Origin of the sequence: Flavobacterium sp. (genome assembly GCF_031411595.1) — a bacterium.
Classification (GTDB): Bacteria; Bacteroidota; Bacteroidia; order Flavobacteriales; family Flavobacteriaceae; genus Flavobacterium.
Genome location: NZ_JANOBI010000030.1, coordinates 57,672 through 115,342 on the forward strand (window position 1 = coordinate 57,672; position 57,671 = coordinate 115,342).

Annotated in this window: 44 protein-coding genes and 1 tRNA gene (2 of these 45 cut by a window edge); 19 read left to right on the forward strand and 26 right to left on the reverse strand. The window is 37.6% G+C overall.

Annotated features, from left to right (window positions below; genetic code table 11):
- On the forward strand, positions 1-51 hold the final stretch of the coding sequence (locus tag RMO03_RS06895) for a YihY/virulence factor BrkB family protein (RefSeq protein WP_309641361.1). Its footprint begins 867 nt before the window's first position; 51 of the gene's 918 nt are visible here — the last part of the coding sequence; its start codon lies beyond the left edge, outside the window; it ends in the stop codon at positions 49-51.
- A gap of 225 nt (positions 52-276) precedes the next feature.
- On the opposite strand, the gene RMO03_RS06900 is transcribed toward RMO03_RS06895, so the two are convergent.
- The 7 genes from RMO03_RS06900 to RMO03_RS06930 all read right to left on the reverse strand — a co-directional run bounded on the left by RMO03_RS06900 (position 277) and on the right by RMO03_RS06930 (position 9,205).
- A complete protein-coding gene (locus tag RMO03_RS06900; RefSeq protein ID WP_309641362.1) occupies positions 277-801 on the reverse strand; it encodes a hypothetical protein in 525 nt (174 codons plus the stop codon).
- A 113-nt stretch (positions 802-914) separates the two neighbouring features.
- A complete protein-coding gene (locus RMO03_RS06905; RefSeq protein ID WP_309641363.1) occupies positions 915-2,702 on the reverse strand; it encodes an acyl-CoA dehydrogenase family protein in 1,788 nt (595 codons plus the stop codon).
- 20 nt (positions 2,703-2,722) lie between these two features.
- Positions 2,723-3,904, reverse strand: coding sequence for an acetyl-CoA C-acyltransferase (locus RMO03_RS06910; protein ID WP_309641364.1), 1,182 nt, complete (start codon positions 3,902-3,904; stop codon positions 2,723-2,725).
- 37 nt (positions 3,905-3,941) lie between these two features.
- Positions 3,942-6,332 (reverse strand): 3-hydroxyacyl-CoA dehydrogenase/enoyl-CoA hydratase family protein, encoded by a 2,391-nt coding sequence (locus tag RMO03_RS06915; protein WP_309641365.1) that lies wholly within the window; start codon positions 6,330-6,332, stop codon positions 3,942-3,944.
- Position 6,333: 1 nt separating this feature from the next.
- Complete coding sequence (locus tag RMO03_RS06920) at positions 6,334-6,777, reverse strand: MarR family transcriptional regulator (RefSeq protein ID WP_309641366.1); 444 nt, start codon at positions 6,775-6,777, stop codon at positions 6,334-6,336.
- Between the two features lie 140 nt (positions 6,778-6,917).
- Entirely contained in the window at positions 6,918-7,313 is a 396-nt protein-coding gene (locus tag RMO03_RS06925) for a hypothetical protein (RefSeq protein WP_309641367.1), read from the reverse strand.
- 110 nt (positions 7,314-7,423) lie between these two features.
- Complete coding sequence (locus tag RMO03_RS06930) at positions 7,424-9,205, reverse strand: long-chain fatty acid--CoA ligase (protein WP_309641368.1); 1,782 nt, start codon at positions 9,203-9,205, stop codon at positions 7,424-7,426.
- Positions 9,206-9,313: 108 nt separating this feature from the next.
- Here RMO03_RS06930 and RMO03_RS06935 point away from each other — a divergent pair, with 108 nt between their 5' ends.
- Positions 9,314-11,245 carry a sulfatase-like hydrolase/transferase gene (locus tag RMO03_RS06935; protein WP_309641369.1) on the forward strand — a complete coding sequence of 644 codons (1,932 nt, stop codon included), beginning with the start codon at positions 9,314-9,316 and terminating at the stop codon, positions 11,243-11,245.
- Positions 11,246-11,256: 11 nt separating this feature from the next.
- On the forward strand, positions 11,257-11,841 hold the full coding sequence (locus RMO03_RS06940) for a dual specificity protein phosphatase family protein (protein WP_309641370.1): 585 nt from the start codon (positions 11,257-11,259) through the stop codon (positions 11,839-11,841).
- Positions 11,842-11,876: 35 nt separating this feature from the next.
- Here the strand turns inward: RMO03_RS06940 and RMO03_RS06945 are convergent, their stop codons facing one another.
- The 5 genes from RMO03_RS06945 to RMO03_RS06965 all read right to left on the reverse strand — a co-directional run bounded on the left by RMO03_RS06945 (position 11,877) and on the right by RMO03_RS06965 (position 23,357).
- Entirely contained in the window at positions 11,877-12,653 is a 777-nt protein-coding gene (locus RMO03_RS06945; RefSeq protein WP_309641371.1) for a DUF3667 domain-containing protein, read from the reverse strand.
- A 3-nt stretch (positions 12,654-12,656) separates the two neighbouring features.
- Entirely contained in the window at positions 12,657-15,038 is a 2,382-nt protein-coding gene (locus RMO03_RS06950; protein ID WP_309641372.1) for a M14 family zinc carboxypeptidase, read from the reverse strand.
- A 74-nt stretch (positions 15,039-15,112) separates the two neighbouring features.
- Positions 15,113-18,778: a phosphoribosylformylglycinamidine synthase gene (purL, locus tag RMO03_RS06955; RefSeq protein WP_309641373.1), complete on the reverse strand. Its 3,666-nt coding sequence runs from the start codon at positions 18,776-18,778 to the stop codon at positions 15,113-15,115.
- A gap of 118 nt (positions 18,779-18,896) precedes the next feature.
- Positions 18,897-21,533, reverse strand: coding sequence for a hypothetical protein (locus RMO03_RS06960; protein ID WP_309641374.1), 2,637 nt, complete (start codon positions 21,531-21,533; stop codon positions 18,897-18,899).
- A 219-nt stretch (positions 21,534-21,752) separates the two neighbouring features.
- Entirely contained in the window at positions 21,753-23,357 is a 1,605-nt protein-coding gene (locus tag RMO03_RS06965) for a hypothetical protein (RefSeq protein ID WP_309641375.1), read from the reverse strand.
- Between the two features lie 141 nt (positions 23,358-23,498).
- Between RMO03_RS06965 and RMO03_RS06970 the strand changes: the two genes are divergently transcribed.
- The 4 genes from RMO03_RS06970 to RMO03_RS06985 all read left to right on the forward strand — a co-directional run bounded on the left by RMO03_RS06970 (position 23,499) and on the right by RMO03_RS06985 (position 25,929).
- The gene (locus RMO03_RS06970) at positions 23,499-23,927 is read left to right on the forward strand and encodes a PaaI family thioesterase (protein ID WP_309641376.1); all 429 of its coding nucleotides are present in this window, start codon (positions 23,499-23,501) and stop codon (positions 23,925-23,927) included.
- On the forward strand, positions 23,927-25,006 hold the full coding sequence (locus tag RMO03_RS06975; protein ID WP_309641377.1) for an isochorismate synthase: 1,080 nt from the start codon (positions 23,927-23,929) through the stop codon (positions 25,004-25,006). The genes RMO03_RS06970 and RMO03_RS06975 overlap by 1 nt, the downstream gene beginning before the upstream one ends.
- A gap of 70 nt (positions 25,007-25,076) precedes the next feature.
- Positions 25,077-25,793 carry a bacillithiol biosynthesis deacetylase BshB1 gene (gene bshB1 / locus RMO03_RS06980; RefSeq protein WP_309641378.1) on the forward strand — a complete coding sequence of 239 codons (717 nt, stop codon included), beginning with the start codon at positions 25,077-25,079 and terminating at the stop codon, positions 25,791-25,793.
- A gap of 62 nt (positions 25,794-25,855) precedes the next feature.
- Positions 25,856-25,929 (forward strand) — tRNA-His (locus RMO03_RS06985).
- A gap of 75 nt (positions 25,930-26,004) precedes the next feature.
- Here RMO03_RS06985 and RMO03_RS06990 read toward each other — a convergent pair.
- The 4 genes from RMO03_RS06990 to RMO03_RS07005 form a co-directional block, all read right to left on the reverse strand.
- Positions 26,005-27,021 carry a M28 family metallopeptidase gene (locus tag RMO03_RS06990; RefSeq protein ID WP_309641379.1) on the reverse strand — a complete coding sequence of 339 codons (1,017 nt, stop codon included), beginning with the start codon at positions 27,019-27,021 and terminating at the stop codon, positions 26,005-26,007.
- Between the two features lie 8 nt (positions 27,022-27,029).
- The gene (locus tag RMO03_RS06995; RefSeq protein ID WP_309641380.1) at positions 27,030-28,103 is read right to left on the reverse strand and encodes a DUF3667 domain-containing protein; all 1,074 of its coding nucleotides are present in this window, start codon (positions 28,101-28,103) and stop codon (positions 27,030-27,032) included.
- Positions 28,104-28,139: 36 nt separating this feature from the next.
- Positions 28,140-28,904 (reverse strand): dienelactone hydrolase family protein, encoded by a 765-nt coding sequence (locus RMO03_RS07000; RefSeq protein WP_309641381.1) that lies wholly within the window; start codon positions 28,902-28,904, stop codon positions 28,140-28,142.
- Between the two features lie 124 nt (positions 28,905-29,028).
- Positions 29,029-29,400: a hypothetical protein gene (locus RMO03_RS07005; protein WP_309641382.1), complete on the reverse strand. Its 372-nt coding sequence runs from the start codon at positions 29,398-29,400 to the stop codon at positions 29,029-29,031.
- Between the two features lie 44 nt (positions 29,401-29,444).
- Here RMO03_RS07005 and RMO03_RS07010 point away from each other — a divergent pair, with 44 nt between their 5' ends.
- Complete coding sequence (locus RMO03_RS07010) at positions 29,445-29,900, forward strand: DUF1801 domain-containing protein (protein WP_309641383.1); 456 nt, start codon at positions 29,445-29,447, stop codon at positions 29,898-29,900.
- 1 nt (position 29,901) lies between these two features.
- On the opposite strand, the gene RMO03_RS07015 is transcribed toward RMO03_RS07010, so the two are convergent.
- Positions 29,902-30,477 carry a DUF892 family protein gene (locus RMO03_RS07015; protein WP_309641384.1) on the reverse strand — a complete coding sequence of 192 codons (576 nt, stop codon included), beginning with the start codon at positions 30,475-30,477 and terminating at the stop codon, positions 29,902-29,904.
- Positions 30,478-30,701: 224 nt separating this feature from the next.
- Positions 30,702-31,835: a glycosyltransferase gene (locus tag RMO03_RS07020; protein ID WP_309641385.1), complete on the reverse strand. Its 1,134-nt coding sequence runs from the start codon at positions 31,833-31,835 to the stop codon at positions 30,702-30,704.
- A gap of 42 nt (positions 31,836-31,877) precedes the next feature.
- On the opposite strand from RMO03_RS07020, the gene RMO03_RS07025 reads away from it, so the two are divergent.
- Complete coding sequence (locus tag RMO03_RS07025; protein ID WP_309641386.1) at positions 31,878-32,969, forward strand: glycosyltransferase; 1,092 nt, start codon at positions 31,878-31,880, stop codon at positions 32,967-32,969.
- Positions 32,970-32,979: 10 nt separating this feature from the next.
- Positions 32,980-33,975 carry a class I SAM-dependent methyltransferase gene (locus RMO03_RS07030; RefSeq protein ID WP_309641387.1) on the forward strand — a complete coding sequence of 332 codons (996 nt, stop codon included), beginning with the start codon at positions 32,980-32,982 and terminating at the stop codon, positions 33,973-33,975.
- Here RMO03_RS07030 and RMO03_RS07035 read toward each other — a convergent pair whose 3' ends face one another.
- Genes RMO03_RS07035 through RMO03_RS07045 form a run of 3 tightly spaced genes read right to left on the reverse strand, consistent with a single transcriptional unit; the run spans position 33,976 to position 36,539 of the window.
- Positions 33,976-34,902 (reverse strand): glycosyltransferase family A protein, encoded by a 927-nt coding sequence (locus tag RMO03_RS07035; protein WP_309641388.1) that lies wholly within the window; start codon positions 34,900-34,902, stop codon positions 33,976-33,978.
- Positions 34,903-35,799: a glycosyltransferase gene (locus RMO03_RS07040; RefSeq protein WP_309641389.1), complete on the reverse strand. Its 897-nt coding sequence runs from the start codon at positions 35,797-35,799 to the stop codon at positions 34,903-34,905.
- A gap of 26 nt (positions 35,800-35,825) precedes the next feature.
- Positions 35,826-36,539 carry a glycosyltransferase family 2 protein gene (locus RMO03_RS07045; protein WP_309641390.1) on the reverse strand — a complete coding sequence of 238 codons (714 nt, stop codon included), beginning with the start codon at positions 36,537-36,539 and terminating at the stop codon, positions 35,826-35,828.
- A gap of 459 nt (positions 36,540-36,998) precedes the next feature.
- Here RMO03_RS07045 and RMO03_RS07050 point away from each other — a divergent pair, with 459 nt between their 5' ends.
- On the forward strand, positions 36,999-37,883 hold the full coding sequence (locus tag RMO03_RS07050) for a hypothetical protein (RefSeq protein ID WP_309641391.1): 885 nt from the start codon (positions 36,999-37,001) through the stop codon (positions 37,881-37,883).
- Here RMO03_RS07050 and RMO03_RS07055 read toward each other — a convergent pair.
- The 4 genes from RMO03_RS07055 to RMO03_RS07070 all read right to left on the reverse strand — a co-directional run bounded on the left by RMO03_RS07055 (position 37,868) and on the right by RMO03_RS07070 (position 41,632).
- Positions 37,868-38,551: an ATP-binding cassette domain-containing protein gene (locus RMO03_RS07055; protein ID WP_309641392.1), complete on the reverse strand. Its 684-nt coding sequence runs from the start codon at positions 38,549-38,551 to the stop codon at positions 37,868-37,870. The genes RMO03_RS07050 and RMO03_RS07055 overlap by 16 nt on opposite strands.
- A 118-nt stretch (positions 38,552-38,669) precedes the next feature.
- The gene (locus tag RMO03_RS07060; protein WP_309641393.1) at positions 38,670-39,218 is read right to left on the reverse strand and encodes a methyltransferase domain-containing protein; all 549 of its coding nucleotides are present in this window, start codon (positions 39,216-39,218) and stop codon (positions 38,670-38,672) included.
- Positions 39,205-40,359 (reverse strand): glycosyltransferase family 2 protein, encoded by a 1,155-nt coding sequence (locus RMO03_RS07065; protein ID WP_309641394.1) that lies wholly within the window; start codon positions 40,357-40,359, stop codon positions 39,205-39,207. Before RMO03_RS07065 ends, RMO03_RS07060 begins: the two co-directional genes overlap by 14 nt.
- Positions 40,352-41,632 (reverse strand): hypothetical protein, encoded by a 1,281-nt coding sequence (locus RMO03_RS07070; protein WP_309641395.1) that lies wholly within the window; start codon positions 41,630-41,632, stop codon positions 40,352-40,354. The genes RMO03_RS07065 and RMO03_RS07070 overlap by 8 nt, the downstream gene beginning before the upstream one ends.
- Positions 41,633-41,860: 228 nt before the next feature.
- Here RMO03_RS07070 and RMO03_RS07075 point away from each other — a divergent pair, with 228 nt between their 5' ends.
- From RMO03_RS07075 to secDF, 8 genes are all read left to right on the forward strand, one after another.
- Positions 41,861-44,875 carry a tetratricopeptide repeat protein gene (locus tag RMO03_RS07075; protein ID WP_309641396.1) on the forward strand — a complete coding sequence of 1,005 codons (3,015 nt, stop codon included), beginning with the start codon at positions 41,861-41,863 and terminating at the stop codon, positions 44,873-44,875.
- 94 nt (positions 44,876-44,969) lie between these two features.
- The gene (locus tag RMO03_RS07080) at positions 44,970-46,721 is read left to right on the forward strand and encodes a TonB-dependent receptor (protein ID WP_309641397.1); all 1,752 of its coding nucleotides are present in this window, start codon (positions 44,970-44,972) and stop codon (positions 46,719-46,721) included.
- 130 nt (positions 46,722-46,851) lie between these two features.
- A complete protein-coding gene (locus tag RMO03_RS07085; protein WP_309641398.1) occupies positions 46,852-47,301 on the forward strand; it encodes a hypothetical protein in 450 nt (149 codons plus the stop codon).
- A 374-nt stretch (positions 47,302-47,675) separates the two neighbouring features.
- Positions 47,676-49,349: an asparagine synthase B gene (asnB, locus tag RMO03_RS07090; protein ID WP_309641399.1), complete on the forward strand. Its 1,674-nt coding sequence runs from the start codon at positions 47,676-47,678 to the stop codon at positions 49,347-49,349.
- 134 nt (positions 49,350-49,483) lie between these two features.
- Complete coding sequence (locus RMO03_RS07095) at positions 49,484-50,500, forward strand: dipeptide epimerase (RefSeq protein ID WP_309641400.1); 1,017 nt, start codon at positions 49,484-49,486, stop codon at positions 50,498-50,500.
- Between the two features lie 115 nt (positions 50,501-50,615).
- Positions 50,616-52,556, forward strand: a complete 1,941-nt coding sequence (gene gyrB, locus RMO03_RS07100; RefSeq protein ID WP_309641401.1) for a DNA topoisomerase (ATP-hydrolyzing) subunit B — start codon at positions 50,616-50,618, stop codon at positions 52,554-52,556.
- A gap of 202 nt (positions 52,557-52,758) precedes the next feature.
- A complete protein-coding gene (mdh, locus tag RMO03_RS07105) occupies positions 52,759-53,694 on the forward strand; it encodes a malate dehydrogenase (protein WP_309641402.1) in 936 nt (311 codons plus the stop codon).
- A 223-nt stretch (positions 53,695-53,917) separates the two neighbouring features.
- The gene (secDF, locus tag RMO03_RS07110) at positions 53,918-56,902 is read left to right on the forward strand and encodes a protein translocase subunit SecDF (protein WP_309641403.1); all 2,985 of its coding nucleotides are present in this window, start codon (positions 53,918-53,920) and stop codon (positions 56,900-56,902) included.
- Between the two features lie 191 nt (positions 56,903-57,093).
- Here secDF and RMO03_RS07115 read toward each other — a convergent pair whose 3' ends face one another.
- A protein-coding gene (locus tag RMO03_RS07115; RefSeq protein ID WP_309641404.1) for a class I SAM-dependent methyltransferase crosses the window boundary here: on the reverse strand, positions 57,094-57,671 show its 3' portion. Its footprint extends 163 nt past the window's final position; only the last 578 of its 741 coding nucleotides appear in the window; its start codon lies beyond the right edge, outside the window; its stop codon occupies positions 57,094-57,096.

Sequence of the window (57,671 nt, forward strand, 5' to 3'; positions counted from 1 at the left end):
GATTATGCAGTCGAAATCAGAAAGGAAATCTTTGAGACTAAAAAAAGCTGACTATTCTTTAATTATATAACATTGGAAGATAATTCTGTAACACAAAGTGTCTTTAAAACATCAACTTTGTTTAAGACAATCTCTTTAAAATATATTAATAATACTATACCGATTTTCATTGGGGGGCAAGCGATTTATTCGATTTGCAATGTCAATCGGTAACCCTAAGTCATAGTATTATTAATATACCAAAAACGACCGCTCCTTTACTGGATTCGGTCGTTTTTATTTTGTTTTCTCGCCTACGAAATAATCATTCTGTGATTTGAATAAGACATTGAATGTTGTCAAACTTCCGTAAATTCTGGTAATATATTGTTGCAATTCGACCTTTTCGATTTCTTCTAAATTGCTCGCATTGATTTTTTGTTCCATCACGCGAAGACGATCGCGTAACATGACGATTTTATGGAAGAATGCATCTACGGGAACTTCTTTCGAAGCCAATCCTGCTTTTCCGGGCTCGAGAATCATTTTACCGCCTTTCCATTTATCATCGATGGCAACAGGTTCGCCGAGCCCGTTCCATTTTTTTAGGATGGATAATAGACTTTGTTCGACGTCGTAAAAACTGACGGTATCGACTTCGTTTTCGGCAGCATCGATGACTTCAAATTCACTATCAATGTCGATGGTTTCCAATCCGTTTTCGATGAATGTCACCCAATATTCTTTGGAAGAAACATTGGTAACGACACCTTTTCCGTATTCTTTGTGTTGTATTCTTGATCCGATTCCGAGTAGTTTCATAGTTCAAATTTTTTACTAAAATATAATTTTTAATCAAATAAAAAAACCGTTCTGCAGCAAAACAGTAACGGTTTTTTCAACATAAAAACTTAACCAAAATAACTATCTTTTGATTAGAAGCAGTAAGCGTTTTCGGCTACTAATTTGGTAGTGATTGTTTCTCTCAGGCCAACAATATTGGGCATGTTGGTGTATTTTGTAAAACGACGCAACCCCATCAGCATCATGCGTTGTTCATCGCCTTCAGCAAACGATATGATGCTTTCCTTTCCTTTTTGAGTTACGATATCGACGGCTTTGTATAAGTATAATTTCGCCATTGCAATTTGTTCTTGCACTTTGGATTCGCCTTCTTTTTTAGCGAGTTTTTCGGTTCTAAGAATAGTCGACTCAGCCATATAAATTTCAATTAAAATATCAGCCGCAGCCATCAATAATTGTTGATGACCGTCGAGTTCAGGGCCATACTTTTGAACCGCGCCACCGGCAACCATCAAAAACGCTTTCTTCAATTTGCCAATCATTTCTTTCTCTTCGGAAAATAATTCGGAATAATCCGGCGTATCAAACGATGGAATTCCCATTAATTCTTCTTGTACTTTTGTTGCTGGTCCAAGCAAATCGACATGCCCTTTGAATGCTTTTTTGATTAACATTCCCACGGATAACATGCGGTTGATTTCATTGGTTCCTTCATAAATCCTTGAAATACGGGCATCGCGCCACGCACTTTCCATCGGTGTATCTTCTGAAAACCCCATGCCACCAAGGATTTGAATGCCTTCGTCAGCACAATTTTGCACATCTTCAGAAACGGCAACTTTTAATATTGAACATTCAATAGCAAATTCTTCAACACCTTTAAGTTCTGCTTCTTGATGGGTTGCGCCTTCTTCTTCCCGAAGTTTGATTCTAGTTTCAATGTCTTTGGCAGCGCGATAAGTGGCGCTTTCGCCGGCATAAGCAGAAGTGGCCATTTCGGCAAGTTTATATCTAATTGCACCAAATTGTGAAATCTGAGTATTGAATTGAATTCTTTCATTTGCATAATGAATCGCATTGGTAGTTACGCGACGTTGCGCATCAAGGCAAGCTGCAGCCAATTTAATTCGACCTACATTCAAAGCATTCATTGCTATTTTAAAACCATTGCCTCTTTCCGATAACATGTTTTCAACCGGAACTTTCGTTTCATTAAAGAAAACCTGACGCGTTGAAGAAGCGCGAATTCCGAGTTTGTGTTCTTCTTCGTTCATCGAAATGCCATTGTCTTTGACATTTTCGACGATAAAACCGGTAATGTTTTTATCATCGCCAATGCGCGCAAAAACTATGAATACACTACAAAAACCGGCATTCGAAATCCACATTTTTTGTCCTGTGATGCTGTAATATTTTCCGTCTTCTGAAAGTACCGCTTTGGTTTTTCCTGAATTGGCGTCAGATCCGGCACCGGGTTCAGTCAAACAATACGCTCCGAACCATTCACCAGTAGCAAGTTTTGGAACATATTTTTGTTTTTGTGCTTCAGTTCCATACAAAGTAATTGGCATGGTTCCGATTCCGGTGTGGGCACCAAACGCTGTAGAAAACGATCCTGTTGCTCCGGAAATATAATCGCAAACGAGACAGGTGTCTACGAATCCCATACCCATGCCGCCGTATGCTTCAGGAACGGCAACACTTAGGAATCCCATTTCACCGGCTTTCTTCATACATTCTTCTGTGAATGCATAATCTTTGCTTTCGAAACGGTTTTTGTTGGGCCAGATTTCTTTGTCGACAAATTCCTTAACGGAGTCGCGCATCATTTTTTGTTCCTCGGAAAAATCTTCCGGAGTGAAGATGTCTTCGCATTGGGTTTCTTTAACTAGGAATTGACCTCCTCTTGTAATTTCCATGGTCTTATTTTTTTAGTAGATTATAGTAATTCATAAATTCCTGCAGAGCCTTGTCCGGTTCCGACACACATGCTCACAATGCCGTATTTGTTACCGCGTCTTTTCATTTCATCAAACAATTGCACAGACAATTTTGCGCCTGTGCAACCCAACGGATGGCCTAATGCAATCGCACCTCCATTGACATTGACGATTTCCGGATTCAAATTTAATTCACGGATAACAGCTAAAGATTGTGAGGCAAATGCTTCGTTGAGTTCGATTAAGTCGATGTCTTTTAATTGTAATCCTGCTTGTTTTAATGCTTTTGGAATCGCCTTCACCGGACCGATTCCCATAATTCTTGGTTCCACTCCCGCTGATGCAAAATTGACGAGTCGGGCAATAGGCGTGAGGTTGAGTTCTTTGACTAAGGCCTCGCTCATGATTAAAACAAAAGCAGCGCCGTCGCTCATTTGCGATGAATTTCCTGCAGTAACACTTCCATCAGCTGCAAAAACCGGCTTTAGATTTCCTAAAGCGGCTAGATTGGTATCAGCTCTTGGGCCTTCATCTTTAGCGACGGTGTATGATTTGGTTTCTTTTTTTCCATTTTCGTTGATGAAAGTTTGCTCGATGGTAATTGGAACAATCTGTTTGTCGAATTTTCCTTCAGCCTGTGCTTTCAATGCTTTTTGATGCGAGTTGAAGGCAAACTCATCTTGATCGGCGCGTGACACATTAAATTGTTTGGCAACGGCTTCTGCTGTGAGTCCCATGCCCCAATAATAATCCTCATGTCCGTCTTTAGCAATCGCATAATCCGGTGTTGGTTTGTAGCCTCCCATCGGAATGAAGCTCATGCTTTCAGCACCACCGGCGATGATACAATCAGCCATTCCGGATTGAATTTTAGCTGTTGCCATACCAATGGTTTCAAGCCCTGAAGCGCAATATCTATTAACAGTTACTCCGGGAACATCAACGATATTCAATCCCATTAACGAAATCAATCGGCCGACATTTAAACCTTGTTCGGCTTCTGGCATCGCGTTTCCGACCATGACATCATCGATACGTTTTTTGTCGAAATCGGGCAATTCATTCATCATATATTGAATGGTTTCCGCAGCGAGTTCATCGGGTCTTTTGAAACGAAAAACTCCCTTAGGCGCTTTACCGACTGCGGTTCTGTATGCTTTAACTATATAGGCTGTTTTCATAAAAATATTTTAAATTTTTTGCAAAAATTTATAATTCTTAATTTCTTAAGGGTTTTCCTTTGGTTAACATGAATTGGATTCTTTCGAGCGTTTTTCTTTCGGTGCATAAACTCAAAAATGCTTCGCGTTCGATGTCTAATAAATATTGTTCAGACACTAATGTAGGTTCGGATAAATCGCCTCCTGCCATGACATAAGCGAGTTTGTTGGCAATTTTTTTATCATGGTCTGAAATAAAATTCCCAGCGGTCATCTGATCAGTTCCTACTAAGAACATTCCCAAAGCGGATTTCCCCAAAACTTTGATGTCTTTTCGCTTGATTGGCTGTGTATATCCGGCTTCTGCCATCAATAGTGCGTGTTTTTTGGCTTCCGCGATTTGTCGGTCTTTGTTCACTACGATGATATCTTTTCCGTGTTGTAGCACACCGGTATCAAAGGCTTCGTATGCTGAAGTGGAAACTTTTGCCATGGCAATACTGAGGAAATATTCCTGCAATACATTCAATTCAACATCATTTTTGTGGAATAGATCTGAAGCCCGCAACGCCATTTCTTTTGAACCACCACCGCCAGGAATAACACCAACACCAAACTCCACCAAACCTATATAAGTCTCTGCAGCAGCAACGACTTTATCAGCATGCATGCTCATTTCGCAACCACCACCTAAAGTCATTCCGTGTGGTGCAACAATTACTGGAATTGAAGAATAGCGCACACGCATCATCGTGTCTTGGAACATTTTGATGGCCATGTTGAGTTCATCATATTCTTGCTCCACCGCCATCATGAAAATCATTCCGATGTTCGCACCAACAGAGAAATTAGCGCCTTGATTTCCAATCACCAAACCTTGATATTCTTTTTCAGCAAGGTCGATTGCTTTGTTGATTCCTTGTAAAACATCGCCGCCAATCGTATTCATTTTCGATTGAAATTCGAGGTTCAGAATACCATCGCCTAAATCTTCGATGACTGCACCTGAATTGCTCCAGATTTTTTTGCTTTCACGGATATTGTTCAAAATGATGAAAGCATCTTGTCCGGGCACTTTAGCTTGTGACTTTGTTGGAATATTGTAGTAATATGTCGCGCCTTCTTTGATTGTATAAAAGCTCGAAATTCCAGAAGCTTGCATTTCGTTAACCCAAGCAGCAGGCTCGAGGTTTTGGTCTTTCATGATTTCGATTCCTTTAGCGATACCAATCGCATCCCAGATTTCGAATGGTCCGTTTTCCCAACCGAAACCGGCTTTCATGGCATCATCAATTTTATATAGGTCATCGGTTATTTCAGGAATTCTGTTGGATACATACGCGAACATTCCTGCGAAACTTTTACGATAAAACTCGCCGGCTTTGTCCTTTCCTTTAACCAATACTTTGAAACGATCGATAGGTTTATCAATAGTTTTTGTTAATTCTAAAGTGGCGAATGAAGCTTTTTTTGCTGGACGATATTCTAAAGTGTCTAAATCTAAAGACAGAATATCACGATCTACTTTTTTATAAAATCCTTGCCCGGTTTTGCTTCCGAGCCAATTGTTTTCTAGCATTTTGGTAATGAAATCCGGCAATTTAAATAAATCGCGCGCTTCGTCATTCGGAACGCCTTCATACAAACCATTAGCAACATGCACTAAAGTATCGAGGCCAACAACATCTACGGTTCTGAACGTAGCTGATTTAGGGCGACCGATAACCGGTCCTGTGAGTTTATCGACTTCTTCAATCGTCAATCCCATTTCTTTGACCAAATGAAAAAGGCTTTGAATGCCGTAAATTCCGATTCTGTTGCCAATAAATGCAGGTGTATCTTTAGCAACGACGGAAGTTTTTCCTAAATATTGTGAACCATAATTGTTCAGGAAGTCCAGAACTTCAGTGGATGTTTGAGGTCCGGGAATGATTTCAAATAATTTTAAGTAACGCGCGGGATTGAAGAAATGCGTGCCACAGAAATGTTTTTGAAAATCCTCGCTTCTGCCTTCACTCATAAAATGAATTGGGATTCCGGAGGTATTCGATGTGATTAATGTTCCGGGTTTTCTATATTTTTCAATTTCTTCAAATACTGATTTTTTAATGTCGAGTCTTTCAACAACTACTTCAATAATCCAATCGGCATTCGCAATCTGCGCTAAATCATCGGTTGTATTTCCGGTGGTAATGCGACTCGCAAATTTTTGATGATAAATTGGAGATGGTTTCGACCTTAAGGCATTAGCCAAATGCTCGTTGACGATTCGGTTTCGAACTATTTTTGTGTCTAAAGTCAAGCCTTTTTTAGTTTCTAGTTCTGAGAGTTCCCGTGGCAAAATGTCCAACAAAAGTACTTCAACACCAATATTGGCGAAATGACAAGCAATGCCCGAACCCATGATTCCGGAACCGATGACTGCTACTTTTTTGATGGTTCTTTTCATTTTATTTTTCTTGATTAAATATGTTTTTTTCTTGAATCAGTTCGTTGATGATTTCCGAAACTTCCATAAAATGTTGTAGTTTTTCTTCGGATATATTTTGGCGGATGGTTTCGTTGAATTTTAAAACCGTAGTTCTTGATAATTCTCTTTTTTCTTTTCCGAATTCAGTGAGGTAAATTAAAACACCACGACCGTCATTGGGGTTTTTTTTTCTAATAATTAAACCCTTATCTTCCATCGATTTTAGTGTTCGCGTGAGACTGGTAGCTTCCATGCCCATTTTTGGACCTAAAGTCGTTGATGGTGTGCCGTCTTCTTTGTCTAAACTTAATAAGGCAAAGCCGGTCGCCATTGTGCCGTCGAATTTTGCAGCTTCTTCGTTATACATTCTTGCCACCGCTTGCCAAGTAGCGCGAAGAACATAATCTATGGTTTTATCTTTCATGTGGATGCGATATGAAGTTCAAAGATAAATAAAAATACTATGCACGCATAATAAATTTAAATTATTTTTACGTTAATTTTTTGGAATAAAAAAACTCCCCGAAATTCGAGGAGCTTTCCAAAAAAAATATTGCGTTTTGTTTATGTTGCGCTTTTTGAAAGTCCACCATTGACAGCAGCAACTACAGCTCCGACACCGGCACCTATAACAAGGCAGATGACAACATCCACTCCGAATTGTTGGTCAAGGGCTCCGTTGTCCATAGCCACTCTAAAGAAATTTTCCATCAATCCCATAATGGCACCGATTCCGGCACCTGCTCGAGCGCCCGCCATTAAAGTTGTAATGTTTGCCCATCTTACATAGACATAAGACAGCAGAAAACCAAAACTCATGCATCCGGCAAAGATGTAGGTGAGGTTCGGTTCAGAGCCTCCAAAATAATCATGGAATAGTATTCCATAAAATAACCATCCTAATAAGAAATCTGTAATTCCACCGGCAAGACCGGCAAGTAAAAAGTTTTTTACATTCATAATGATTTGATTTTTATTGGTTTAAGTAAATTTATTTATTTAAACCAAAAAAAATTAACAACTGTTGAATCAGTTATAAACATTAATGAATGGTTAAGAAAGCCTTATTTTTATGCAGTTTCGCCGTAAATGTGTTTATAAAGCGATAGGTATTTTTCCATCACTATTTTTCTTTTTAGTTTGAGTGTTGGTGTAAGGTGCCCGCTTTCTATTGACCAAACATCAGGCGTGAGTTCGAAGCGTTTGATTTTTTCCCAATTGCCAAATTTCTCATTCAATGTTTCAACTTCTTCTCCGATACGTTCGATTACTTTTGGATTGGTAATGATTTCTTGGTTGGTTGTTCCGATTTCGATGTTGTGAATTTTGGCCCATTCCTTCACAAAATCAAAACTGGGTTGAATGAAAGCGGCCGGCATTTTCTGACCATCGCCAATGACCATAATCTGTTCTATAAATCGAGATTGCTTCATGGTGTTCTCAATCAATTGAGGTGCGATGTATTTTCCACCCGATGTTTTAAACATTTCCTTTTTGCGATCGGTGATTTTGAGGAATCCATCAGCATCAATTTCACCAATATCACCCGTGTGAAAATAGCCGTTCTGCAAGGCTTCAGCCGTTTTTTCATCATCTTTAAAATAACCCATCATCACATTCGGACCTTTGCATAAAATTTCACCATCGGAAGCAATTTTAACTTCCACATTATTGATCACTTTTCCAACAGTTCCAATGCTAAAGCCATGGTCTTTATAACAGTTTACAGATATTACAGGAGAAGTTTCGGTCAATCCGTAACCTTCCATCACAGGCATTTCTGCTGCTGCAAAAATTCGAATTAGTCTTGGTTGCAATGCTGCGCTTCCTGAAACCATGACATTGAGGTTGCCGCCCAAACCTTCTTTCCATTTGCTGAAAATGAGTTTTCTGGCGATGCTCAATTGAAATTCATACCAAAATCCATTCGCTCCATAAGGTTCATATTTCAAACCCAAATCAATCGCCCAAAAGAAAAGCTTCTTTTTAATACCGGTGAGTTCTGTTCCTTTAGCGTAAATTTTATCGTATACTTTTTCCAAAAGCCTTGGAACTACTGAAAATACGGTGGGTTTTACTTCTTTAATATTATCTGAAAGTTTATCAATCGATTCCGCGAAATAAATCGACACTGAATAATATTGATAGATATACAAAATAACCCGTTCGAAAATATGGCAAATCGGAAGGAAACTCAAGGCTACGCTTGTACTTTCTTCAAACGGAATTCGCGGTGAACTATCAATCACATTCGAAACGATATTGCGGTGTGAAAGCATCACGCCTTTTGGCCTTCCGGTCGTTCCTGATGTATAAATAATCGTAGCCAGATCATCTGTTTTGACATTGTTTTTTCGCTGTTCAACATCGGGCTGATTCGATGGGTCTTTTCCCAAAACGAGCAATTCTTTCCAGTTTTTGCAACCATCAATTTCATTAAATGAATAGACTTCTTTCAAATGCGTCAACTTGCTTCGAATCAAATTCACTTTACGCAACACTTCTGCATCGGAAACAAAACAATATTGTGCTTCACAATGGTTTAGAATGTATTCATAATCATCTTCAGAAATGGTTGGATAAATCGGGACATTTTGCGCGCCTACTTGCAGTACACCAATATCCATGATATTCCATTCGGTGCGATTGCTCGAGGAAATGATAGCAATTTTATCATCTTTCTCGACATTCATCCGCAACAAAGCCCGAGAAATAGCATTCGATTGATCGATATATTCTTGCGTAGAAGTTTTTACCCAAACTCCATTTTGCTTGGTAACCAATGCAGCTGGAATATTGTTTTTTTGAAGCTGATAGTAGGGAAAATCAAATAAGCGTGTGATGGTGTTCATTTTGGGCGTCATTAGTACACGCAAATTAAACAAATTTTATTTAATTTAACTTCAACTTCCCACTGACGTGTTAATTTATTTGATAATTTTGGCTCATAAATTTTACTTATGCTCAAACATTTGCGTTTAAACGAATATAAAGTACTGCTTTACAGAATTTTGTTGGCGTATGTTTTTTACTTCTTTGCCCGAATTTTGTTTTACCTTTTCAATGCCGGTTTACTAAAAGTCGATTCGTTCTCTGACTTTGTGCTTTTGTGTTATTATGGTTTGCCATTCGATACGACGGCGATTCTGTATGTCAATGTGTTATTCATTGTGTTGTCGATTTTACCGTTTAAGAAAAACACATCGACTGGTTATCAGAAGTTCTTGTTTTACCTGTATTTCGGAATGAACTTGTTGGCGTATGCGACGAATTTTGTCGACTTCATCTATTACCGGTTTACTTATGCCAGAACCACAACAGCTGTGATGAATGTCATCGAGCATGAAGTCAACTTAAGCAAATTATTCCTGAGTTTTCTCGTTGATTTCTGGTATATCTTCTTGCTATTTATCGTATTGTCAGCTGTATGGATTTGGGCCTATAAAAAAGTAGAAGTCAAAGTTGAAAAACCGACAAAAAATCTTCCTTATTTTGGATTTTCTATCGTTGGATTTCTATTCATTGCGTTGATGATTATCGGCGGAATTAGAGGTGGCGATTTCAAAAAATCAACACGCCCAATCAATTTGCTAGATGCGAGCCGTCATGTAAAGAATATTGTGCATTCGGATATTGTGCTAAATACACCTTTCGCCATTATACGAACGTTATTCAGCAACAGTTTCATCAAGACAGATTATGCAGGTGTTAATGAACAAGTGATTCTCGAAAAAGTAATGCCAATTAAGCAATACCATAACAATCCACCGACAAAACCTAATGTTGTAGTGATGATTCTGGAAAGCAATGGGCGTGAATATTACGGCGCATTCAACAAGAAATCGAACATTAAAGATTTCAAATCGTATACGCCGTTTTTGGATTCACTAGCGCAACACAGTATGATTTTTACGAATGCTTACACCAACGGACGCCAATCGATTCACGGGATGTCATCGATTTTGGCTGGAATTCCATCGTTTAAAGATGCGTTCACTTCATCGCCTTATCCAAAGCAAAAAATCGAATCGATAATCTCTACCTTAGAAGGCGAAGGTTACAAAACTTCTTTCTTTCACGGCGCAGCGAATGGCTCGATGGGTTTTTTAGGATTTGCCAATATTTTAGGTATCGATAATTATTACGGAAGAACCGAGTTTAACGATGATTCACAATTTGATGGTTTTTGGGGCATTTGGGATGAACCGTTTTTGCAATTTATGAAACATACCTTAGACAAAGAAAAGCAACCGTTTTTCTCGTCGGTGTTTACCGTTTCTTCGCACGAACCTTACAATATTCCTCAAAAATATAAGAAAAAATTTCCCGAAGGAGACGTTCCGATTCACAAATGCATTGCCTACACAGATTATTCTTTGAAGCGATTTTTTACTGAAGCTAAGAAGTCGACTTGGTTCAATAACACTATTTTCGTTTTGGTCGCCGATCACGGAAATACGACTTTTTATAAAGAATACAGCAGACCAATAGAACGTTTTGCGATTCCGATTATCATCTACAAACCCAACAGTCAATATGTTGGTGTGGATGAAGATTTGGCGCAACAGATTGATATTTATCCAACGATTCTCGACATGATTGGTTATCAAAAACCTTTTAGAAGTTGGGGTAGAAGCTTGCTCGATAAGAAAACTCAGGAACCATTCATCATCAATTCGACAGGAAGTTTGTATCAGTTTTCGAAGGGAAATTACATCTGTATTTTCGATGGAAAGAAATCGCTTGGGTTTTACGATAAGAATGATAAAGCATTGTCGAATAACCTAATCGCGCACAGAAACGCTGATATGGATGATTTAGAATTGCGCTGTAAAGCCTTCATCCAAGATTATATGGAACGTGTGGTCGATCAAAAATTAGCGACACATTAATAACTTCAATTATGAAAAAGAATAAAAAAATTATCGGTTTTTCATTGCTCGCTATCGTTTTGATTTTCGTTGGAAAATATGTGTATGATATGAATATCAACCACAATTTTGAAACGATTACGCAAGGGAAAGTATATAAATCAGGTGTAATTCCACCCGATCAAATTCAAGATTACGTCAACAAATACCACATCAAATCGATTGTAGATTTGCGTTTTCCGGGTACAAGCGATTTGGTTAATAATCCTGAAATCCCATCAGAATTGACTGCTGAAAAAGAAGCTGTTGAAAAAATCAAAGGTGTCAATTATTTCAACAACGGTTCGGATCAAGTTCCAAAACAGGAAAACCTAGATCGTTTTTTTAAGATTATGGATAATCCGGATAATTATCCAGTATTAATTCATTGCTATCACGGTGTTGGCCGCGCTGAAATGTATTCTGCAATCTACCGCATTGAATATGAAAATTTCTCGAATGAGCAAGCACGACAAGATGTTCGGGCGATGATTAAGTGGAGCTCATTTGATGACGGTACACCAAAAGGCGAATATTTGAAAGCTTATAAAAGCAGAAAGCAATTGGGCGAAAAGTAAACGAGTATTGCTTTATTTTATAGAAACGTCCAACTTTATTTGAAGTTCATATTAATATAGAACTGCGTTTTGCCGTTGGTAAGCGTATAAACGATTATTGTAACAATCAATGATAGGATTGACAATACGCAAACATAAAACACTACAATTCGCCATAAAAACCCAAAAAAAGTATATAGGTTTTTTGTTGCATTATAATAGGTCCAAACCGGAAATAAGAGCATGCTAATGAATATCGTAATCTGAATGGTGACCGACCATCCGAAAAAGTCGAAACCACCTTCAAGAAAATCAAACAGCGATAAAACAACGTTGATGATCAGCATTCCCAATAATGAAATGCCGCTCATGATAAAATGTTCGGCGAGATTCAATTGCAGCCTTTTGAATATCAAAAAAGCTACAATTCCGAGTATCGGAACAATGCTCAATAAAATGATTTTAAGATTGTTTTTGAAAAACAGCGTCACCTCAATCGTATCATTAGCTGTGTCTTCTTTAATCGGGTGCATGCTTTCATACAGGTGACCCAGGAGCAGGCCTAAACCGATTATTAAAATCGCCAGATAAAAAACATTGTAATATCGGATTCGTTTTCCGTGAATGTAATCTAATGCAGCCTGACCCGGACGAACAAAAGTTTCTTTAATCGTAAATAAGATACCTTTTTCCAAATGCCAAATCCCATGCATCATATCGTGCAATAGAAAATGTTTTAAGGTAATGCGATGTGTATCGGTCTTTTGCCCACAATTAGAACAAAAATGATTAGTTGTTTCGGCATTACAATTTAAACAGCTTTCTTGTTTCATAGATTAATTCTTATAAAACTTCTGTGTTTCCACAAAACCTTCTGATTTCAATTCAATAAAATACAAACCTGTATTTAAAGATTTTACATCAAGGTTTTGAAATCCATCATTGTTTTCTCTTGAAAAAACCAATTGCCCAACCACATTGAATATTTTGATGCTGTAATTGTTTCTCGAAGTATTGATATTCAAAACGGAACTGGTCGGATTCGGATAAATTCTGAAAGGTGAAACTACATTGTTTGTCGTTGCAAGGACGGAATTCTGGAGCAAATTCACTTTAAAGTCATCAAAGTAAAACCCATCAAAATTCCCACCGGTATCAGTCGATAAACGGAACCGTACTTTAATGGTTTGGCCTGCATAATCACTCAAATTGATTTCTTCATTGACCCAATTTTCCTGATTGCCGCTGTAAGCAGGAATCGTTCCTTCGGTTGTATTTGGTGTGTAGATTTTGGTGTATTTTCCGCATTGCTCTGTCCAAGTGGTGCCATTGTCAGTTGACACTTCAAACGCCACGAAATCATAACCGTTTTCGAAACTCCACTTGGCAGCAAAAGAAACCGTTGCGTTGACAACGCCTGATAAATTAATCGGATTGGTCAACGTGATTCTTTTGTTTTGGTTGTTGGAATACAAATTGTTTGGCGAATCGGTTATCGATGATGAAGGCGATACATAAGCTTCTGAAGTAAGCGCCCAATTGGTGGTTGTCCAAGTTGGACTTAAAGCATTACCCGCGTCTGTAATAGTGTTTAGCAGTTGCCCGAATCTTTTGGTAATCAGTTTTCGTTCGATGGTTTGGCCGTTATCAATCACATATTCAAATACAATTTCATCATTACTGGTTGTTCCGGAGGCAAGCCCAATCGCAATGCTTGCATCAACACTGTCCGAAACCTGCATATTCGAAATCGTGAATGGTTGACCAACAGAAACGATATTGGCTGAGATTGGATTGATGCTTACGGTGAAATTTCCATTGCCACCCAATCCGTATTTTGTCAATTTAAAATTCGCTGAAAAAATAGCTGCATTGCCTATGAATTGTGGAGCAGTATCTTGCAAAAAGCCATATTCACGAACCAATTTCGCAGCAGTGATATTGGTAAACATCATTTTTTTACAAAGCGGTAGAATGTCTGTGGTCGCTGGCCAAAAGGATTCGCCAATTTCGGGTGTAAAAGCAAATATTTTATTGTGATTCATGGTTTGTCCGTACATATAATCATCCGAATCACCTGAAGCGGCATAGAGTAAGGATGCAATTTCATTCGTCAGATTACCATTCGAAACCATGATAGAGGAAATCTTACTGAAATAAGTATTGTCTGGACTTGGTACGTTCAATTCATAACCATAAGGATAAAGCAATAAATCGCTGTAAGTATGAGCATTTAAAGCGATTTTAAAATTGTGGTTCTCTACAAAATATTGTACTGCCAGGTTTTCAGGTTCTGACATTGGAGCTGTTCCGGGATAAGTTTCTCCGGTTGCATCTGCTGAAACACCAGTTGTATTCCATACAGCTTGTCCTGAATCACCATTAATCCAATAATCATAATTTCGGTTGTTATCGACACCAAAATTGCCGCTGCTAAAAGCGTGTCTGTTTTTACGCCACATGCCGCCACCATTAGGGTTTGTTGTGTGATTGTAGATGTAACCATCTGGATTTACAACAGGAATAAAGTAAAGTTCAGTATTGTCGACGATGTCTTTAACGTCATCATTCGTAGCATAATTCTCGAGCAAATACCACATATAATAAATGGTTTCTGACAACGAAATCGGCTCTCTCGCATGGTGCACAGCTGTGTATAAAACTTGCGGTCGCGTGTTGATAGATTCCGGATTTTTAGTGATTTTCACCCATTGCAAAGCGCGTCCTTCGGAAGTTAGAAATGTGCTTACATTTTCTTTAGCACTAATCAAATCAGGGTATTGATTACGCATATCGTCAAGTTCTTGCAGCATTTCTTCATACGTAAAATAGCCGCCCATGGTGCCCAAATTGAAATTTGTCGGTGTTTGATAATCGATGGTTTGGGCAACACAATCGAAACCAGCATTGTCAATATTTCGGTGTAGTGCTTTTTTTTTATCGTTTTGGTCGACGTAGAATTGTTGTACATCTTCGATTTCAATTTCGACTTTCAATCCTAAATTTTTAGCAATTTGGATTTCAGCATCTGAAAAATCGCATGTCAAAGAATAGCCTACTTTATGAATTCCATGATCCATAGGAATGCCTGCCAATTCTAGTTTTTTGAGGTTTTCAATAGTGTTGTAGATGATTTTCGCTCGGTGGTATTTTTGAGGATTGGTTTGCGCCAATAAAGATAACTGGCTCAATAATAACACTATCAATAATTTTTTCATGGATGATTTTATTTGAAATAAAAGCCAAATATAGTATTTATCAGTTTCAAATGATGTTAAAGTTATCGCTCAGATTATTTACCAATGGTATTTTTCTCAATCCATTCTCGGGCATTCACAAACGCTTCAATCCACGGCGTCACTGCATCGTTTTGGTCTTTTGGGTAATGCGCCCAATTCCATGGAAATGTCGAACGTTCGATATGCGGCATCGTCACCAAATGTCTTCCTGTTTTGTCGCAAAGCATCGCCGTATTGAAATCGGAACCATTCGGATTCGCAGGATAACCTTCATAACCATATTTCGCTACAATGTTGTACTCATTTTCATCATAAGGCAAATCGAATTTTCCTTCACCATGCGACACCCAAACGCCCAAAGTGCTTCCGGCTAAAGTCGATAGCATCACGGAATGGTTTTCTTGTACTTTCACGGAAGTAAAAATACTTTCGTGTTTGCGACTTTCATTGTGTTTCATTTTACCGTGAATTTCGTGTTCAGGATAAATGATTTCCAATTCCATAAACAGCTGACAGCCGTTGCAGATTCCGACCGATAAAGTGTCGTCTCTTTTGAAGAAATCTTCTAAAACGGTTTTGGCTTTTTCGTTGTATAAAAATGCGCCAGCCCAACCTTTAGCGCTTCCGAGTACATCAGAATTCGAAAACCCACCGACTGCACCGATGAATTGAATGTCTTTCAAATCTTCGCGACCCGAAATCAAATCGGTCATGTGCACATCTTTAACATCAAATCCGGCGAGATACATCGCATTGGCCATTTCGCGTTCGGAGTTGCTGCCTTTTTCGCGAATGATGGCGGCTTTTGGTCGTGGCTTAGTCGTATTAAATTCCGGTTTTTTTCCGGTGAAATGTTTCGGAAACTGATACGCTAATTTTTGATTTTTATAATTTTCAAAACGCGCTGTTGCCTGATTGTTCTTCGTTTGTTTTTGGTCGAGTAGGTATGAGGTTTCGAACCAAATGTCTCGGTATTTTGAAATGGAAAAGTGGTTGTTTGTAAGTTGAAGAACATCACTTTCAGTAGCATTTCCTAATTTGAAAAAAGCAATGTCATTATGGTTTAAAACGTTTTCAAAAGTGTTATCGTCTTTGGCTTGAATTACAAGACCAATATTTTCAGCAAATAGAATTTTGATGAAGTCTTTTTCATTGAAAACACTCAAATCGATATTGGCTCCTAAATTAACGTCGGCAAAACACATTTCAAATAAAGTAGTAATCAATCCGCCGCTTCCAATGTCGTGACCGGCCAGGATTTGATTGTCTGAGATTAATTTTTGAATGGTATTGAAAGCACGTTTAAAGAAATCAGCATCTTTTATTGTAGGCACTTCATCACCAATTTTATTTTGCGTTTGAGCAAACGAAGTTCCACCCAATTTAAAATCGTCCTGCGACAAATTGATATAATAAATCGAACCGCCGTCTTTTTGCAAAACAGGTTCAACCACTTTCGTAATATCAGTACAGTTTCCGCCTGCTGAAATAATCACCGTTCCCGGCGCAATCACTTCGTCATTCGGATATTTTTGTTTCATCGAAAGCGAATCTTTTCCCGTAGGAATATTGATTCCTAAAGCAATAGCAAAGTCCGAACAACTTTGAACGGCTTCATACAATCGTGCATCTTCGCCTTCATTTTTGCAAGCCCACATCCAATTCGCAGACAATGAAATACCTTTGATATTGTCTTTAATCGGTGCCCAAATAATATTAGATAAGGCTTCACCAATGGCATTTCTGCTTCCTGCAATCGGGTCAACTAAAGCGGCAATCGGAGCATGACCAATCGATGTGGCTACACCTTCTTTTCCGGCATAATCCAACGCCATGACACCGACATTATTCAATGGCAATTGCAACGGTCCGACGCATTGTTGTTTGGCCACTTTTCCACCTACACAGCGATCGACTTTATTCGTAAGCCAATCTTTGCACGCAACCGCTTCAAGTCTGAAAACTTGTTGAATATAATCGGATAAATTTTCTTGTGAATAGGTGAGTGCCTCGTATTTTCTATCGACTGTGCTGTCGTTCATGATAATTTTTGGGGAACTTCCGAACATTTCGGCAATCGCAAAATCCATAGGTTTGGCGCCGGTGGTTTTTGATTCGAAGGTGAAACGATGAGAACCTGTAATATCGCCCACTTGATACATCGGAGAACGTTCTCGATCCGCAATTTTTTGAAGCAAATCAATATCTTTTTGACCAATCACCAAGCCCATGCGTTCCTGCGATTCGTTGCCAATAATTTCTTTAGCTGACAATGTTGGATCGCCAACAGGAAGTTTGTCTAGATCTATCAATCCGCCGGTTTCTTCGACGAGTTCTGATAAGCAATTTAAATGCCCGCCGGCACCGTGATCGTGTATCGAAACAATCGGATTGACATCACTTTCGACCATACCGCGAATCGCATTGGCTGCTCGTTTTTGCATTTCAGGATTCGAACGTTGAATCGCGTTGAGTTCAATTCCGGAACTGAAAGCACCGGTATCTGCTGATGAAACTGCTGCGCCGCCCATCCCGATGCGGTAATTTTCACCACCAAGAATCACAACTTTGTCACCAACTTGTGGTTTCTGTTTGATAGATTGGTCTAATTTTCCGTAACCGATGCCACCGGCTTGCATGATGACTTTGTCGTAACCGAGTTTGCGGCTGTTTTCTTCATGTTCGAAAGTTAAAATCGAACCCGTAATTAGTGGTTGCCCGAATTTATTTCCAAAATCGGAAGCACCATTCGAAGCTTTAATCAAGATATCGAGTGGCGTTTGATAGAGCCATTTTCTTTCGTTCATGCCTTTTTCCCAAGGGCGATTATTTTGCAATCTGGAATAGGCTGTCATATAAACTGCGGTTCCAGCTAGCGGCAATGAACCTTGTCCGCCAGCCAAACGGTCGCGAATTTCCCCACCGGAACCTGTCGCTGCTCCATTGAAAGGTTCGACTGTTGTTGGGAAATTATGGGTTTCGGCTTTTAAAGAAATTACCGAGTCGAATTCTTTTAGCTCATAGAAATCGGGTTTGTCGGGAGATTTTGGTGCGAATTGTTGCACTTTTGGACCTTTGACAAAAGCGACATTGTCTTTGTAAGCCGATACAATATCATTGGGATTTTCGGCAGAAGTTTTTTTAATTAATTTGAATAATGACGATTCTTTTTCTTGTCCATCAATAACAAAAGTGCCGTTGAAGATCTTGTGTCGACAGTGCTCTGAATTTACTTGAGAAAAACCGAACACTTCGGAATCGGTTAGTTTTCGATTTAATTTTAAACTTAAATTATTCAAATAATCTACTTCTTCAGCGCTTAATGATAAACCTTCTTTTTGGTTGTAAGCCGCAATGTCATCAATATTTAAAATGGGTTCCGGTTGGATGTGAATCGTAAAAATATCCTGATTTAAATTGCTGTATTTTTGAGAAAGCATCGGGTCAAAATCGACAGTGCTTTCATTCACTTTGTGAAATTCTTCGATGCGAATGATGCCGTCGATGCCCATGTTTTGAGTAATCTCGACCGCATTTGTGCTCCAAGGTGTAATCATCGTGGCGCGTGGACCAACAAAAAAATCCGCGAGAACGGATTTTTCTATGATATTGACGTTGCCAAAAAGCCAGTTTAATTTTGAGAGGGTTTCTGCCGAAAGTCCGCTTTGCGTCTGAACGGCAAAAACGGTAGTGCTTTCGTTTCCGAAGAAATGAATCATTGTAGTTGTGTTGTAGTTGTTGACTGCAAATTTAGATTAAAAAGATGGAGATGCAAAATGATATATTTAATAAAATACTCCTTAAATATTTTGAAATTTAAGGAGTATTTTTTAAGTTTTATTGACAATTAGTTTGGACAAAAATGTTTGAATTAGTAGTTGTTCCGTTTCCGAATTGACCGCTTGAATTTAGTCCAGTTGACCAAATTGTTCCGTCAGTTTTTCTGGCAATAGTTGATCCTTCAAGAAAAGAACCACCTGATGCGCTACTCCAATTAGTGCCTGTGCCGATTTGAGTTGGTACTGATTTATTGACATTAGTTCCATCGCCTAATTGTCCATATTGATTCCAACCCCATGTCCAAAGCGAACCGGTAGTCTTGATTGCAATAGAATGTTGGCTTGCACCACTAACAAATGCCCAATTCGTATCCGTTCCGATTTGTGTAGGTGAAAATTTATCTACAGTGGTTCCATCACCTAATTCTCCATAATTATTGAATCCCCATGCCCACAATGTACCATTGGTTTTTAAAGCCAAAGCATGATAATAGCCTGTGCCGATAGATGCCCAATCGGTATCGGTACCAGTTTGTGTAGGTACACTTTTATTGACGTTAGTTCCATCTCCTATAACTCCGACGGAATTTCTTCCCCAGCCCCAAAGTGTTCCATTTGTCTTTTTTGCTGAGGAATGTTCTTGGCCTCCTGAAACAATTTGCCAATTTGTGTCTGTTCCTACCTGTAGCGGTGATAAACCAGAACCTGTTCTGCCCAATTGGCCAAATTTATTTCTTCCCCAGCTCCACAGCGTGCCATTGGTTTTTATAGCCAATGAATGCGAACCACCGGCAGATACGGAATCCCAATCGGTGTCTGTACCAATTTGGACCGGAGTGAGTTTTGAAACTGTAGTGCCGTCGCCTAATTGTGCGCTGGAGTTAAGCCCCCATGCCCATAGCGTACCGTCCGTTTTTACGGCCAGGCAAAAATAAAACCCGGCAGATACTGATTTCCAATTGGTAGCTGATCCGATCTGTGCGGGTGTGCTTCTGTTTGTAGTGGTATTGTCTCCTAACTGTCCGAAATCATTTAACCCCCATGTCCATAATGTCCCGTTTGGTTTTATAGCGACAGTATGGGCGGAACCTTCTGCAACTGATTTCCAGCAAGATGTAACGGTTATCGTGACGGTACCTTCTGTGCAAACGGATGGTGTAGGTATCGAACAAAGTTGGTATATTAAAGTATGTGTGCCTGGAGTAACTGAAGCAGCAGCATTTACAGCTCCAGTAGTTGTATTAATTGTTAATCCGGGATCTGTAGTGCTGACAAAAGATAATACGGTGTTGCTTCCTGTGGCCGTCGCACCGTAATGAATATCATTTGCACGTACGTTTGACACGACAGTACTAGCTATGCTACTTATTGCTGTTCCAAAATCCTGATTGGCAATAAGATCTGAATTCAAGCGTGCAATCGAATTCCTTGCAACACCATTATAGCTCGTAAAGTTACCAATTGCAAGAACTTTTTTGTTTGGAAGCAGTTTTAACTGGGAAGCACTAGTGAAACTATTTGGTGATGTAGAACTTATACCGGTAAAACCTGTGCCTGGATTAAATGAAGAATCATATGATCCGTTTGAATTAAACCTTATAATATTGCCTATAGTACTACCTGAGTATAAATTAAAAGTTCCTCCAGCTATAATTTTATCATCAGATTGTACTTGAATTGAATAAACTTCTCCCGGATATAGTGTACTGGTAGGTTGAAAAAAAACACCCACGCATGAAAAAGTAGCATCAACTGTACCATTAGAATTTAACCTCGCGAGACTTTTGTTGCTAGAGCCAAATGCAGAACTAATAACGCCGGCAAGCAGTATTTTACCGCTGCTTAATTGTTCCATATCATTTATGGATAAATTAGCATCACCAGAACCAGCACCAGGAACCCCGCCAATGTTTTCTTTACCTAAAATGGTATTATTTAATGTAAAAGAAGTATCGAGACTACCGTTTAAATTTAGCTTTCTTAAATAAAAATCATGTTGATTTAACGGGCCAAAAAATGTAGTGTGATACGTAAAAATGATCATTTTATCATCACTTAGTACTTCTATGCGACGAGTACCGACACCATCAACAGCTGTGGCATCGAATGAAGTATCTAATGTCCCGTTTGAATTTAATACACAGAATGCTAAAGTTGAATTTGAAACGGTACCATTATATTTAGAGAAACCTCCGCCTGCAACAACAATTTGACCATTGTTCCTTAATTTTAAAATAGATGCACTGCCGGTTATCCAGGCGAAAGCGCTCGAGGAATAACTTTGGAAACCGGTACCCGTGTTAAATGAGGTATCTATTGAACCATCTGTATTCAATCTTACAATACTGTTTTTTACAACACCATTGAATGTTGAAAAATTTCCAATCACAACTATTTTTCCATCGGTCTGAATGGCAACTTTATATGGCCTGTCAGCTCCTGCGATTCCTGCGCCAACATTAAATGATGCATCTAAACTTCCATCGGTATTCAATCTGGCCACTTTATTGGCAGTAGTTCCGTTGATTGAACTAAAAGATCCGACTATGACTACTTTACCATCTGATTGCAAGGCAAAATTACCTATGTTGGCCGATGTTGTTATAGTATTTAAATTGTTAAACGTTAAATCTAGACTTCCGTTCTGGCCGTAAAAAACATTGAAAGTTAAAAATAGTAATAAAAAAAAATTCATTTTAATCTTGTTTTTAGATTCAAATGAATTTTGATTTTGTGTGCTTCGAAAAGATGACATTGATGTTTTCATAATTTATATGGTTTTAAAAGTTTCTTAAAAATAGTAATAAAAATTTAAAAAAAACTAAAAAAGGCAATATTAAATTATGATAAAATTAATTTTATAAAATGGGAAATATTTTATAGCTGACTTCAAAAAGTAATGTGACTCCAACAATCACTCCGGGAAAGCCGCGCTTTGATACGCTCCCAAATCGGGCGGGTTTGACGTACGCGTATGTCCCAAAACGTCTGACGCAATAATATAATCGATGCTGCCTTTTTGATAGGCGCCGCCTTGCGGATCATCGCTGATATTGAGCTTATTGAAATTCACATCGAAAAATTTAGGGTCTTTGTTTCTCGTATTGCCATTAGCGACACCTTCGGTCAGGCCAGTTCTGATGAAATTGTATTCTTCATGGCCATTTTGAAGCGAAGTGCCAGAATCCCTGAATTTAAACAGGCAGTATCTTAAATCGTGATTGAAAGCCGTCACACCATCTTTAATGTCATCCAAAAAAAACTCAATATTATTGCTTCCGTAAATGATGCAATTGTAGAAATTGGCTTGCGTTAACGGGTATCCTGTTTTATGATCGTTTTCGTCTTTAAAATAATTATTCAATTGCACCGCAAGTTGGTTTGAACTCGCCCAATTGTTATTGAACGTGCAATGCCTGAAATCGTAGCTTCCTCCGAGCTCACACTGCAAAGCCGTTTGCCCGGCCAGATTGATGACAAGGTTTTTACAATTGTTCATCGTTGCTCCACGCGCTAAAATCCCGTAGTTGGCGGAATTGTAGATTTGAGAATATTCAATATCTAAAACACAATTTTCAACCAACAATCCGACAGTGGCATTCTTTAAAGTCAAATGTTTGATGTTGTTATTAATGCTGCCTTCACGCATCCAAATGGTTCCCCATTGTCCGGGTACATCTTCATAAAGCGGTTCGAGACGATCGCCTTCGAAAGTAACTTCGTTTTGTAAAGGATTGCTATCGGGTGAGTCCGTTCCATTGATATTTAAAGTAGCTCCGGGTTGCACAACGATTCCTGATTCGGCGTGAAAATAGACACGTGCGCCAGGATCAATATTTAGTGTTTGTCCACTTGCAACACCAGCATAGCCATAGATGACATAAGGTTTGGTGCTGTTGAAATGGTATTCATCACCATTAACCGGATCATTGTGATCAAGTTCAAAACCATTTATTTTAACAGGTTGACCTTCTCCGTCAGTTCCTAAAAGCAAAGTTTCTTTTACGCCTTCAGCATCTCTTTTAGGATATAAAAAATACGCATCTTTAATCAAAGTAACTAAATCTACATCTTGCTGTAAACTTCCATTATCAAATAAAATCTTATCAGTATATAAAAACTCGGTTGGATTGTTATTGGCTATCTCAGTGATGTCAGCAGTAGTTTCTATGAAAATATACATGCTGTCTTTGGCAAGTAATTCGACATCATTAAAGATTCGACCATCACCAAAACCATTATTATCTTGATCTTCGCCGGTCAAACCATCAATCATCATACGGTATCTTGAATCGGCTTTGCCCAATTGAATTTTCGGAATTTTAATATCATCACTACTGTTGTTGTAAACTTTCAAAGTATAAGTACTCGATCCGATGTGGCTGAAAACCGTATCGAGATAAACGGTATCTTTTGAAAAACCTAAGTTTCCCGAACTCGGAACCGTTTCAAAATCTTTTCGACAGGAACTCAACGACACAATAAAAGCAATAAAAAATAAAGGAATAAGGTTGCGCATTATGATGGATTTTTGGTAAAAATAGGTTTTAATTTGAAAATCTCGAAATCTTATTATTTGAAAATTAAAGTAACAACGTACAAAAAGTGAAATTAGTCTTTTTATCAATTCCATTATAGCTTAATTTTGCATAAAAAAAAGATGAGTTTCGATAGAGATAAGATGATTGCCATGTGCAATGCGTTTTCAAAAAACACTTTGATGGAAACGTTACAGATAGAATTTGTTGATGCCGGTGAAGATTTTTTACAAGCGACAATGCCAGTCAATTCAGGGGTTCATCAACCTATGGGATTGTTGCATGGCGGTGCGAGCGTGGCTTTGGCAGAAAGTGTTGGTAGTGCTGCTTCGATGTTGTTTGTGAATAATGAAGTGAGTGAAATTCGCGGCATCGAAATTTCCGCCAACCATCTTAAAGCCAAAAGAGAAGGCATTGTGACAGGAACGGCGCGTATCATTCACAAAGGCAGAAGCATTCATTTATGGGAAATCAGAATCACGGATGAAGCAGGCACTTTGATTTCGCTTTGCAAACTCACCAATATGGTGTTGCCTAAAAGAAAATTGTAATGAACGAGCCCGATATTGCAGCATTATTGAATAAAGTTGAAGTTCATTTCAATCAAAATCTACCTTTTGTGGTTTACAGCAAACCCAATGCAAAAAAAGTAATTGGCGTTTTTCAGAATGATGATACCTTACATCAAGTGGAAAATTTTACTGATAAAGGATTTGCTTTTGTTTCTTTTGATAGCAATGAAATGATACTAATTCCGTATTATCAATCCCAAATTCTAATGGCAGACTTTGCTGTCTTTTCGAGTGATGATAAGTCTTCAACATTTGATGAAACTGATTCCGACGAAGCCAAATCGAACTACATCAATCTCGTTCAAAAAGGCATTGATGCGATTCAAACCGGCGATTTTGGCAAAGTGGTTTTGTCGCGAAAAGAAAGTTTTTCAGTACCAAAATTTGAATTGATTTCGGCATTTCAAAAACTCTTACAATCTTATCCGACCGCATTTTCATATTGTTTTTTTCATCCCAAAGTTGGGTTGTGGTTGGGTGCTTTTTCGGAGCAATTGATTCGTGTGAAAAACAAGAATTTGCATACGATGGCTGTTGCCGGAACGCAAGTGTATCAAGAAAATGAAACGGCAGTTTGGGAATCTAAAGAGAAAGCCGAGCAACAATTTGTGACAGATTTCATTACCGAAAGCTTGCATGATTATGTGAAGGAGACTAAGATTTCTGAACCGTATACGATGAAAGCGGGCAATTTAATTCACCTCAAAACCGATATTGAAGCAGCTTTAAACGAACCTTCGAATTTAAAAGAAGTGATTAAAATTTTGCATCCAACACCGGCGGTTTGTGGTTTTCCGAAAGAAAATGCAAAAGTATTTATCATGAATAATGAAGGTTATGATCGTGAATTTTACTCAGGGTTTTTGGGTGAATTGAACCATGATTTTGAAAAGAATGAAAACAGTATCGATTTGTATGTAAATTTGAGATGTATGAAAGTTGAAAATGAAACTGTCAATTTGTTTGTTGGTTGTGGTATTACCAAAGACAGCATTCCCGAAAACGAATGGACGGAAACCGTAAACAAATCGAAAACCATAAAAAAGATTTTGTATTAATGATCACCCGAGGCATTTGATATTAAGAAAAATTAATTAATCGCAGCGCAGCGCAATAAATTATAAAATTATGAAATTAGATATACTCGCTTTTGGCGCACATCCCGACGATGTTGAATTGGGTTGTGGTGGCACGATTGCCAAAGAAGTTTCCCTAGGAAAAAAAGTCGGCATTATCGATCTGACACGTGGTGAGTTGGGAACTCGAGGTTCAGCCGAAATCCGAGATCAAGAAGCCGCTGCAGCTGCAAAATTGTTGGGTGTAACGGTTAGAGAAAATCTGAATATGCGCGACGGATTTTTCATAAATGACGAAGAACATCAATTGGCGATTATTAGAATGTTGCGAAAATACCAACCCGAAATTGTGTTGTGCAATGCGATTGAGGATCGTCACATCGACCACGGGAAAGGAAGCAAGTTGGTTTCTGACGCTTGTTTTCTTTCGGGATTAACAAAAATTGAAACCAGTTATGATGGGAAAACGCAAACCGCTTGGCGCCCGAAATTAGTCTATCATTACATTCAATGGAAAAATATTGAACCGGATTTTGTAGTCGATATTACCGGATATAACGATAAAAAAGTGGAAACCATTTTAGCCTACAGTTCTCAATTTTACGATCCGAACAGTAAGGAACCCGAGACCCCAATTGCGACCAAAAACTTTCTCGAGAGTTTGAATTACCGTGCGCAGGATTTGGGAAGATTGACCGGTGTAGATTATGCCGAAGGATTCACTGTAGAAAGGTATTTGGCGGTCAATAGCTTAGCAGATTTAAAATAATTTTTTGATTTATTTCTTTGTAAAATAAAACTTTTACAATACATTTGCCCTCGTCAAAAATGGTGGTTGTAGCTCAGCTGGTTAGAGTATTGGTTTGTGGTGCCGAGGGTCGCCGGTTCGAGCCCGGTCAGCCACCCATTAGGTAAAAGCTTCTAGGAAACTAGGAGCTTTTTTTTGTTACCAATTGTTTCTTTATTGACTAATTATCGGTTTACTTTCCATCCTTATCCACAACCAATCGCTTCTCCCGATTTGCAATTTCCCACGCAATCGTAAATGCCAGTTGGGTTCTTTTGGCTAAAGCATCAAATTCTATTTTGCTGACTTCATCGCCGGGTTGATGGTAATCGGCATGCGTTCCTGTGAAAAGAAACACTGACGGAATGCCATTTTTAGCAAAGTTGTAATGATCGGAACGGTAATAAAAACGGTTCGGATCGCTGCGGTCGTTGTATTTATAATCGATATCCAAATGCGCGTATTGCTTATTCATCGCTTCACAAACATTGAATAAATCGAAAGAAAGATAATCCGAACCAATCAGATAAATGTAGTTGCTGGAGTTTGGGTGAAATTCATCATGACGACCAATCATATCAATATTCACATCGGCCACCGTATTGGCTAAAGGAAACAATGGGTTTTCAGAATAAAAACGTGAACCGTGCAAACCGTGTTCTTCGCCGGTAACATGAAGAATTAGAATGGATCGCTTTGGACCATGGCCTTCTTTTTTAGCTTTCTCAAACGCTTGGGCAATTTCAACCAGCGCGACCGTTCCAGAACCATCGTCATCGGCGCCGTTATAAACTTCACCATTCTTAACACCAACGTGATCGTAATGCGCGGAAACAACTACAATTTCGTTAGGCTTTTCGGAGCCTTCAATAAACGCCCAGATGTTTTCGGAATCGGATAAATTCTCTTTGTGTTTCGCATTTAAATACGCTGCTGGAATGTGTTGATAATAATCAGTAGCGCCTTTTGGAAATGGAATTCCATTGTTCTTGTATTGTTCAATCAAATAACGGCCGGCTTTCTTTTGGCCTTCGCTACCGGTTTCGCGGCCTTCCATTTCGTCTGATGCGACAACGGTTAGTAAGGTTTTAAGTTCTTCGGCAGTTATGGTATTCATATATTCGGCAACACCTTTTGTCGGATTATCTTTTTTGGAGGCACAGCTGCAGGCAATAACCAATAATGATATGGAGAGTATGATTTTTTTCATAGTGTTTTTTAATGAAGATTAAGAAAAGTATAAATGGCAAATAAGCACAGAATAATGACAATTAAAAGCATATTGATAAAAAATAAAAACACGCTTTTAATAAAAGAAACCAATCGAGTTTCACCGTAAAACCGATGGTGCGCAGGGAAAAAATAATACACCATCCATGCAAAGGCAATAAAATCAAGTATGCCTTTTATGGCATCAGTAATAACCGATGATCCGAATAATGATAAGAATTTACTATATAACAATATGATAAGAACTACTAATAATATAAATGAAAAATAATGCAATGTAAAAATCCCATGATCGAAATAATACCATCGCTTTTTACCATGAAATAACCACAAGAAAAAGGCGAAAAGCGGCATATAAATGAATAGCGTTTTGGAGAAATTATGAACAAATGATTCTTTAAATTTTTCTATCAGCTGTTGGTTAGTATTGCCTTCCTTGACTTGTAAAGCTTTTTTAACAATCCAGTATTCAAAAGAATCCAAACGATCTTCTGCTTTTCCGAATTTTTGTAGCGAATCGAGCTCTTGAATCGATTCGTAGCCAAAATTAAAAAGATGATCTACTTTTTTCTTTTCCCCGGATTGCTTATGGTCGGCTTGAATGGAATCTTTAATTTCATTTTTTAATTTCTCGGAATCCATCAACTCATCAATACTTTTGATGTTTTCGGACTTCATTATTTTAGTATTCGAACCCGACTTTGTAGTGGTTGTAGTTTTTTTAAGATTGATTAAATTATAATCCGTATTCGGTAGCACCGTAATCAAAAAGAATGTAATGAAGCTGATGAAAATATAAAGCCGAACCGGAGCCAAATAAGACAATCGCTTTCCAGAAAGGTATTCTTTGGTTAATGCCGCGGGTTTGAAAAGTAAGTTTTTGATGGTGCGCCAAAAGGCATTTTCATAGTGCGTCAAATCTTCAAAAAAGTGAACGAACAAATGATGAAATGTCTTTCTGCTTTCACTGTTTTCCTGACCGCAATTGGGGCAGAATCGCTCTTGCACAACATGTCTGCAATTTAAACAAGTTTTGTCTTTGCGTATTGGATTATGGCTCATAGAGTAATTTAAAATCTAAAAGTAAATAAAATAAATTTAAAGTACTTCTTTGAGGAAAATTAATAAATGTTCCCACGAACGTTTCTCGGCTTTTTCATTATATGCGGCACCTTTTGAATTGTCATTACCAGCATCTGGATCGGTAAAGGCATGAACGGCATTCGCATAATAAATCATCTGCCAATCAGCTTTGGCGTCGCGCATTTCTTTTTGAAACGCCAACACTTCTTCTTGTGATTCATAAGGATCATCTGCACCATGACAAACTAAAATTTTGGTGTTTAAAGTTTTGGTTTCTCTTGAAGCATCTTTGCCCAATCCGCCATGAAAAGAAACGACGCCTTTTACAGGAAATTGCGCTCTCGCTGCTTCCAACGCACCAGTACCTCCGAAGCAATAACCCATGACTACAATTTTGTCTGGATTGGCACCCAATTGAATCAGTTGGTTCAAAGCCAGACGAATGCGCTGTTGGTATTGGTCGCGGTTCTTTTTATAAAATCCGGCTCTTTCGCCAGCTTCCGCATTACTTTTAGGATAATGACCTTCACCATAAATATCGGCGATGAAAGTATAATAACCTAATTTTGAAAGCTTTTCGGCAGTGTCTTTCGCATGCGAATCAATACCTTTCCACGCTGGAAGAATCAGAATTCCGGGCTTGTCTTTGAGCGCTGTTAGCGGTTTTTTACCCAAACCATTAAGTGTTTGTTGGTCGTCAAAATATTTGATGTTGTTCGATTGTGCGAAGCTCGAAATTGGCACCAACAACATTGCGAGAAAGATTGCGTATGTTTTCATGATAATCGTTTTGATTACACAAATATCCGAAAAATTAGAGGTAAGTATTAGCTGTTTAAAATTAAATTTCTTTAAAATAAAAAGACCATACTAGTTTTTAATATGGTCTTTCGATTTTGAATCATCACTTTTTTAGAGGAGCAGTTGACTTTTTTTGAACTACTTTGGTTTTTGATTTTGGACTACTGTCGTTGACTTTTTGTTTTGATTCCGCTTCAAGCTGTTTTTTTTCTATTGCTTGCCTTTCCGCAGATACTTTAGAAGTTCGCTCTATTTCTCTTTGCTCCGGACGTGGTGGTTCTTGTTGAATCTTGTCTTGAGTGTTCTCATTCGAATCACTGGTTACTGGTGTATCTTGTGCTGAAGCGTAAAAGCTACAGGCAAGAATAGTTGCGAAGGTGAATATGGTTTTTTTCATAATGGCAATAAGATTTAAAATAAATGGTGTCTTAAAGTTACGAATACCACAACATAAAACATTTGCTTTTTTTGCCAATTAACCTACCTTTAACGAGCATTTTATAAATAAAAATGGAAGTTATGCAATCGACCGCCAAAACACCACAAGAATATATCGATAGTTTGCCTGAAGAACGAAAAGAAGTAATCGAGAATATCAGAAAAGTAATTCTGAATGCACTTCCGGAAGGTTTTCAAGAAGTTATCTGCTACGGCATGTTGGGCTATGTGGTACCACATTCTATTTATCCGAAAGGCTATCATTGCGATCCGAAATTGCCTTTGGCTTTTATGAATTTAGCCTCGCAAAAGAACTACATAGCCTTGCATCATATGGGAATTTACGCCAGTCCAAAACTATTAGATTGGTTTGTAACTGAATTTCCAAAGCATTCTAAATCGAAATTAGACATGGGAAAAGGTTGCATTCGTTTCAAGAAAATGAATGACATTCCTTACGATTTAATCAGCGAATTGACGGCGAAAATCACCGTTCAACAGTGGATTGATTGTTATGAAAATGCTTTTAAAAGGTAACCTACAACCGTGTTTCATCTGCATAAAACTGAATCGTATTGGCAATTTTCGCCAAACGCATTTCGGCCACTTTTTCTTCGTTGAGCGATTCATCCATCAAAAGCTGAATATTTTTCGCTTTGAGATTTTCGGCATAAGTCGACAAAATGCTGTAGGTTGCAATTTCGTAATGCTCAATTTTTTGAAGTGCCAATATAATTCCGGCATCGCGAACCATACCAAATTTAGTCACTTCAACGATATCGTCAATTTCTTGCAACATACATTCGATGGCTTCTGAGCGGTGTAAAATTGCGGGTTCTTCTAATGTCAAAAAGGTTTCTTCTAACCTCACAATTTGTTTTTTGGTATCTTCCGCATGAATGGTTATCGCTTCAATCAATTCGTAATTGCAAGCATGTTTAATCATTTTTGGGAACGATTTAATCAGCATTTTTTCGATATAATACATCGATTTTATTTCGTCCAACAATAAGTCGCGCAATCCTGTCGCACCGTCGTATTTTATCCTGACGGGTTTGATTTCATTTTCAAAGCTAGGATCGTAATTTTCGTCAGGTTTTCTAGCATTTTCCATAGCATTTCAATTTAGGTTAAAGTGTCAAAACGGTTGATTTTGAATGTAAATTTTGGGGCTTTACAAACGTTCGCAATCGATTAAATCGAATACTGACGCAAGGTATGACTTCTGTTTTTTAAATAAAAAAATACCCGACGAACGACATTCAAATTTAACATTACCTGAGGAAAACTCGATGAACGGCGTTAAATTTTGGCTTCTGAAGTAAAGTTTTTAGTAATTTATTGCGTCCAAGTTTGGAGATACTTTTCCGCAATTTTGATGTAGTTGTGCTCTTTTTCTATGAATGTTCTTGCGTTGCGGCTAATCGTTAGAATTTCATTCGGATTGTCAATTAAAAAAGAAAGTTGATCCACCAAATAATCAACATCAGGTTTCGCATTGATATTGACTTTTTGATTCAATTGATAAAAATCATAAAACTCCGTTTCGGCTCCTGTAAAAACCACTTTTCCTTTCGCCATCGCTTCAAGTGCATGATAACCTTGATCGAATGAATACGCCATGTCGAGCAAAATGTGCGCACGGTTGTAGATGTCGATATAGTCTTGATACGGAATGTTTCGCGTGGTGATAATTTCAATTCGATGGCCATATTTTTCTGCAATGACTGTCAATGCTTTTTCGAAATAGTCGTTTCCTTTTTTATAGTAATTGTCGGTATTGATGCCGTGAAAAATTACAATTTTACCATCAATCGTCAACGGGGCATAAGACAGTTTATCAATGTTTATCGGATTTGGAATCATGCCCAAATACTTCGGGTTGCCTCGCAACGGAATATCATAATCCATGTCGGAAGCAATAATACCTTCTACATTTAGCTGGATCAATTGATGCAGTTTTTTGAATTCAGGTCTTCTAAATTTTAAAACACTTTGAAATTCCTTAGCACTCACTTTTCCATCCAAATAAGGCAGCAACAATGATTTGAAAGTTGGGTTTTGGAAGTAATAATCGACCGTCAAATAATCGGTGCCGCAACACATCAAAAAAACTTTTTTATTGTTATCGAATAAATATTGCAGTATTTTTTTTTCGTAGTTGTAAGTGCAGTAAAAGCTGTTTTCATTTATCAATTGCACGACATCAAACTGCGTTAGTTTCTTTCGATAGCGTATGAATTGACGGTAAGTAAAATACGAACTCACATTGAAACCGGTGAGTTTATAAATACCCACTTTGGCTTTCTTCAAAAACTTCGAATTCCATTTTAAATGCAACGGGAAATCAACCGGATATTTTTTAAATCCATCTTGAAAACCCAATATGACCACATGATGCCCTAATTGTTGCAAGCCTTCTTTTAAAGAATTGTGCAGTCGACTGTATTCACCTACGAGTAGAATGTTCATATATTGTTATATTTGACAAATATATTTACAATTTGACAATTAATGGATAGGACCAAGATCAAAATTGCAATCGTTACGCAATCTTTAGCCAATGGTGGCGCTGAGCGATTTGCTTCTTTATTATCGAAGATGTTGGTTCGACTGGGATTTCATGTTCATATTGTGAGTATTTTGGATGACATTGAATACGAATATGAAGGTGAATTGTTCAATTTAGGACTTTTAAAAAACAAAGACAACAGTAATTTTGGGCGTTTAAAACGTTTTTTTGTTTTTAAAAAGTACATCAAACAGCAAGATTTCGATTGGATTATCGACAATAGGGTTCGTACTGCTTCTTTTTCGGAGTTGATGATTTCTAAATTCATCTACAATCCCAAAAAAGCAATTTATTTAATACACAGTTACAAGATCGAGAAATATTTTCCGAAGAACCCTTTATTTTCGAAGACAATTTATAAAGAATCACCTTATTTAGTAGCGGTTTCTAAAGAAATTGAAGCTTTGGTTCAAACACAATTTCATTACAAGAATACGATTACGATTTACAATCCAATCGATCAAAAAGACTTAATCGAAAAAGCTTCTGAAGCTACTATTTCGGAAAAATTTATTCTTTCTTATGGCAGAATTGATGACGACATCAAGAACTATTCTTTATTGATTGAAAGTTATGCCCAATCGATATTACCACAATCCAATATTTTGCTGTATATCATGGGCGATGGAAAAGATGTGAATCGACTCAAAAGGCAAGTGGAACAAATGCACTTATCCGATAAAATTATTTTTAAATCGAAATTGCCGAACCCATTTCCGTATGTTCAATCGGCTTTTTTTACCACATTAACCAGTAGAAATGAAGGATTTCCGATGACGATTATCGAGTCGCTCGCATTAGGAACACCGGTAGTTTCTGTTGATTGTCATTCCGGGCCACGAGAAATCATACGGCACGAACACAACGGATTATTAGTTGAAAATCATAACCCAATTGCTTTAAGTCAAGCGATGAATCGACTGGTTCAAGATGAAGTTTTGTACCAATCTTTAAAAGCCAATGCTTCAACCAGTGTAGCCCATTTGTCATTATCATCAGTAGCGAAAGAATGGCAGCAATTATTAACGTTTTAAAATACATTAAATGGCTTTCAAAGCAGCAGTATCGTACATCAGTTTTGGCGATTTTGTAGATTCTTATTATAAAATTCAAGTCAAAGGAATGAAGTTTTTTCTGTCGAAATTTTTTAAAATAGCGGCAGAAAACAGGGTTTCTTCAAAATGGGATACCCATGTTTCGGTTTCAGATTTTTGGGTGATTCCTGAAATTAAACAATCATGGAATATTAAAATTTCCGGAGATGCCAATATGATTTATGAAGATTATGTATATCAAAAATACCTTAAAGCTAAGTCGAATTTGCACTTATTGTCAGTAGGTTGCGGCGACGGAACCCATGAAAGAAACTTTGCCAAATACACCAATTTTGAACACATTGCGGGTGTTGATGTTTCGCCTGAAACCATCAAAAGAGCCAAAAAAATGGCGCTTGAGCACGGTTTTGAAATCGATTATTTTTGTGATGATTTCTTTCGATTGGATTTTTCAAACAAAAAATTTGATGTCATTTTATTCAACGCCAGCTTGCATCATTTTGATCGGATTGATGCTTTTTTGCACAATCATATTGCACCACTTTTAAACGAAAATGGACTTGTAGTCGTATTCGAATATTGCGGGCCGAATCGTTTGCAATGGCGAAAATCTCAACTCGATGAAGCCAATCGATTGCTTCAAAAAATGCCGAATGTTTATAAAACCCGGATCGATGGAAAATCGATAAAGCGAAAAGTATATCGCCCTGGTTTGTTGCGCATGTTTTTGGTAGATCCTTCTGAAGCACCTGATTCTGAAAACCTCGCAGCGGCATTGAAAAATAATTTTGTCGTTTTAGAAGAAAAAAAATTAGGTTGGAATATACTGCATTTGCTACTCAAAGATATTGCGCATAATTTTTTAAACGAAGAAACTAAAACAAAATCATTGTTATCAGCATTGATGACTGCAGAAGACGATTTTGTACTTTCAACGCAGGAGAACGATGCTGTTTTTGGTGTTTATCAAAAACGAACAACGTAATTATTTAAAAACCGATTTGCGAAAACCCAATTGCACAAAAAACAAGTTGATATGGAGTAAAATCCGTAATATGAATTCAGGAAATAGCAACAAAATTCTTTTTTTAAAGGTTAGGTTACCGGGATTGATGTCATTTTTAAATTTAATAAAATTGATCTTATCACGATGCAGTTTCGATTTAATGGCAAGCCCATATCGATTTAAATCTAAAAATTTTTTAAGCTTAGGATTTTCTTTTTCAGCAGTATTAAATTTCGAAAAATCCATTTTGGTACTCAAATACTCTTTCTTTTTCGAAAGGCTGTTTGCATCATAAGCGTAACGCGCTAAAATTTTCCAAGAGAAAACTACAGGATAAACCAAACCGATTCGAATCCACATATCAGTATCTTGACCGCTTCTTATTTGGGTATCAAAAACGCCCATTTTCTCAAAAACATTTTTGTGAAAAACCGCGCAAGAAGTACAAATAATCGTAGTTTTCATACTGGCATCAAAGTAATCAACGACTTCATATTCGTTTTTCCTTGGTATAGAATATTGCGCCGGAAAAACTTTTTTGGGTGTTTCCACTTCAATCGCGGCAGAAAATATTTTATGATCAGGAAAGCGTTGAATGGCAATGTTTATTGTATTTAAGAAATTCGGATACCAATAATCATCGGCATCTAAAAAGGTGATGTAAGAAGCTGTTGCTAGTTCAATTCCTAGATTTCGAGCGGTAGAAACGCCTCCGTTTTCTTTTGAATAATATCGAATTCTTGAATCAGTAAATGTTTTGATTTTAGCTTCACTTAGATCGGTTGAACCGTCATTCACGAGTATCAATTCAAAATCCGTAAAACTTTGTTGAAGTACACTTTTTAAGGTGTTTTCAATAAAGTTTTCTTTATTATATACCGGAATGATAACGGAAAACTGAGGCATTTAGGAATATTTTAAAGCACAAAAATAACCTAATTTATAGAAGTCAAACAGCAATAGCGAAGGTTTGTTTGAAATTATTTTTCTTTTCATCGGTGCCTCAAAAATATTAAAAAGCCATACGATGAAACGGTCTAATTTAAAACGCTTCAAAGTTGCTTGCCATTTGCTTAAAGTGGTTTCGTTTGGATGAATTATTTTTTGTGCAATTAAAGCGTGTAAGTTATCGAGCGCTACCAAATGTTTTTTTAAGAAAACGGCTGATTTTTCTAAATTTAAATGATAAACAGCATTGTCGATTTGCCCGATTTTGATGTTGTTTTTTTTCAATGTTGCAATGAAAACAAAATCTTCAAAACCATAATCATAAATTAAGGAATGAAAAGGATGTTGCAACAGTATTTCTTTTTGAATAAGAATATTAGAAACTAGTGTAGATTCATAAGGCTTCTGCTGTCTTTTTTCGAAAGGAATGGCTTCGCGTTTGATGCCGTAAATCCAACGCAATAATGCATCATTTTTGGGTTCAGATTTTTGATAAGTAATGCCACCATAAAAGACATTGCAAAGCGGGTCTTTCATGCAATTGCAATAATTTTTTATGAAATTGGGTGCAGTAGGAAGTGTGTCGCAATCGAGTAGTAAAACCCACGGGTATTTGGCTTTTGCACACAAAGCGTTTCGATTTTCACCCCTTCCTAAATTTTTAACATTAAAATGATATTGGCAATGTGGTATTTGATTGATCGTTTGGTTCTCCTTTATCATTACCAAATCGGTTGATGCGTCATCAGCTACAATGATTTCAAAAACAATATTCTCTTTAATTATTTGTTCGTGTAGGGCTTCTACCAAAGGAACAGCATTATAATTAAAGACAGGAATGAGTATTGAAAGCATAGAAAATAGTTTTTGGGGTAAAAAAATTATTTTAAAACGTTATATCGAACAATGCAGTATAGTGCCTTAATGCCATCTTTCCAATTGATTTTTTTTCCTTCTTGGTAGGTTCTTCCGTAATATGAAATCCCCACTTCATAAATTCGAACGTTTTGGATTTTTGAAATTTTAGCAGTTACTTCAGGTTCAAATCCAAAGCGTTGTTCTTTTAAATTTAATGATTGCAACATTTTGGTATTAAACAACTTGTAGCATGTTTCCATATCGGTTAAATTCAAATTGGTAAACATATTGGATAAAGTCGTCAAGAATTTATTGCCTACGGTATGCCAAAAAAACAAAATGCGGTGGGGTTTACCACCCATAAATCGAGATCCATAAACTACATCGGCATATCCGTCTAAAACAGGTTGTAAAAGATTGATGTATTCTTTAGGGTCGTATTCTAGATCGGCATCCTGAATAATGATGCAATCTCCGGAAGCTATAGCGATTCCGGTATGCAAGGCCGCTCCTTTTCCTTTGTTTTTTTTGTGTTTTTCTACTTTAATTTGAAGCTCACTGTTGGCTTCACAATAAGCGTGAATGCAATCGGATGTGTTATCAGTTGAAGCATCATCTACAATTATGATTTCCTTTTTGATGTTTTGTGGTAATGCGACTTCTTTAATTTTATTTAAAATCAAATGAATCGTATTTCCTTCATTATATACGGGAATAATAATCGATAGAGTATTCATTTTTTCCTAATTGCTATTGGATAGGGCAAAACTACATTTCTAAATCGAAACTACAATATTATTCCTATATTTGTTTAGACAATACTTATGAAACATTTTATAGCACATTATAAGTACCACATCCTAATTCTTGTATTAGGGTTTTTATGGATTGAATTATTCAATTATATTCTTCAAGTTCACAATCAAGGAATTATATGCCTGGATTCTAAATCGTATGTAAACTCCGCTAAAAATTTATACTTACTTTTTCGAGGTCATCTTACCAGACCAATTGGAATGGCTTTTATAACGGGTATTCCGCTAATTTTTGGCGCTTCAGATGCTGCACTTTTTGTTTTTGGTTTTTATATAAACTTGATGTGTTGGTTGTTTTTTTTACTTCTTTTATTTGAATTTTTAAAGGATTTTTTCAAACCTCGAACTGCTTTTTTATGCACATTAATTGGCATGTTGATCATGGGTAATACCGCAGGTATTTTTCAAGTTTCCACCGAAAGTATTTATATGCTTTTCATGGCACTAGGCTTGTATTTTTTGCGTCAGTATTTTAAAACAAACTTTTTTTGGCAATTATCACTGGCACTTTCTTTTTTTATAACCAGTTGCTTAATCAAACCCGGTTCTATTTTTTTAGCCATTATTTTGACCTTGTTTTTTGGTATTAAAATTTTAAAAAAATACCAATCTAAAGCCATCTACTTCATTTATGGAAGTTGGCTTTTAGTACTGATGCAATGTGCGGGTTTAAAATATCAATTCGGGAATTTTACGATAAGCTACATCGATGCTATTACCTATTATTGTTACTTAGGAGCAAAAGCAGAAGCTATTGAAACCAATCAAGATTTTGAAAAAGTTTGGTTAGAACGAACCCATTTTATTTATAATCAAGATCCGCCAATTAGTAAAATAATGGCAAAAGAAGACCTTATCGAACAATGGCAAACTAATAAAATCAATTTGGGTAAAGCTTATTTTTTGAACCTTTTAGAAAATGCTTCAACCGGAAGTACTCCTATTCAAGATTGTAAAAATATAACCAATAAAAAATATTTTATAGTGTCTAAAAAAGTGCTTTTGGGAATATCAGTTTGGCAAAATATTATTTTTTCAATAGTGGCGATTTTTTTGGCTACCTATTTATTATTGGCCTGCTATAAATCGGATCCGTATTATAGCATTGTTTCGTTTTTTATTTTGTACACGATTTTTTCATCGGGAATTTCTTGCAGTGAAGGCGACCGGTTTAATGTAATTACATTTCCTTTTGTGCTCATTTTAATGGCAAAATGTTTTTCCAAGAAATCAACGGAAGCGGCTAAAATTTATACCGTCCGTTGAACCACTTCAAACACTTTATTGTTTTCGCATTTCAAGGTTTTAGACGGATATTTCATCAGCAAAGCATAATCGTGCGTCGCCATAATCACCGTTTTTCCGTTGGAGTTGATTTTACGCAACACTTCCATGACTTCAACGCTGGTTTGCGGATCTAGATTTCCTGTTGGTTCGTCGGCTAAAATTAATTCAGGATCATTGAGTAAAGCCCTTGCAATGGCAACACGCTGTTGTTCTCCACCCGATAATTGGTGAGGCATTTTATCCGCAATAGAGCCTAAATCAACTTTCTCTAAAACTTCTTCAATTTTCTGTTGCATTTCTTCGTTAACAGTCCAACCGGTGGCTTTCAAAACAAACAGCATATTTTCTCGGACGCTTCGATCGGGCAAGAGTTGAAAATCTTGAAAAACGATACCAAGTTTTCTTCTGAGGTACGGAATTTTATCGTCTTTCAAAGCCACAAGGTCAAAATCTACAATGCTGCCTTGGCCTTCTGTTAGCGGTAAATCTGCGTATAATGTTCGCATGAAACTACTTTTCCCGGAACCTGTTTTTCCGATGATATAAATGAATTCACCGTGATTGACTTCAAGATCGATATTCGAAAGAATGACTTTATTGCCTTGATAAATGGATACGTTTTTTAAGGACAAAACAGGTTGTGACATATTCGTTTGGTTTATGCAGTAAAAGTAGTAAGATAACGTTGGTATTCAAAATATATTTAGGGTCTATTCTCTAATAGATTTTGTTTCTTTTTTAGGAAAGAACGCACCGCCATTTGCGTTATATTTTTTCAAAAACATAAAGTAAATTCAATCCAAATTCGAAGCGTTTTTCTTTGACTAAACCATAGCCGTTTTCCATAAAAATGGTTTTAATGAGGCTTCGTTCAAAATCTTGATGGTGCACCAAATCCATTCCGTGTATTAATTTAAAGAACAACAAAACATTCAAAATCGAATCGACTTTTTTAGACGGAATCGTAATAATAACCCTTCCTTTCGGGTTCAGATAATGACGCAATACTTCTGGGTATTTCCTTAATTCGTCTTCCGGAATATGCTCTAATACCGCTAATAGAGCAATGTTATCATATTTTTTTTGTAATGGAAAATCACCAGGAAAATAGCCCGGAAATAAAGTGTACTTCTCTTTCACGATTTTTTCGTTCAAAACACCGTCAATGCCATCGCCTGAAATGTTTCTCTTACGAAGAACACTTTCAAATAACTCTCCGAAATGACATCCAATATCGAGTAAGGAATCGCCAATTATAAATTTCTTTGCTTGACGGATTCTTTCGCCTTGCAATAAGTAATCAATTTTTTTCATCTTTCAATCCTAATATGCTAAAGAAAAAACTATATAATATAATCTGAACACCTAAAATAATGACCGTGACTGCCGGAATCATAACCCGTAAGGTATTCCGCGCTTCGAGTAAACCAAAATGTTGGTCTGACCATTGCATAAGACCATAAATGCTCAAGCCAATGCCTAGCAAAATCATCAAAGTACCTACAATCAGTCCTTTTTCGAGGTTAATATATTTGAAAAGCGAATTGTAACGATTGCTTTTAGGTAATAAATTTTGGGTTACAGCGAACACTTTCGTAAGTCCGTAAAAAACAACAAACTGAAAACCAACTAGTAAAACACCACTCGTATATAAAAGGGTATGCACATCAAAAGTTACAGTTGATATAGTGATTGGTGAAATTACAAGTAATGTGGATAGCACTAATCCAATAACAATTAAAAACATTCCGGGAATAAGAAACAACCATTTTGGACTGTATAATAATAAAAACCTCAAATGCCTCCAACCATCACTCCATGTTTTTAGGTGCGGTTTGCGGCTTCTTCCGTCTTTGTATAAAATAGTTGGGACTTCAACGATTTTGAAATCGAGTAGGTGTGCTTTCACAATCATTTCTGAAGCGAATTCCATTCCTGTCGTGGTCAAATTCATTTTTGCATAGGCTTCTCTTGAAAAACCTCGCAGTCCACAATGGAAGTCGCCCATCGACGAATTGAAAAACAATCTTCCCAAAAACGATAAAACCGGGTTTCCCAAGTACCGATGTAGAAAAGGCATAGCTCCTTTTTTAATGCCGCCTTTAAAACGGTTGCCAATTACGAAGTCATTTCCTGCTCTAAGATTGTCTATAAAAAGAGATAAATTGCTGAAATCGTAACTGTCGTCAGCATCACCCATGATAATGTATTTTCCTTCGGCAGCATCAAAACCTCCTTTAAGTGCATTTCCGTATCCTCTGTTAGGAATGGCAATAACTCGCGCGCCAAGACTAGTTGCGATTTCTTGCGAACCATCCGTACTGCCATTGTCTCCAATAACTACCTCACCATCAATGGCGTTGGTTTTAAAATAAGCATTTGCTTTTTTAATACAAGTCGCTATTGTTTCGGCTTCGTTGAGACATGGCATGACAACTGAAACTTCTTTACTCATTTGTTTTCGTATAAAATTGGTTCTGGAATAATATCAAAAAGATTGCAAACAGGATCCAGTTGTTGTAAAACAGATATCTTCCTATCATACTTTCAACGGAAGCAGTGAGCATAACATTCAAAATAGTCAGTAAAACCAGGATAATTATAATTTTAGAAAGTACATTTTCTTTTTTAAACAACATGACAAGACTTAGGGCTAACAAGACAATATAAAGCAGAAAATATTTACTGGTATCAAAACCCTTTATAAAATTACCAGAGTAAATACTGAGCCACTTTCCAAAATTCTTTTTTAATAGCGGTAATGCCATCGATGAAGTCATCTTGTCATTTAAAATACTTTTCTCATCATAAGAAGCTGCTTGAAACCTAAAAAGTCCATCCACATTGAGTGTCAAGTTGCAGATGTTGATATAATTGTCATAGAAGAAATCAATTTTTTTTGCATTTGGCGGCAATTGCGATAACAATAATTTTTTCTCCTTGAGTTTGGCATAGATAAATTTGAAATATTCTTGCTGCTCCGGAGTTTCAAAAGCAGTATAGTCATTTTCGTCCGATACAAAAAAAGGAATCGTTATCAGTTGAATGCCTGTCAATGGCGTCGTAACGGCATGCCCATGCTGCACTTTATGAAACAGTATGTCGGTAATGATTGACAAAAAGAAGATGGAAACCGAGGTTACAACAAGTACAATAGATCGCCACTTAAAAATGGTCCGGTAGTAAGTCAGTAGAACTGCAACAACAAGCACCGGAATCAAAAATAAAAACTGCCCACGCACCAAAACCAAAAGGAATGTTAGCAGGAAAGAAAAGTAAAAATACTGCTCCTTTCTGAAACCAACGCCAAGGATTATATTTCCAATCACCAATAAATACAGTGGATAAGCCAAGCTTTCAGATAAGATAGTGTTGGCAGTTAGGATACCCAAAAATACTGGGAAAATGGTGATAATGAAAAGAATAACCCCAAGCCATTTGTCGAGAGAAATGGTCTTACGCAGCGATCTTACTAGGAAAAGCGCTGCCGACATATTGAGTACGTATTGCGTAATAATAGTCGCTTTGATAAAATAAGTTCCGAATAAAATGCGGTGCAATTCAATAAACATAGGGTAGGCACAACTTCTGTACAAAAGCATTTCTAGGTATCCCTTACTATCGGGAAAATATACCGGAGGAGTTTTAATTACAAACACGAAAACAAGAAGAAATAGGACCAGATACGCTACTTTTTCGGAAGAAAGAAAAGAAAATACTTTTTTCATAGGAGAAGTTTCAGACAACTGAACTGGTACAGCAACTTTGATAAGGCGCCTTTATAAATGATTTTTTTCAACTCGGTAAAAGTAATAATTTAAAGCAAGTAGCCAAAATTAATTGAAGCATTGTCACGAAAAAGCAGGACTGTTAAAAAAGATGTTCATAATAAATACTTAATTCGCTTCGTTATAGCCTATGGAATCGAATACATTTGAAAACCTAAACAATCCACAATGATACGCAAACAATTCGGGCTTTTTTTATGGTTATTTTTTATTGGATTCGCTCCGGTAATCGCTCAAAAATCGGCTATTTATACGCACGAAACCAAAGACTTTGATCGCGCCGTTGGATTGTATAAAGAAAGCCAATACCAATCCGCACAAATTCTATTTGATAAAGTAAAATCGGAAACCAAAAATATCGATGAGGAATCAGATTGTGCTTATTATATAGCCAATTGCGCCATTCGATTAAATCAATTTGGAGCGGATGAACTCATGGAAAGTTTCGTTCGGGATTATCCTACGAGTCCAAAGCAAAACCAAGCTTACCGAGAAGTGGCACATTATTATTTTGAGCAAGGCAAATTTCCGCAAGCGTTAGATTGGTTTGATAAAGTCGATGAGAGCACCTTGAGCTACGAAGATCAAGACAAATTCAACTTTCAAAAAGGCTATTGTTATTTCAGCGCCGGCAAGAAAAAGGAAGCTACTCCGTATTTTAATAAAGTGATTAATTCGAAAGAATACGGTTCACAAGCCAATTACTATATGGGTTTTATGGCTTATGAAGGCGACGATTACAAAAACGCCACGAAGTATTTCGAAGAAGTTTCTGGTGAAGAAAAATACCAAGAAAAACTGTCCTATTTCAAAGCGGATATGGCTTTCAAATCTGGAAATTTTCAAAAAGCAATCGATTTAGGAATGAAAGCTTTACCCAAATCGAATGCGCAGGAAAAATCAGAACTCAATAAAATTATTGGCGAAAGCTACTTTAATTTAAAACAATACGACCAAGCTATTCCTTACCTGACGCAATACAAAGGCAAAAAAGGAAAATGGAACAACACCGATTTTTACCAATTGGGTTATGCGTATTATCAAAAAAATGATTTCGAAAATGCGATTGCACAATTCAACAAAATCATCGATGGAAATGACGCTGTAGCGCAAAATGCTTACTATCATTTAGGTGAAAGTTATTTCAAAACCGATAAAAAACAGCAAGCGTTGAATGCGTTTAAAAATGCTTCGGAAATGAATTTCGATCTCAAAATTCAAGAAGACGCCAACCTCAATTATGCCAAGCTCAGCTATGAAATCGGAAATTCGTACCAATCGGTTCCTGATGTGTTGTATGCGTTTTTGGAAAAATATCCGAATTCGCCTGCCAAACCTGAGATTGAAACGTTGTTGATCAATTCCTACATCACAGCAAAAAACTACAAAGGCGCATTGGATTTATTAGAGAAAAACAAATCTACAAACCGCGCAGCTTACCAAAAAGTTACGTTCTATCGTGGATTAGAATTGTATACCGACGGCAGTTATAAAGAGGCGTATTCGATGTTTAAAAAATCAATCGCGGAACCGAAAGATGCCAAGTTTACAGCGCGTGCGACGTTCTGGAAAGGCGAAACCGATTATGTACTTGACAATTTTAATGATGCGTTGCAGAGCTTTAAAGATTTTAATGCCATTGCAGAATCAAAGTCGACACCAGAGAGCAAAAACATCAATTACAATATTGCTTATGCTTATTTTAAAATGAAGGAATACGACCAAGCGGGTAATTATTTTCAAAGCCATATCGATGCGGTGAAAGATGATAAAGTGCGTTTGAATGATGCGTATTTGCGATTGGCCGATTGCCGATTTGTGATGGCGAAATACTGGCCGGCGATGGATGCGTATAATAAAGTCGTTGAACTCAAAAGTGTCGATGCCGATTATGCTGCATTTCAAAAAGCGATTAGCTACGGATTTGTAGCCAAGAACGACCGAAAAATTGAAGATTTGAATAAATTCATTACGGCTTATCCGAAATCACAATATCGTGATGATGCGTTGTTTGAATTGGGAAATACCTACGTGACTGAAAAGAAAACTGATTCGGCGATTAAAACTTATGATCAATTGCTTAATGAATTTAAAAACGGTTCGTATGCTTCGAAAGCGATTTTGCGTCAAGGGTTGATTTATTACAATGCGGAAAATGACAATCAAGCGTTGGTGAAATTCAAAAAAATTGCAGCGGAATATCCGAAAAGCCCAGAAGCAATAGAAGCGGTTGCGACAGCACGTTTGATTTATGTTGACAACGGAAAAGTCGATGAATACGCTGCTTGGGTCAAAACCTTAGATTTCGTAGCCGTTACCGATGCCGATTTGGATAACGATACTTACGAAGCCGCTGAAAAGCAATATTTGCAAAACAATACCAAGCAAGCGATTACGAATTTGAGCAGTTATGTCAAAAATTTCCCGAACGGCATCCACGCTTTGAAAGCCAACTTCTATTTGGCGCAATCTTATTTTGCTGACGGTTCAACGGCGAATGCGATTCCGAATTACGAATATGTTGCTTCAAAATCGAGAAACGAATATACGGAACCTTCGTTGGCGCGTTTGGCTGAAATTTATTTGAAAAAAGACGATGTGACGAAAACAATTCCAACGTTGAAACGATTGGAAGCCGAAGCTGATTTCCCACAAAACGTGACTTTCGCACAATCGAATTTGATGAAAACGTATTACGAGCAAAAGGATTATCCGAATGCGGTGATTTATGCGGATAAAGTATTATCGAATCCTAAAACGGATGATAAAATCAAATCGGATGCGCAGATTATTGTGGCACGTTCGGCGATTCAATCGAATGATGAAGCCAAAGCCAGAACCGCTTACGCTAAATTATTGACGATTGCTAAAGGCGAATTAGCGGCCGAAGCGTTGTATTATGATGCGTATTTCAAAAACAAAGACGGCAAGTTTGAAGCATCAAATACTATGGTTCAAAAACTTTCGAAAGATTACTCGGGTTATAAGTATTTCGGTGCGAAAGGTTTGATTGTCATGGCGAAAAACTTCTACGGATTGAAAGACAGTTTTCAGGCAACTTACATTTTAGACAGTGTGATTAAAAATTTCAAAGCATTCCCGGATGTTGTCGAAGAAGCACAAACGGCATTGAATGCTATTAAAACAACAGAATCGCAAACCAATTCATCGATTCAGAATTAAAAAAAAGCTACTGAGTGCCTGAGTTTCTGAGTGCCTGAGAAAAAACCTCAGAACCTCAGAACCTCAGAGACTTAGAACCTCAAAAAAAAAAACTATGAAAATCAAACTTCAATATATCCTATTAATAACACTGTTCGCAACGGTTCATCTTTCCGCTCAAAAGAAAGACGAGAATATCGGAACTGAAGTGGTCAATGTTGTGAAACCCTACACGCCAACGATTTCCGATGCTTTCAAAGTAAAGGAAACACCGACTTTGGAAGACGAAGACAACACCAAAAAAGAACCCATCAAGTATTCGATTTTTTCTTTTCCCGTAGCGTCAACCTTTACACCATCGAAAGGAAAAGCTGCTAATGTTGATAAGACTGCTGAAGAACGTTTATACAAAAATTATGTGACCGGTGGCATCGGAAGTTATCTCGATATTTTTGGTGAATTGTATGTAACGGAAAATGTCGGTGACAATGATTATGTTGCCGGTACAGTAAAGCATTTGTCTTCATTAACGAATGTGAAAGGCATTGAAGTTGACAGTAAATTTCTGAACACTTCACTAGATTTAACCTACGGTAGCAAGCGCAAAGAATTGTCTTGGAATGCCGATATGGGTTACCAAATACAGAAGTATTTTTGGTACGGATTGCCTGAAGATTTCGGCGCGACATTAACGGCTGTAGATCGTGAGGATATTATTGAAGATATTAATAAAGTGCAAACCTATCATGATTTTTATGTGGGTGGGAAAGTCAAATTCAACGAAAGTATTTTCAGCGATATGGCTGTGAAATACAACGCATTTTGGGATGCTTACGGTTCAAGAGAAAGCCGCTTTTACGCCAAGCCGAAACTCGCTTTTGACTTTCTGGATAAAAGAGTAACGACTGAAATTACAGCAGATTACGTTGGCGGTTCGTTCTACAAAGATTATAACGGTGTAAAAGATATTAAATACGGCGTAACCAAGTTGGGCGTTTATCCAAGTTTCGGAATGAAAAAAGACGATTGGTCATTCAATATCGGAGCGGGTTTGTATTATGCCATGGATAATGAAAACAGCGACAGTGAATTATTTTTCTACCCACGAGCGAATGCCAATTTGAAAGTTGTAGGCGACTTGATGCAGTTTTATTTAGGTATTGATGGCGATTTAGAGCAAAATTCCTATCGCGATTTCACGAATGAAAACCCGTATGTTTCTCCAACTTTAATCATAGCACCAACTGATAAACAGTATGATGTCTACGCCGGTTTGAAAGGGAAATTGTCGAATTATGTAAGTTACAATGTGCGCGGTTCGTTAATCAATGAAAAAAACAAAGCGATGTTTGTGGCCCACGATTACAGCGAAGCATTGAATCAGGAAAGATACCAATACGGAAATTCGTTTGATGTACGATATGATCTCGTACGCACGATGAAATTGTATGGTGAATTGAAGGCCGATTTTTCAAAAAATGTTTCATTAGGAATCAACGGAACCTTCAACAAATACACCTTAGAAGATGAGAAAGAAGCGTGGAATTTACCCAAAGTGGAATTCGGCGCAAACCTCGATGTAACCATTACACCACAATGGTACGCCGGTGCCAATGTGTTTTTTGTAGGCGACCGAAAAGACTACCAAACCAATACAGATATATTGACTTTAGTAGCAGCAGACAATACCAAAACTGTAAAAAGTTATTTCGATGCCAATGCGCATGTTGGTTATAAATATAATGACCGCTTCACCGCTTTTCTCCGATTGAATAATATTGCGAATCAGAATTATGAGAAATGGCTCAATTATCCGGTGCAGTCGTTTCAGGTGATGTTGGGGGCGAATTATAAATTTGATTTTTAGATTAAAGGTACTAAGGTTCTAAGGTACTGAGGTACTAAGTTTTGTACCGTTATAATAAGGCAGAATAATCAAAGGTATTGAATTTCAAGCCTCAGAACCTTAGTGCCTCAGCAACTCAGCACCTTTCCTCATGACACTCAAACAAAAAATCCACCAACATTATTCACTTTTACTTCAAGACAAAATCGATGTCTTTCGCGATATGATTGTGGCTTTGACTGAAGATTCTAAGAATGATGCTAAAGGTTCAGCAGGCGATAAGCATGAAACTGCGTTGTCGATGATGCATATCGAACAAGAAAAACTCAATCGAAAACTGCACGAATTTATAGATCAAAAAGCGATACTCGATAAAATTGATGTCAACCAAAACCTCAAAAAAGTAGGGTTGGGAAGTTTGGTGCAAGCCAACGGCATGTGGTTGTTTGTCGCCACAGCTTTGCCTAAAATTACTATAGAAGACAAAACGATCATTGCGGTTTCTCCACAATCGCCATTGGGAAGTAACTTGCTGGGAAAAGAAGTTGGATTTAGTTTTGAAATTCTAGCTTCTACTTATGTGGTTGAGAGTATAGCCTAAACATTAGTATTGATCATTGCTTGTACTGCTTTAAATTTTCATTTGGACAATTATTACTTAATCCATAAATAGCATTCGAACTTCGTTGTAGGTTTTAATCAGGATCAATTGGATTTGGATGCAGGAAGAACGATTATTCAGTTGTTATAAATCTTCTAGTGATGGTGTTGAATTGGGTAAATGTAATAGGGTCCAATTTATTTCAGTCTATAACTTTAATTTATTGTTTTTAAATTTTAAGTTTTATATTTAATGTAAAATTGAATTTATAGTTATAATTTATAATCAATTTTGATTTTTTAGTTTTAATTATTGAATCAATACTTCAAATTTGCTTCACAATAAAAATACATCAATAAATAAATTATACAGCTATGTGCGGAATTGTATGCGCCTTCGATCTCAAACAAAAGTCAGAAACTTTAAGGCCACAAGTCTTGGAAATGGCAAAAATCATCCGCCATCGCGGCCCGGATTGGAGTGGTATTTACAGTAATGATAAAGCGATTTTGGCGCACGAACGTTTGGCGATTGTAGATCCGGCTTCAGGAAAACAACCACTTTTCAGCGAAGACAAACAGTTGATCCTCGCAGCCAATGGTGAAATCTATAACCACCGAGCATTACGCAAACAATTTGAAGGAAAATACCATTTCCAAACCGAAAGCGATTGCGAAGTGATATTGGCATTATACCAAGAAAAAGGCGTTCGTTTTTTAGATGAAATGAATGGTATTTTTGGGTTCGCTATTTATGATGTTCAAAAAGACGAATACTTTATCGCTCGCGATCATATGGGCATTATTCCATTGTATATCGGTTGGGATCAACATGGTACTTTTTACGTTGCATCTGAATTGAAAGCACTTGAAGGTTATTGCACCAAAATTCAATTATTCCCTCCAGGTCATTATATGTCAAGTAAAGACGGCGAATTCGTGCAATGGTACAAAAGAGAATGGACAGATTACGACGCAGTAAAAGACAACGAAACTAGCATTGAAGCTATAAAAGTAGCACTCGAAGCTGCAGTACACCGTCAACTCATGAGTGATGTTCCGTACGGTGTATTGCTTTCGGGCGGTTTGGATTCTTCAATTACTTCTGCTGTGGCTAAAAAATATGCGCAAAAACGAATCGAATCTGGAGATACTGTAGATGCTTGGTATCCACAATTGCATTCGTTTGCAGTAGGTCTAGAAGGTTCGCCAGATTTGGCGGCAGCTCAAAAAGTAGCCGATCATTTGGGGACGATTCACCACGAAATAAAATTCACGATTCAAGAAGGTTTGGATGCCGTTCGCGATGTAATTTACAATATAGAAACTTACGATGTCACTACGATTAGAGCGTCAACGCCGATGTATTTAATGGCGCGTGTCATCAAATCTATGGGCATAAAAATGGTATTGTCCGGCGAAGGTTCGGATGAATTGTTTGGCGGTTATTTGTATTTTCACAAAGCGCCAAATGCCAGAGAATTTCACGAGGAAACCGTTCGTAAATTAAGCAAATTGCACATGTACGATTGCTTGCGTGCGAACAAAAGCCTAGCCGCTTGGGGCATCGAAGGTCGAGTTCCTTTCTTAGATAAAGAATTTATGGATGTTGCGATGCGCATCAATCCACAAGATAAAATGATCAATGGCGAACGCATGGAAAAATGGGTGCTTCGCAAAGCTTTTGAAGACATGCTTCCGGCTAGTGTGGCATGGCGACAAAAAGAACAATTCAGTGACGGCGTAGGCTACAGTTGGATTGACACGCTTAAAGAAGTCGTAGCCAAAGAAGTTTCGGATGAACAATTAGCGAATGCGAAATATAAATTCCCAATTCAAACGCCGACATCGAAAGAGGAATATTATTACCGTTCCATTTTTCACGAACATTTCCCAAGCGATGCCGCGGCTTTATCGGTTCCGCAAGAGGCGAGTGTAGCGTGCAGCACCAAAATAGCTTTAGAATGGGACGAAGCGTTCAAAAATATGAACGATCCATCAGGAAGAGCAGTAGCAAGCGTGCATGATGACGCTTATGTAAAAATATAAAGTTGGTTTTATATAAATAGTTTGGTTGTATTTTTTTTTGAAGCGTTGATTTCGGTCAACGCTTTTTTTTGTTATTAAAAAAATCCATGTAAATTAGCGTTATCCGTGTCATCGGTGTGCTAACTTAAATTCAAATGAAAATTACTTTCCAATTCTTCGACCTACCATTACAACATCCGTTTACGATTTCTCGCTACACAGTAAATATTCAAAAAACAGTAATCGTTTGCATTTCTGACGGCATCCATTTCGGTTATGGTGAAGCCACTGCCAATCCCTATTATCACAGCACACAAGAACGATTGACGGCGAGTTTGTTAAAAGCAAAACCGATTGTCGATGCCAGTTCAGAGATGCATCCAAGCGAACTTTGGCAGCAGTTGTCTAAAATCATTTCCGATGATTACTTTGCGTTATGTGCCGTAGATATCGCCTATTGGGATTTTTATGCGAGGAAAAACCAAAAGACATTACGCAGTTATTGGTCTGAAGAAAATCCAAAAACACCATTAACTTCCTATACCATCGCAATCGATTCTTTGGCGATGATGCAACAGAAAATTATAGAAAAACCGTGGCCGATTTATAAAATCAAATTGGGAATGCCTAATGATATTGAAATTGTAAAACACTTGCGTGAAATCACCGATGCCGTTTTCAGAATCGATGCCAATTGCGCATGGACAGCAGAACAAACGATTGTGAATGCCAAAATCTTAAAAGAATTAAATGTAGAATTTATTGAACAGCCTTTAAAAGCAGAAGATATCGAAGGCATGAAACTCGTAAAACAACAGTCGATTTTGCCGATTATAGCTGATGAAAGTTGCCAACGAGAAGAAGACGTCGAAAGTTGCTCAGAAATCTTTCACGGAATCAATATCAAACTGATGAAATGCGGAGGCATTACACCTGCGCTTCGCATGATTGAAAATGCCAGATCAAAAGGATTGCTATTGATGGCAGGTTGTATGACTGAATCTACAGTGGGTATTTCTGGGTTGAGCCAAATCGCTTCACTTTTAGATTATTTGGATGCCGATGGTGCGTTGCTTTTGAGTAGCGATATTGCTGATGGCGTCCGCTTTGATTATGGTGAAATTAACTATGCAAAAGCCTTTGGAACGGGAGTCAAAATGCATCAACAATAAATCAACAAAATGTTGATAACTTCCCCTTTAAAAGTGGTATTTAAACTATGATATCACTACTGTTTTTATATATTTGCGTGTTATACAAAAAATACATTTTTTAGAGAAAATTTTTATGAGCGAAGAAATCAAGAAGCACAATTATTCGGCAGATAGTATTCAGGCATTAGAAGGAATGGAGCACGTAAGAATGCGTCCATCGATGTACATTGGAGATGTTGGTGTAAGAGGGTTGCACCATTTGGTTTACGAAGTTGTAGACAACTCGATTGATGAGGCTATGGGCGGTCATTGCGACACGATTGGCGTTGCTATTAATGAAGATGGCTCTGTTACTGTTGAAGATAACGGACGTGGAATTCCCGTCGACATGCACAAAAAAGAAGGCGTTTCCGCACTGGAGGTCGTGATGACTAAAATCGGCGCCGGAGGTAAATTTGATAAAGACTCGTATAAAGTTTCGGGTGGATTGCACGGTGTCGGTGTTTCGGTAGTAAATGCACTTTCAAAACACATGAGATCAACCGTTTTTAGAGACGGAAAAATTTACGAGCAAGAATACGAAAGAGGAAAAGCATTATATCCTGTAAAACAAATCGGGGAAACGACCAAAAGAGGAACGATGCAAACGTTCTATCCTGACGATACCATTTTTACACAAACTACAGATTTTACCTATGATACGCTTTCAGCACGTATGCGTGAATTGTCGTATTTGAATAAAGGAATCACCATTACATTTACCGATAAAAGAGAACTCGATAAAGACGGGAATTTTGTTCAAGAAATTTTTCATTCCGATGAAGGGTTGAAAGAGTACATCCGTTACCTCGATGGAAACCGCGAGCCGATTATTTCGCACGTGATTTCGATGGATAATGAAAAAGGAGAAATTCCGGTTGAGGTGGCTTTGATATACAATACCAGTTATACAGAGAATATTTTCTCTTACGTAAATAATATCAACACACACGAAGGTGGAACGCATTTACAAGGTTTCAGAACCGGACTTACACGTTCGTTGAAGAAATATGCCGATGCTTCTGGAATGCTCGATAAATTGAAGTTCGAAATTGCTGGTGATGATTTCCGTGAAGGATTGACTGCCATCATTTCTGTAAAAGTGGCTGAACCTCAGTTTGAAGGTCAAACCAAAACCAAATTGGGTAACAGAGAAGTAGTTTCTCCTGTAAGCCAAGCCGTGAGCGAAATGATCGAAAACTATTTGGAAGAAAATCCAAATGATGCTCGAATCATTGTTCAAAAAGTAATTTTGGCAGCACAAGCGCGTCACGCAGCGAAGAAAGCTCGTGAAATGGTGCAACGTAAAACCGTTTTAGGCGGTGGTGGTTTGCCAGGAAAATTATCAGATTGTTCAGAGCAAGATCCAGCAAAATGTGAAGTATATCTTGTCGAGGGAGATTCGGCAGGTGGAACAGCCAAACAAGGCCGCGACAGAAACTTTCAAGCGATTTTGCCTTTGCGTGGTAAGATTCTGAATGTTGAAAAAGCGATGCACCACAAAGTATTTGAGAACGAAGAGATACGAAATATATTTACAGCGTTAGGTGTCACCATTGGAACAGCCGAAGACAGCAAAGCCTTGAACTTAGAAAAACTACGCTATCATAAAGTAATCATCATGTGTGATGCCGATGTGGATGGTAGTCACATTTCTACCTTAATATTAACGTTCTTCTTCCGATTCATGAAAGAGCTTATTGAAGAAGGGCATGTTTACATTGCAGCACCACCTTTATATTTAGTAAAAAAAGGAAACAAAAAAGAATACGCTTGGAATGATGATCAACGCGATATCGCGAATGAGAAAATGGGTGGAAGTGCAGCCATTCAACGTTATAAAGGTTTGGGTGAAATGAATGCAGAGCAATTGTGGGAAACTACGATGGATCCAAATTATAGAACTTTACGCCAAGTGAATATTGATAGTTTAGCAGAAGCCGACAGGGTATTCTCAATGTTGATGGGTGATGAGGTTCCGCCTCGTCGAGAATTCATTGAGAAGAATGCGGTGTATGCGAAGATTGACGCGTAGAAAGGGTTGAATCGTGGAGCCGTGTAATCGTTTAATCGAATGCACTGTTTGAAACGATTGTCCTAGCCCCGATAGAAGGGAAAATCCTTTTTTGCCGTTGTTCGGCAGAAAAGATTGGAATGATAGCGGGATTAGCTTCTTAAAAAAACAACAACAATTAGCGATTACACGATTATACAAATAAACGACTAAACATAAAAAAATGAAAGTTACCATAGTAGGAGCAGGCAACGTAGGAGCGACCTGTGCTGACGTAATCTCGTACAGAGGAATTGCCAGTGAAGTAGTAGTGTTGGATATCAAAGAAGGTTTTGCAGAAGGCAAGGCGATGGATATTTCGCAATGTGCTACCAATACGGGTTTTAACACAAAAGTAACCGGTATTACCAATGATTATTCGAAAACGGCCAACAGCGATGTAGTCGTAATTACTTCAGGAATTCCAAGAAAACCCGGAATGACACGTGAGGAATTAATCGGAATCAATGCGGGTATCGTAAAATCAGTAGTTGATAATGTATTGGCACATTCTCCAAACACAATTGTCGTAGTGGTTTCGAATCCAATGGATACAATGACTTACTTGGCTTTGAAAGCAACAGGTTTACCAAAAAACAGAATTATCGGAATGGGTGGCGCTTTAGACAGCTCACGTTTTAAATACTATTTATCAAAAGCATTAGACAAACCTGCAAACGATGTGTCAGCAATGGTGATTGGTGGGCACGGTGATACGACAATGATTCCGTTAACGAGATTGGCTTCTTATAATGGTATTCCGGTTTCTGAATTTTTATCGCAAGAGCAATTGGATAAAGTAGCTGCGGATACGATGGTTGGAGGTGCTACACTTACAGGATTGCTTGGAACGTCTGCTTGGTATGCACCGGGTGCTTCTGTAGCGTATTTAGTAGATAGCATTTTGAACGACCAAAAGAAAATGATTGCTTGTTCAGTAATGCTTGAAGGCGAATACGGACAAAGCGATATTTGTATCGGTGTGCCTTGCATCATCGGTAAAAATGGAATCGAGAAAATTGTAGACATCAAACTAAACGATGCTGAAAAAGCGGCTTTTGCTAAGAGCGCGGATGCGGTTCGCAACATGAACGCTGATTTGAAATCAGTTTTAGCTTAAGATTTTATACATAATATAAAGAAGACTGCAAGTTTGCAGTCTTTTTTTTGAGATTAATCGATAAATAAATTGGTTAATCTTATCGTAAATTATATATTTGCTCGTTTTAAAAAATGCGAGGACTGTTGTGTTTTTAATATTTAAATTAAATTTTAAAAATTCATGACGGTTTTAACAAATAAACAAAACATTACAAACAAAAATTAATTAATTATTAGTAATAATGCAGAATAGAGGACTCGTTAAATTTTTTGCAATTTTATTTGCATTGGTAAGTATTTACCAACTTTCTTTCACTTTCGTATCGCAAAATGTTGAAAATGATGCGAAGCTTTTTGCGAAAGGCAATTCCGAAAAAGAATTAAAATATCTAGATTCCATCGGGAAAGAAAAAGTATTCAATCTCGGATTTACAGATTTCACTTATAATGAAGTGAAAGACAAAAAAATCAATAAAGGTCTTGACCTTGAAGGTGGAATCAATGTGCAATTGCAAATTTCTGTAAAAGACATTATCAAAGGATTGTCGAACAATTCTAAAAATCCTGTTTTCAATCAAGCATTGGCTAATGCCACTAAAAATCGTCAAGGTAATGAAGATTACTTAGACGTATTTTTCAGAGAATTTGAAACGGCTTCAGCCGGAACTACAAAATTAGCTTCTCCTGATATTTTTGCTAATAAAACTTTAGGCGACGAAATCAACTTCAAAATGACCGATGATCAAGCGAAAAAAGTAATTCGCAGAAAAGTAGACGAATCTATCGAATCTGCTTTTGAAGTACTTAGAAAACGTATCGATAAATTCGGTGTAACGCAACCTAACATCCAAAAATTAGGACAATCAGGAAGAATCCTTGTAGAACTTCCGGGTGCGAAAGATGTAGACCGTATCAAAAAATTATTGCAAAGTACTGCGCAGTTAGAGTTCTGGGAAACTTACAAAATCGATGAATTGGGTAATTTCTTAATGGCTGCCAACAATGCCTTGAAATTAACTGAAAAAGCGGCCACTCCAGTAGCTGAAACTAAAACCGCAGCCAACGATTCGATCAATAAATTACTGACGGATGATAAAGTAAAAGATTCAACAGCTACGAAAAAAGGACAAAATCCTTTATTGGATAAATTCGTAAGTCAAGGTGGTGGTGCAATCCTAGCAGTTGTTGATCCTAAAGATACTGCAGCGATCAACACTTATTTGAAAAGACAAGATATCAAAGTTTTATTGCCTGCTGACAAACGTTACGCAAAATTTGTTTGGGGAAAACCATCAACTGATGTAGATGAGAAAACCAAAAAAGAAGTAACCACTGTTGGTTTGTATGCTTTAAAAGGAAACCGCGACAACCAAGCTTCGATGAGTGGTGGTGTAGTAACCGATGCCAAAGATTCATTCGACCAATTAGGGAAACCATCGGTAACGATGCAAATGAGTGGTGCCGGTGCTAAAGCATGGGAAGAATTAACAGGAAAAGCATACAACACAAAAGGTTACATCGCCATTGTTTTAGATGATATTGTATATTCTGCTCCGGGTGTAACCAGCGGTCCAATTTCAGGCGGACGTTCTGAAATTTCAGGTGTTTTTGATGTTACAGAAACTAAAGATTTAGCCAACGTTTTAAGAGCCGGTAAATTGCCAGCTGCTGCAGAAATCGTACAATCAGAAGTGGTTGGACCATCATTAGGTCAAGAAGCGATCGATAACGGTACAACTTCAGCCTTAATCGGATTATTGATTGTTGCTTTATGGATGCTAGTGTACTACGGAAAAGCAGGTTGGTTCGCCAACATTGCATTAATCGTCAACTTATTATTCTTGTTCGGAATCTTAGCTAGCTTAGGTGCGGTATTAACATTACCGGGTATCGCAGGTATCGTATTAACCATGGGTACCGCCGTCGATGCGAACATCATCATCTACGAAAGAGCGAAAGAAGAACTCCGATTAGGAAAAACCATCGAAGAAGCTATCAAAGCATCATTCGGTTGGAAAGGTGCGATGCGTTCTATCGTTGATGCGAACGTTACTCACGTACTAACGGGTGCCGTATTGTTGATTTTCGGTACAGGTCCAATTCAAGGTTTTGCTACTACCTTATTAATAGGTATTGCAACTTCATTATTCACCTCAATCTTCATCACAAGAATCTTATTGGATTGGAGTGTCAACAGAGGCAACAAATTAACTTTCGTAACCGGTTTCTCTAAAAACTTCTTTACGAACTTCCATTTCGATTTCCTTAAAATTAAAAAGTATACATACGCATTTTCACTTATTGTTTGTGTGGTTAGTGTTATTTCATTATACACACACGGATTGAATTACGGTGTAGATTTCAAAGGTGGAAGAACGTTCCAAGTGCATTTCGAAAAAGCGATTTCTGCTGAAGTGGTTCGTGAAGACTTATTAAAAGCATTCGATGGAAGTGCTGAAGCCAAAATCTTTGGTAAGGACAACCAACTAAAAATTACAACGAAATATAAAGTAGATGAACCAGGAACTGATGCTGATGCAGCGGTAAACAGAATCCTTTATGATAACCTCAAAAAGCATTTCGATGCCAACATGACCTACGAAAGATTCGTAAATAGTTATGATGGTAAAAAATATGGAATACTTCAGGCGTCTAAAGTAGGGCCAACAGTTGCGGATGATATTAAAACCAACTCATACTGGGCGGTACTTGGAGCGATGCTGATCGTATGCCTCTATTTAGTAATCAGTTTCAGAAAATGGCAATATAGTTTAGGAGCACTAGCAGCGGTAGCGCATGACGTAATCTTCGTATTGGGAATGTACTCGCTATTGTGGAAATACATGCCATTCGGAATGGAAATCGACCAACATTTCATCGCAGCGATTCTAACCGTAATCGGATATTCCATGAATGATACCGTAATCGTATTCGACAGAGTTCGTGAATATTTAGGTGGAAAAACCAAAGGTAACTTCAACGAAATCGTAAACAAATCGATCAACTCAACCATGTCAAGAACCATCAATACATCATTAACGATGATTTTGGTATTGTTAATCATGTTTGTCTTTGGTGGCGAATCCATCAGAGGTTTCATCTTCGCGATGTTGATTGGTATTGTGGTAGGAACCTATTCTTCATTATTCATCGCAACACCGGTATTGTGTGATACGATTTCTGATGCAGAACACAAAAGAATTGAAGCAGAGCACAACCAAGAGTAATCTTAGTTTTATCTATAGAAAAAGCCCGATAGTGATATCGGGCTTTTTTTTAGGTACTAAGTTGCTAAGGTTCTGAGTTGCTAAGTTTTTTCGGAGCTGTTTCCCGCTATCATTCCAATCTTGTCATTGCGAGCTTGCGCGGCAATCTCCCAATGTCAAGGATTTTCCCTTCTATCGGGGCTAGGGTGCAGTTATGATTTCAAGATTCTGCCAATCCGCAACAACAAAGGAAAATTCACTTCCCGCAATTCATTTCCAAAAACTTTTTTCAAATCTACAGCAAGCTCGTCAACCGGATTTACACCATTGATTCTGATATAATGCTTCACTGCCGACCAAGTCGATAAATAACCCAACAAATGATCGAACGTCCATTCATAAGTATTATTGAAATTCGGTATAGCAACTTCCTCAAAAGGAAAAGGAATCGTTTGATAAAGTGCATCAATATAGTGCCTTTCCACATCCCAATAGGATCCAATCACATCTTTGTAAAACGTATCAATCAACGCATCGATTTCAGTAGCAATCTCTAATCGACCATAACCAATCACAACCAATAACGCGTTGTTTTTCGCAGTACGATTCACTTCGTCATAAAACTTTTCAAAATCAAACCAATGAATCGCTTGCGCCACCATGATAAGTTCGAAAGTGTTGTCTGAAAAAGTGGTTTGTTCCGCAGCCTGAACGGAATAAAAAATGTTATCAAGTTTTGGAGCCTGATTAATTTGTGCTTCACTAATGTCAGTAGCATAAACCGTTTCGA

Bases quoted from the DNA above. Each gene is read 5' to 3' on its own strand.
- RMO03_RS06900 (WP_309641362.1), bottom strand. From the start codon at position 801: ATGAAACTACTCGGAATCGGATCAAGAATACAACACAAAGAATACGGA.
- RMO03_RS06905 (WP_309641363.1), bottom strand. From the start codon at position 2,702: ATGGAAATTACAAGAGGAGGTCAATTCCTAGTTAAAGAAACCCAATGC.
- RMO03_RS06910 (WP_309641364.1), bottom strand. From the start codon at position 3,904: ATGAAAACAGCCTATATAGTTAAAGCATACAGAACCGCAGTCGGTAAA.
- RMO03_RS06915 (WP_309641365.1), bottom strand. From the start codon at position 6,332: ATGAAAAGAACCATCAAAAAAGTAGCAGTCATCGGTTCCGGAATCATG.
- RMO03_RS06920 (WP_309641366.1), bottom strand. From the start codon at position 6,777: ATGAAAGATAAAACCATAGATTATGTTCTTCGCGCTACTTGGCAAGCG.
- RMO03_RS06925 (WP_309641367.1), bottom strand. From the start codon at position 7,313: ATGAATGTAAAAAACTTTTTACTTGCCGGTCTTGCCGGTGGAATTACA.
- RMO03_RS06930 (WP_309641368.1), bottom strand. From the start codon at position 9,205: ATGAACACCATCACACGCTTATTTGATTTTCCCTACTATCAGCTTCAA.
- RMO03_RS06935 (WP_309641369.1), top strand. From the start codon at position 9,314: ATGCTCAAACATTTGCGTTTAAACGAATATAAAGTACTGCTTTACAGA.
- RMO03_RS06940 (WP_309641370.1), top strand. From the start codon at position 11,257: ATGAAAAAGAATAAAAAAATTATCGGTTTTTCATTGCTCGCTATCGTT.
- RMO03_RS06945 (WP_309641371.1), bottom strand. From the start codon at position 12,653: ATGAAACAAGAAAGCTGTTTAAATTGTAATGCCGAAACAACTAATCAT.
- RMO03_RS06950 (WP_309641372.1), bottom strand. From the start codon at position 15,038: ATGAAAAAATTATTGATAGTGTTATTATTGAGCCAGTTATCTTTATTG.
- purL (WP_309641373.1), bottom strand. From the start codon at position 18,778: ATGATTCATTTCTTCGGAAACGAAAGCACTACCGTTTTTGCCGTTCAG.
- RMO03_RS06960 (WP_309641374.1), bottom strand. From the start codon at position 21,533: ATGAATTTTTTTTTATTACTATTTTTAACTTTCAATGTTTTTTACGGC.
- RMO03_RS06965 (WP_309641375.1), bottom strand. From the start codon at position 23,357: ATGCGCAACCTTATTCCTTTATTTTTTATTGCTTTTATTGTGTCGTTG.
- RMO03_RS06970 (WP_309641376.1), top strand. From the start codon at position 23,499: ATGAGTTTCGATAGAGATAAGATGATTGCCATGTGCAATGCGTTTTCA.
- RMO03_RS06975 (WP_309641377.1), top strand. From the start codon at position 23,927: ATGAACGAGCCCGATATTGCAGCATTATTGAATAAAGTTGAAGTTCAT.
- bshB1 (WP_309641378.1), top strand. From the start codon at position 25,077: ATGAAATTAGATATACTCGCTTTTGGCGCACATCCCGACGATGTTGAA.
- RMO03_RS06990 (WP_309641379.1), bottom strand. From the start codon at position 27,021: ATGAAAAAAATCATACTCTCCATATCATTATTGGTTATTGCCTGCAGC.
- RMO03_RS06995 (WP_309641380.1), bottom strand. From the start codon at position 28,103: ATGAGCCATAATCCAATACGCAAAGACAAAACTTGTTTAAATTGCAGA.
- RMO03_RS07000 (WP_309641381.1), bottom strand. From the start codon at position 28,904: ATGAAAACATACGCAATCTTTCTCGCAATGTTGTTGGTGCCAATTTCG.
- RMO03_RS07010 (WP_309641383.1), top strand. From the start codon at position 29,445: ATGCAATCGACCGCCAAAACACCACAAGAATATATCGATAGTTTGCCT.
- RMO03_RS07015 (WP_309641384.1), bottom strand. From the start codon at position 30,477: ATGGAAAATGCTAGAAAACCTGACGAAAATTACGATCCTAGCTTTGAA.
- RMO03_RS07020 (WP_309641385.1), bottom strand. From the start codon at position 31,835: ATGAACATTCTACTCGTAGGTGAATACAGTCGACTGCACAATTCTTTA.
- RMO03_RS07025 (WP_309641386.1), top strand. From the start codon at position 31,878: ATGGATAGGACCAAGATCAAAATTGCAATCGTTACGCAATCTTTAGCC.
- RMO03_RS07030 (WP_309641387.1), top strand. From the start codon at position 32,980: ATGGCTTTCAAAGCAGCAGTATCGTACATCAGTTTTGGCGATTTTGTA.
- RMO03_RS07035 (WP_309641388.1), bottom strand. From the start codon at position 34,902: ATGCCTCAGTTTTCCGTTATCATTCCGGTATATAATAAAGAAAACTTT.
- RMO03_RS07040 (WP_309641389.1), bottom strand. From the start codon at position 35,799: ATGCTTTCAATACTCATTCCTGTCTTTAATTATAATGCTGTTCCTTTG.
- RMO03_RS07045 (WP_309641390.1), bottom strand. From the start codon at position 36,539: ATGAATACTCTATCGATTATTATTCCCGTATATAATGAAGGAAATACG.
- RMO03_RS07050 (WP_309641391.1), top strand. From the start codon at position 36,999: ATGGGTAATACCGCAGGTATTTTTCAAGTTTCCACCGAAAGTATTTAT.
- RMO03_RS07055 (WP_309641392.1), bottom strand. From the start codon at position 38,551: ATGTCACAACCTGTTTTGTCCTTAAAAAACGTATCCATTTATCAAGGC.
- RMO03_RS07060 (WP_309641393.1), bottom strand. From the start codon at position 39,218: ATGAAAAAAATTGATTACTTATTGCAAGGCGAAAGAATCCGTCAAGCA.
- RMO03_RS07065 (WP_309641394.1), bottom strand. From the start codon at position 40,359: ATGAGTAAAGAAGTTTCAGTTGTCATGCCATGTCTCAACGAAGCCGAA.
- RMO03_RS07070 (WP_309641395.1), bottom strand. From the start codon at position 41,632: ATGAAAAAAGTATTTTCTTTTCTTTCTTCCGAAAAAGTAGCGTATCTG.
- RMO03_RS07075 (WP_309641396.1), top strand. From the start codon at position 41,861: ATGATACGCAAACAATTCGGGCTTTTTTTATGGTTATTTTTTATTGGA.
- RMO03_RS07080 (WP_309641397.1), top strand. From the start codon at position 44,970: ATGAAAATCAAACTTCAATATATCCTATTAATAACACTGTTCGCAACG.
- RMO03_RS07085 (WP_309641398.1), top strand. From the start codon at position 46,852: ATGACACTCAAACAAAAAATCCACCAACATTATTCACTTTTACTTCAA.
- asnB (WP_309641399.1), top strand. From the start codon at position 47,676: ATGTGCGGAATTGTATGCGCCTTCGATCTCAAACAAAAGTCAGAAACT.
- RMO03_RS07095 (WP_309641400.1), top strand. From the start codon at position 49,484: ATGAAAATTACTTTCCAATTCTTCGACCTACCATTACAACATCCGTTT.
- gyrB (WP_309641401.1), top strand. From the start codon at position 50,616: ATGAGCGAAGAAATCAAGAAGCACAATTATTCGGCAGATAGTATTCAG.
- mdh (WP_309641402.1), top strand. From the start codon at position 52,759: ATGAAAGTTACCATAGTAGGAGCAGGCAACGTAGGAGCGACCTGTGCT.
- secDF (WP_309641403.1), top strand. From the start codon at position 53,918: ATGCAGAATAGAGGACTCGTTAAATTTTTTGCAATTTTATTTGCATTG.